Source organism: Stenotrophomonas maltophilia group sp. Smal12 (assembly GCF_037079935.1).
Taxonomy (GTDB): domain Bacteria; phylum Pseudomonadota; class Gammaproteobacteria; order Xanthomonadales; family Xanthomonadaceae; genus Stenotrophomonas; species Stenotrophomonas sepilia.
This window is the reverse complement of sequence record NZ_JBAWUK010000031.1, coordinates 1-56,443: the sequence shown is the minus strand read 5'-3', so window position 1 is coordinate 56,443 and position 56,443 is coordinate 1. Positions and strand designations below refer to the sequence as shown.

Below are 56,443 nucleotides of genomic sequence, written 5' to 3'. Positions count from 1 at the left end.
ATGGCGATACTGGGAGACAGCCGGCTGGGTGCGGTCACTCTCATCGCCATGCGCGAATGCCCAGGGAGAGGCATTTGTGTTTCTGACAGACGACGACCCCTGGATACTTGAGCTGCTGGCTCGCTGGTGAGGTCACGTGTTCATCCCCGACGCCCGCCCTTCGGCTTGTTATGGCACAACGGATAACTCGAGCACGACCGGAACGCCCCATGCGGCCCATTCCGGTCCACGAACACGCCCACCTTGCACACCGGGCAGCGCTCTTCTTGGATGGCTGTGCCTGAAATCGCGGTCACTTCCACGGCGCCATCCTTCACCAGCTCATCCAGGAATGGCGAGTGCTTGCCCTGCAGGGTGAACATCGCAACCGATCGTCGCGCCCGCGTCAGCGCGACATAGAACAGGCGCCGTTCTTCGCTCAGCGGATAGGTATCGCCGTCCGGCATTGCCAGCGAAAGCACCGGGTCATCCGCGCGCAGGCTCGGGAAGCTGCGGTTGATCATGCCCGGCAGGATCACGTAGTCCGCCTCGCGCCCCTTCGATCGATGTGCGGTCAGGAACTCGACGTCCATCGTGCTGCCAAAGGCCCCCTTCCAATCCGAAGGCATCGCGCTGCGGTCCGCGCGATACCGCCCCAGAACAAAGACCGTCACGCGCCCGTTGCGTCCCTGCGGCACCGTGCCTGACAACAGTTGCTGGTGCAGCTTCGCAAGGTATTGGCGAACGCCATCCTGCACCTCCTCACGCTGGTTCATCTGGAACGCCTGCAGCACCGGCCCCACTGCCGGCGTAGCCGAGCGCACAGTCTTGGCGATCTGCTCGGGGTTGCGGCTGATGAAGCGACTGGATACATCACACAGTGCCTGCGGGCAGCGGAACGTCTGCTTCAGTTTCAGCACCTGGCCATGGCCCATCCATTCGCGGAATCCGGTCATCACCGAAACGTCGGCGCCAGCGAAGCGATTGATCGATTGCCAGTCATCGCCCACCGCAAACAGATGGCGGCCCGGTTGGCTGACCAAGGCACGGCAGAGGCGCGCACGGGCGCGCGACGCGTCCTGGAATTCGTCGGCCATCACCAGTTCGTAGGGCGACTCATAGTGGCCCTGATCCAGCAGCCCGGCGGCCATGTTGAGCATGTCTTCGAAGTCGATGCTGCGCTCGTCAGCCAGTGCGTTGTCCCAAGCCTGGAAAACCGGCCCGGCGATCTCCAGGAAGCGCCGGTAGCGTTCCTTGAACTGATCCTCAGGCATCTGCCGCAGGCGTGCGGCCATGTCATCCAGCGTCAGGCAGTTGCTCTTGGCATGCGCAATGAAGGTGCGCATCAGGCCGATCAGGTCTGCATCCGGCATCGGCTTGGCGCCCTGGTCGGGCAGCTCGCGGTCCGGGTTCGGGTCGAGTTCGACACCAGCCGCACGCAGCCGCTCGGCTAGATCCTGCAGGGCCTGTCCACTGCGCAGGCCGAACGACGTCGTTTCCACCAGTGCGGTGCTGTGCGCCGCATGCTGCTGCCGCTTCCAGTGCATCCCTTCGCTGTAGTTGGCAAAGTGCTTTGGCGGCTGGCCATCGGCATCCAGCGCAAAGTGCTCGTGATACAGCTGGGCGTACGGATAGTAGAAGTCCGGACGATACTGGCGGTGGGTGTCCGTCGCGGTATCGAATTCGTAGCGCCGCTCGTAGTCGTACGCCACGCCGTTGTAGAACAGCCAGTCGGCGATGACGCACTCTTCCAGGCTCTTCACCCGCTCGCCCTGCAGGGTACGCATGTAGGGCGTGCCATCGCGGTCGTAACCATCGGCCATCATGTCGGCGCCGAACGGCGGAAGATCGCGCCCGAACACCAGGCGGAACATGTCCCACTGGGTGCGGAAGTGGGTCGAGCGGTCCTTCAGGTCGTCCACCAGTTCGGCCAGCTTGTTGAAGCCCAGCGTCGCGTCGACCGCCCATTCCGGGATATCCGGCTTGCGCCCTGTGGCTTTGGCGATGATGGACAGGCCCAGGGCGTGGAAGGTCCGCGCCTCCACCACGGTGTCGCCCATGCCGAGCCGGTCGAAGCATCGCTGCGCGCGCTCTTCCAGCTCCTTGGCGGCGTCCTTGTTGAAGGCGAGCATCACGATCCGTTCGGGCTCCATGAAGCCGCGATCGATGGCATAGGCGGCCTTGGCAACCATCGTGGAGGTCTTGCCAGAGCCGGCCGCGGCCACGACCTGCACGCGGTTGTCGAAGCAGATGACGGCGCGGGCCTGCTCCTCGGTCAGCGGCCTGCTCTCGACCCGGTCCAGGAAGGGCTTGGCCAGACCCAGTTCGCGGGTCGCCATTGCCTCATTGGCGTCCGCCCACAGGGCGGGCCAATCCAGCTGCCAGTCATGCAGTGCGTCCAGTGCCACGCGGTGGCGGTCCGAGTGCAGGTCGTCATGCACCTCCTCGTCGAGGAACAGCTGCTCCAGCTCGGCGGGCGGCAGGGGCAGGGACGGGCGGTCGGCCAGCAACGCCTGCTGCTGTTCGTACGTGATCCAGCGGCGGCCGGTGGTGCCTCGGTCGGTAAGCGCATCTGCCTCGGCCAGCCACGCCTGGATCTGCGCCAGAACGTGCTCAAACTGTGCCTTGCGCCCCCGCCTGGAGCGCGCGAAAAGCATGTGCTGCACGGCAGCGGCAAGCCCGGAGCCCTGGCTGTTCGGCAGCCCATCCACAGACAGTGCTTCGCCGCGCTCGGTCGTCAGTTCGACCCGGGACCAGAGTACGCCGCGAACGACCCGCACGCTGTGTTCGTTCGCTACATGCTGGCGGTACTGCCTGCCGTCGATCAAAAGCGCGACCTGTTCGCCATCCAGCCGCAACTGCCAGTCCGGCGAGCGGGTCACACGCTGGCCCCAGCCCGAGGGGCGCCATTCCATAGACATCCAGATACTGCCTTGCGTACGTCACCGGGCGTAAAGCGCCCTTGCCGCCCCATGATAAGGCGGCTTGGCGTGGCACGTTGCGTTTTTCCGGTCAGTCGCGCGCGTGAGCCAGCGATGGCATTGCACCCTCGCCGGCGCGACAGGCGTCAGGCGTTCACATCCACGACGATGCGGCCGCGCACCTTGCCGGGGATGATCTGCTCATAGACATCCAGCACCTCGGCGAGGCCGATCTGCTGCACGGTGCTTTCCAGCTTCTGCGGGTCCAGGTCGGTCGCAAGCCGATCCCAGGCGCGCTGGCGAACCTCTTGTGGAGCATTCACCGAATCCACGCCGGCCAGGGTCACGTTGCGCAGGATGAAGGGCAATACCGAGCCGTGCAGAGCGTCGCTCTGCGCCAGGCCGCACGCGGCCACGGCGCCGCGGTACTTGGTCTCGGCGATGGCGTTGACAAGGGTGGGGCCGCCGGCCACATCGACCACGCCTGCCCAGCGCTCGGCACTCAACGGCCGCTCGCGCGGGTCCGAAAGCTGCGCACGATCGATGATCTCGGCCGCACCCAGGTTGTGCAGATACTCGGCGTGCTCCGGGCGTCCGGTGGCGGCTACCACGCGATAGCCCAGCTTCGACAGGATCGCCACCGCGATCGAGCCGACGCCGCCATTGGCGCCGGTCACCAGCACATCGCCCTTGTCGGGCGTCACGCCGGCATGTTCCAGGGCCAGCACGCACAGCATGGCGGTGTAGCCCGCGGTGCCGATGGCCATGGCGTCGCGGGTGCTCAGGTTGCCGGGAATCCGGTTGAGCCATTCGCCCCGCACCCGGGCGCGCTGGGCCAGGCCACCGTGGTGGCCCATGCTCAGGTCCCAGCCATTGAGCACGACGCGGTCGCCTGGCTTGAAGTCGGCCCTGCTGGATTCCAGCACCACGCCTGCCAGATCGATGCCGGGAATAAGCGGGAATCTCCGGATGATCGGACTCTTGCCGGTGAGCGCAAGCGCATCCTTGTAGTTGAGCGTGGAGTACTCGACCTGCACCAGGACATCGCCGTCCATCAGGTCCGCCTCGTCGAAATCGACCAGCTCGGTCGAAAGCTGGTTGTTCGTCTTGCCGGTCAGCAGGGCTTTGAACGTCATGGATGGCCTCACATTGATGGAATGGGGCCATGCTAGGCTCGTGCCACTATTGCAACAAGAACGATGATTTTCCGTAGGTACTATGGTTTTCCGGAGTATGCATGCGTAGCAGGCGTTGGGATGGCAAGAGCGGGTGTGCGGTGGAAGTCACGCTGTCCGTGATCGGTGGCGTGTGGAAGCCGATCATTCTGTTTCACCTGATGACCCGCAAGCGACGTTTCATGGAATTGACCCGGCGGGTGCCCAACGCCACCCAGTCCATGCTCACCAGCCAGCTCCGTGAACTGGAAGCCGATGGCGTGGTGATCCGCCACGTGTATCCGGAAGTGCCGCCAAAGGTGGAATACGAGCTGTCCGAGTTCGGTCGCACGCTGGTGCCGGTGCTGCTGGCCATGCGCGAGTGGGGCGAGACCTACCGCGGCTATCAGAGCACCCAAGGCGATAGCTGAAGGCTGAGGGGCGTTGCGCCTGCCGCATGTGGGTTTCGCGAATGCCTACAGCCATCGGCGGGTCTTTGGCACCGCGACCGCGCATGTCGTATACGGCTGGATAGGGCGTCCGGAAAGTACGCGTCGATGGTAGTCGCCTGCTGGCGAAGAACGCCAGTCAATGGACAACTCGACATCCACTGACGCAACCAACGTAGCGACGTGATCGATCAGGATTTCCCTGCTTTCCACCGCCGGTTCAGGGCGGTAACCATGTCCGCGCCAAGGCATTCGCCGTGGCCGGGATTGGCGTCCCGAACTTACGTAGTACAAGGCGTCGTAGTTGCAACGTATGTTGCGATCACGACAATGCACCTTCTGTCAGTTCATGGCGGATGGTGCGTGGGGGTCTTAGGGCCCGTCGGCTTTCGTACTACGTATCCGGCACGCCAACCCGCACCGTCCGCCACCTTGCATCTGCAGGTGGCCACAACGTGAGGTTGCCGTCATGCCCGAACGTCTTCCCGACCATCCCCGCCTGCACGCGCTGCTGGGTGCCGCTGTACTTGATCTTCCCGCTGCCTTGGCCGAAACGCTGGAGGACGCGCTCCGCGAATCCGCCGAGTTCGTCACCCCATCGGCATTCTTTGCACACCTGAAAGGCCACGGCAGGAACCTGCGTGCCGATGGCGAGGCCTGGAGTGAAATGTGCCTGAGCCCCGGCCGCGCCTTCGACATGGCCCTGGCGACCCGAAGCATTTCGGGCATCACGGCGTTGACTGCGGTGCTGCACGCTGCGCATGTGGCGCGGGAGAGCGACGATCCCGCCTGCTGTCCCTCGGCAGCCGTGATCGAGGGCCTGTTCAACGCCTGCCAAGTGCTGTCACTGCAGGTAGAGCGCTGCCTGGTTCCATGAAGGGCTGCGATGCGGCTCCTGTTCCGTTGACGCCCGGCTCCTTATAGTGGCGCTGGAACCCTGCAATGGAATGCCCATGCACGTGATGTCCCCGAGCCGTTGCCTGACGCTTGCACTTGCCGTCGCGGTGAGTGCCGGCGCGTGTGCGCGGCCGCCGTCCACCGAACACGAAAGGAATTCCGCCATGTCCGGCGCAACGCAGACCGGCCGCACGATCAACGGTCACACCTATACCGATGCCCCCGTGGACGTGAAGCTGGGGCCGAACACTTTCCGCATCCCGGCCAACTACCTGGACAGCCAGATCGCACCGTGGCCGGGCGAGGGCGTGACGCTGGTCATCGAGTGGCCGGACATGACGCCGACGGCGCCGGGTGCGCGGGCCAATCCGCGTACGAATGATTTCCGGAAGGAGATTCCCATCCGGATCAACTATGTTGATCGCGTTCCCGTTGAAACACTGCTTTCAAGGCTGTCGTCAAATGAAGCCATCACGGAGGAGGGCTCTGTGGAAAGGGAGGATCCCAGGGACCGTCTCGATCAACGCGTTGCGCAGCCGGAAACCTTGGGCCTGACGCCCCATGCAATCGATGAGGCGAAGATGGTGGTGTACGCGAAGAAGTATGAGGCGCGGTACGGGAAGCCGCCTGTGCGCAATCCCGCCTACGAAAGAGACTGGTACATCGCACGTCAGAGCGACGGCCGGATCAGCTCATTCATCAAATGTGACGGCGAGGAATTCCGAGGCGACGGCGTGCGGCTGGAGGGGCGCGAGGTGATCAGTGAGCCAGGGGAAGTGGCCGCGGGCTGCGTTCATTACTTCGTGGACATCGACAACAAGCTGTCCGTCAGCCTGGACTACAAGAGAGCGTTTCTGAAAGACTGGAAGCGCATGGAAGAGGCCGTCAGGGACGTCATCGCGCGCACCCGGTCCAAGTGATCGGTGATTCAAGGAAGAGAAGGGGCAGGGTATGAGTGGATTGACAGAACGCGATCTGAGCGTCCTTGGCAGCTATGCCAGAGACGGCAACCGCGAGCTTTACTGGAACTACCTGTCGCAACTGCCGGGAGCCGATGGATACGGGACACTGGCACTGGGTGTTGTACGCAATGACAGCCTGCCGGGACGCGTCGCGAACGCGTATGCACAAAGCTACGCAAAGACCCAGCAGGACGAGGGATCCCGGTTTTCAAATGCACAGTTGACGGAGCGGCAATGGGAGTCCTTTGGGCAGACCCTGCTCGAAAGAGATCTTGAGTTGCGGCAGCAGTGGATGAACGAGCGCCGTCCAGACCTGGCACTGAATCTCCCCGGCAAGGATGTAATGCTGGCTCACGACCGGGCATTTGAACGGCATGAACTTGATCCTAACTGCTGGACGCCGCGCGTGTTGCTGCAAGCGGCTGAGCAGAAGAGCGGCCCCGAGAAGCTGGAACAGATCTGGACCAACATGCTCAACAATGACTACGCCGGAGGCCCGCGCGTAGGCAACACCAGTGTCGATGCCGTCAGCCAGATGGGATGGGTGAAGGGCGGCCAGTACCTCACCCGGTTGAGCGTGCTGGAAGCCACCCAGGCGCTGGAGGGCCGCTCAGCAGTCGATCCGAACGTCATCGGTGGCAACAGCTACTACGCGATGTACTTCGAAGCGGACAGGAAGTGGGCCAGTGTCAGCGCGGGCGGCGGCCACATCTCGATGCGGGAGATCACCGACCCCGCACGCATCGCCGAACTCAACGACACGCGCGAGGTCCGTCTGGAGCGCCAGGAAAAACGCACCCAGTTCCACCCGGACGACCCGTACCGGACCATCACCCGCAGCCCGCTGACCGCAGCCGTGGACGACGTGCCGGATCCCTCGCAGGCACCGACCCGCCTGGCCGACATTGGTCCGGGCCACCGCGACTACGCACTGATGCAGCAGGTGCGCGAAGGCGTGGCCGCGATCGATGCCAGCGCGGGACGTACCCACGATGAGAACAGCGAGCGCTTGGTGGCGAGCGTGATGGCATTGGCCCGTCGCAACCAGCTTGAACGGGCGGACCATGTCCTGCTGAGCGCGCAGACCGCCGAGCATCCGGCCGGCCGCAACGTGTTCGTGGTGCAGGGCGAGATGAGCGATCCCGCGCATCTGCGAGCCGTCATGCCTACCGATGTTGCGGTGCAGATGCCGGTTGAACAATCACTGCAGCAGATCGAAGCTGCCAGCCTTGAGCGCCAGCAGGCGGCCATGCAGCGCCAGCAGGATATCGATGTGCAGGCGCGCGAAAGTCACGCGATACGCATGGGGTGACCAGGCGAGCGCCGAGCCGGGCGTGGGCACGGCGCCACAGGAGCGGCTCGTCAGAAGCTGTAAGCCGCCTGCACATACACCCGCCGCGGCTCGCCCGGGAAATGCCCGTTGCGCTCGATGAAGCCGCTGGCCGCGTACACCTTGTCGAACAGGTTCTTGACGTTGGCCTGGAACTGCCACTGCTTCCACGTGGTCTTCCAGCTCATGTCGAATACCGTGTATGCCTTGACCGTCTGCCCATCCAGGCTGACACGCTCGCCCACATGGTCGGCGCCGAAGCCGATTGCCGAGTTGATCGAAGGCAGGTCGTAGCGCGTCCACAGGCCGAGCTTGTTGCGTGGCGCATTCGCGAAGCGGTCGCCGGAGGCATTGGTGATGCCGTTCGGTCCGGCGTCCTTCACCCGTGCGTCGTTGTAGGCGTAGGTCAGGTTCACCACCCAGCGCTCGGTCACGTCGGCCAGCAGGTCCAGTTCCATGCCCGTACTGCGTACCAGGCCCAGCGCGGCCAGCTGGTTCACGCCGTCCCGTACTTCACCGGTGGCCTGCACGATGTTGCTGCGGTCGATGCGGTAGGCCGCCATGTTCAGGGTCACACGGTCGGCCAGCAGGGACTTCAGGCCGACTTCCCATTGCCTGCTGCGCTCCGCGTCGAACGGTCCGCCGGCCGCCGGGTTCTGGTTGGTGGCACTCTGCGGCACGAAGCCGCTGGCGATGTTGGCATACAGGTTCACGCCGTCCCGGACGGTAAAGGTACTGCCCAGGCGCCAGCTGAGATCGTTGCCATCCACGCTGCCGCCACCCATGCGGTCCTCATCCTTGAAGCCATCCCAGCGCAGTCCGGCCAGCACGTGCCAGCGCGTGCCCAGCGCCAGCTCATCCTGCAGATAGCCGCCGTAGCGCTTGCTGCGGGTTGCGGTGCTGCGCCAGGGCAGGGCGGCCAGGTTGTAGTCATGCCAAGTGCTCGCGCCATAGACCGGGTTGAACAGGTCGATGCCGCGCACCGGGCCGGCGCCGCGTGCCAGGTCGGCACTGTTGGCGGTCTGCGCCGTGAAGTCGGCGTCGAGCTGGTACACGTCGGCGCCGAACAGCACCTTGTGTTCGATACGGCCGGTGTTGATCCGCCAGACGGCATTGCCGCTGGCGGTGAAGGCCTCGTTGTCGCGGATCTGGTTGCGCAGCTGGCGCGTCATCCATTCGGCTACGCCATCGCGGTCACGATCGATCAAGCCCATCGGTTCGTGGTACATCTGGTGCTCGTTGTTGCTGAACCAGCGTGCAGCAATGTCCACGTCCAGCGTATCGAGCGGTGCGAAGCGGTACTGCGCCAGTGCAACCCTGGCGCGCATGTCGAGGAAATCACTGGCCTCGTTGTGGTTCCATCGCCGGTCGGTCAGGAAGCTGCCGGCATCGTTCACCGGCACACCGCGCAGCCGGTTGCCGCCCAGGTTCTGGGTGATGTCGGTGAACTGCAGCACCAGTTCGCCGGTCTGGCCAACGTCGAAGGCCAGCGATGCATCGCCGATCACGCTTTCGCTGTCGGCGTTCCAGCGCACCCCCTGCTCGCTGTCGGCATACAGGCCGGCGCGATAGCGGATGCTGCCGCTGGCATTCAGCGGGCCGGTGCCTTCGATCGATCCGGCGCGGAAGTCCTTGTCGCCTGCCTGCAGCTCGATGCGGCGTTCGGCGCGCGCCTTGGGCTTGCGCGTCACGTAGTTGATGATGCCGCCCGCATCACCACCGCCGTACAGCGCACCGGCCGGGCCCTTCAGCACTTCCACGCGTTCGATGTTGAACAGCTGCGGCACCGAGAAGCCTGCATACGGATCGCCGCGCAGACCGTCGTAGAGCACGTTCTCCTGGCGGAAACCGCGCAGCGTGACGCCGGCATAGCTGAAGAAGCTGATGCCGCTGATGCTGCGGTACAGATCGGTGACCTGGCGCGCCGCCTGGTCGTCGATCAGCTCGCGTGGCACGACCTGGATCGACTGCGGTACCCGCTCCAGCGGAGTATCGGTGCGGGTGCCGACGGCTGCATCGTTGGCGCGATACAGGGTCTGCGCGCGGCCGCGGACTTCCACTTTGTCCAGGTCCTTCGGGGCGTCAGTGGAGGTCTCGGAAGCCAGTGCAGGTGTAGCCAGGGAGAGGGGCAGCGCCAGGCAGAGGGCGTGCTTGAGCGGGGTTGGAAGGGGCATGAGGGACGAGGCCGGGCTGCAAATGAGAAAGATTAGCATTTGCAGTGCTTCGAGGCCTATCCCCCGGGTGCACTATGGACGCGGGCCCGGGTCGGTATACGGAGTGCCGGCCAGGGCCACCAGCACGCCGGTCCCGCCGCGCACGATCAGCTGCAGCATCGCCTGGCGCGGATCCTCACCCTCCTGCTGGCTGGCCAGTCCTCCCTGATAGGCCGCCACCATCGACGCCAGCAGCATCGCCGCACCCAGGCGTGCCTCGGCATCATCCGCTGGCCGCCCGACCGCGCTTGCCATCAACAGCGTGAGGTCGTCGGCCAGCAGTGCCTGCAGCCGTCGCGCGTGCGCCACCAGCACCGGACTGTCGGCCACGGTGGCCCAGAAGGCCGCTGCACCGGCATTGATCCGCAACAGGGGATGGCCGCTGTCGAGCAGCTCCCTCACCAGCGACTGGAAGGCGGCCAGCGGCGTCATGCCGCGGCGCGCCGCCATGCCCTCGCGCAGCAACGCCCGCGCCTCCTCGTCGCGGTCGAATACCAGGTCCTCCTTGCTGGCGAAATAGTTGAAGACCGTCTTGCGCGAGACTCCGGCGGCCTCGGCGATCTCGGACATCGACACCGCCTCGAAGCCACGCCGGATGATCAGCGCGGTGGCGACATCGGAAATTGCCTGTCGGGTCTGTGCCTTGCGTTGCTCGCGACGGCCTTGGGGCGGGGTCATGGCGGTTGGCTTGTGTAAACGTACACCGAGTGTAACATTGTGCGCACCAGAGCGCCGGGCCGGCGCAGAGCGGGGATCCTGATGCTGTACGACGTTGTCATTGCCGGGGCCGGCCCGGTCGGCCTGTTCCTGTCCTGCGAGCTGGCCCAGGCCGGCTGTTCGGTCCTGCTGCTGGAGCAGGCTGAGTCGCCCGATTCAGCCCTGAAGCGCCTGCCCTTTGGCCTGCGCGGCTTGAACGCGCCCACGCTGGAAGCGCTGGATCGGCGCGGCCTGCTGGACGCGGTCGCGGCCCGCCAGGTGCTGAAGCCGGACAAGGGCGCACCGCCGCCCGGCACCGCCCATTGGCTGGCGCAACCGCGGCCGCTGGGAGGCCACTTCGCCGGCATTCCTTTCGCCCTGGATGACGTGGACGGCGGGCGCTGGCGTGATCGCCTGCCGACCCCGGTACCCACCCAGATGGCGGTGGAGCTGCAGTCGCTGGAGGCGGTGCTGGCCGAGCGCGCAGTGTCACTGGGTGTGCAGATCGAGCGGGGCTGTACGGTGCAGGCAGTGCAGGCACACGACGCACAGATGCAGGTGCAGACCGTTCGCGGGCTGATGCGGGGCCGCTGGCTGGTCGGTTGCGACGGCGCCCGCAGCACGGTACGCAAGCAATCGGGCTTCGTGTTCGCAGGGACCACGCCGGAGTTCACCGGGTACACGCTGCAGGTTGAACTGGCCGATCCGTCGGTGCTCACCCCGGGGCGTCAGTTCACCGAATACGGCATGTGCAATTTCAACCCGCCGGGCGTGCTGGCGCTGGCCGATTTCGACGGTGGCGCAGGCCACCGCGGGCCACTGGACCTGCACGCCGCCCAGGCGTTGCTGCGGCGGGTGTCCGGGCGGCAGGCAACGATCGCCGCGTTGCATCTGGCCACCACATGGACCGATGCCGGGCGCCAGGCCACGGCCTATCGCAGCGGCCGCGTGCTGTTGGCTGATGATGCGGCGCACATGCATTCGCCGCTGGGAGGTCAGGGCCTGAATCTCGGCATCGGCGATGCGATGAACCTGGGGTGGAAGCTGGCCGCCGTGGCGCGAGGCGACGCCGCCGAGACGCTGCTGGACAGCTATCAGGCTGAGCGTCATCCGATCGGCGCCCGGGTGCTCGACTGGTCGCGTGCGCAGGTGGCGTTGATGCGACCAGGCCCAGGGCAGCGCGCGCTGGCGGCGGTCTTCGCCGACCTGGCCGCGACCCGCGACGGTGCCACCTATCTCGCTGAGCGGCTGTGGGGCGTGGCACAACCAGCGGTGTTCAACGGCGAGCATCCGTGGGTTGGCCAAAGCGTGCCTGACGTCCAGCTGGCCAATGGCGATCGCATGGGGGAGCTGCTGCGCGCAGGGAAGGGCGTGCTGCTGGGGCTCGATACCGGCGTTTCACTCGGCCCGGTCTTTGCGCGCTGGCAACGCTCGGTTACCTGCGTGATATCCACGGCGCGCGATGCGATGGGACTGGGTGCGTTGCTGGTCCGCCCTGACGGTATCGTGGCCTGGGCCTGCGATGCCGGCGGCGATGCGTCGGGGCTGGCGCCCTCGCTGGAATGCTGGTTCGGTCCGCCGCGGGGAGCGACCGGCTAGGGCGATGCCACCACAGCCAGCGCGCGGCGCGCGGTCTCGGTCATCACCGAGGCCAGCTGCTTCAATGAGTACGGCTTGCGCAGCAGGGTGAAGCCATGGCCAGGATCCCGCGCCAGCAATTCGCTGTAGCCGCTGGTGAGGATCACCGGAAGCTCCGGGAAGCGGGCGCGGATGGCACGGGCCAGATCCAGGCCGTTCATGCCCGGCATTACCACGTCGCTGAACACCACATGGAAGCGCGAGGCATCCCGTTCCAGCTCGGCCAGGGCCTCGTCCGCATTGCGTGCAAGGACCACGCTGTAGTCGAGTTCGCGCAGGGCGCCCACCGCAAATTCGGCCACGTCGACGTTCTCTTCCACCACCAGCACGCAGACGCCATGCCCATGCTGCAGCCCCGATTGCGCCGCCGGCCGTTCCGTCGTTTCTCCTGCCTGCGCCAGCGGCAGGTACAGCGTAAAGCGGGTGCCGGCGCCGGCCTGGCTCTGCACGTCCACCTCGCCTTCTGACTGCTTGACGAAGCCGAATACCTGGCTGAGACCGAGTCCGGTCCCGGCGCCCACGCTCTTGGTGGTGAAGAAGGGCTCGAAAATGCGGTCAACCACCGCAGGGTCGATGCCCGCTCCGGTGTCGGTCACACTGATTGCGGCAAAGTCGCCCTTCATCGGCGCGGCGAAGCGCACCGAAGGCACGGCGGTTACCTGCTCCACCTGGATGGTCACCCTGCCGTGTCCCTCGATCGCATCGCGGGCATTGACCGCGATGTTGATCAATGCAGTGTCCAGCTGGGTCCGGTCCAGCAGTACCGGCATCGGTGTATCGGGCAATGTCAACGACACCTGGATGCGCGCGCCAAGTACCGTGGTGATGATATCCGAGAGCGCGTGCACGCTTTCGCAGAGGTCGAAGACCTCCGGCGACAGGCTCTGGCGACGCGAGAATGCAAGCAGTTGCGCGGTCAGCTTGGTGGCGCGGTCCGACGCTGTTGCAATGGCCTGGATGTAGCGGCGCCGGGTGTCGTCTGCCGGCCACGTGTGCAGGAGCATGTCTACCGAACCGGTGATGACCTGCAGCAGGTTGTTGAAGTCGTGGGCCACCCCGCCGGTGAGCTGGCCGATCGCCTCCAGCTTCTGCGACTGGCGCAGCTGCTCGCGGGCGCGCACCAGTTCCAGATGGGCCTCCCGCGCCTGCTCGGTGATCGCCGCGACCTGGCGGCTGTGCAGGTCGCGCTCGATCACCCGTTCGGTCTGTTCGCTGACCACGCACAGGATGCCGGCCACGCTGCCGCAGCCGACGCGCAGCGGCGAATAGGAGAACGTCCAGAATGTTTCACGCAGCGTGCCGTCGCGATCCATCATCAACGGGAGGTTCTTGAAGCTGCGGCTGGTGCCGGCGAAGGCATCGTTGACGGCCTGCACCACGTCCGGCCATACGTCCTCCCAGACATCCTCCAGGCGATTGCCCATCGCGCCGTGCAGTTTTTCCCCCAGCATGGGCAGGTACGCATCATTGAAGAAGAACGCCTTGTCTTCCTTGCCCCAGGCAAGCCACAGGGGTTCTGGCGAATCCAGGATCATCGCCAGCAACGTGCGAAGTTCGGCGGGTGCGCTTGCGGCAGTGGCCGAGCGGGCCCAGTCACTGTCCTGCAGCAGTCGGTAAGCGAGCTGATCAGGTGCAGAGACTGGCAGGGGAAAAGGATGCATGGCCGCCATTGGCGCAGGAAGGTGGCGCAGCATAGCCCAGCGCATGTCATGACGCTCTGCACACCGCCGACATGAAAGACCTCGCCACTTCGCCGCCGACGTGGCAGCGATGTACCCTTTGTTCCGCAGGTTGCCGCTATCGCGACGCAGCGCGAAGGGAGGCGACGCTGGCCTGAGCGGCGGGTCTAGCCCTCACGACCTGCCTGCGCGGTGAGCGCATCCCGGCCAGCCTCGGTGAGATCGATATCCCCGTCCTCTGCCTGTACAGCCCATCCGGCGGTCACCGCCCACGTTGCGGCATCACCGCGCACCGGTTCTGCAGCGGCGATGGCCTGGAGTATTTTCCGCTGTTCCACAGTCATTGCCACGTTGCGGTCCTCAGATACCCAGCAACGACGCCGGTTGCCAGTCCGACAGCCGGGCATGGCTGACCGGTTGATGGCAGCCGCACCCGTCGCAGCGGAACAATGCTCCACCTGGCAAGTGCACCAGATTGTCCTCACTGGCCGAACTGGTCGATGTGCAATGCCGGCAGGTGACCGTGAGCGCGGTGATGCGCTGCACGCCCCCTGACAGATCGAACACGGCCTCGAACGCGCGAATGACAGGGTGGGCAGTGTCCGGCATCTGAATCTCGACAGGGTGGGGAGACCCCATCGTCGCGCGCCGGTTGTGATGGGCCAGTCAGCCAGGTGCATGGACATGATCAAGACAGCCGCGGCAACCGGCAGCGCTCCATTTCAGAGATCCTTTTTCTTTCCGCTCAGGTCCAGCGGCTTGTCACTGCCGCCGCGCTCGCTCGACCACACTTCCACACCCTTGTTGCAACGGCTCTCGCGGGCAGCGACCTCGCGTGGCAGATCCTTCAGATGGGGTGACTCCTGGCAGGCCGGATGCATGGCACTGTCGTCGTAGGTGGCGCAGGCGCTGAGCGACGCCAGAGCGATGGCAGTGAGGGTGGCGCGGAATGAAGGCTGCAGGTTCATGGGATGGCCTCGGGTAATGCCAGGATGGCCATGGAATTCAAATCCGTGACGCCGGGCATGCACAATCGGACCCGTTGCACTTGTTATTCTGTAACAAATGCGCGATAGTCCGGCCCCTGCTGGGTCAGGCGATGCAGATCATCAGCACCATGCACAGCGCCACCATCAGCACGAACACACGACGGCTCAGCGCCAGGCAGGCCAGATAGGCTGCGAGCGCCCACGCAGCCAGCAGTGCACAGGCCACCACCCACAGCCCGATCCCCATCATCGAACCGGCTGCCAACGCGGACAAGGCAATGGCCTTGGACAACGCCACCCCCAGCACGCTGCCCAGCATGCCGGCCTGCAAGGCGATGGCATCGTGGCGGGCAGGGGCGCGAGGGTGGTGCATTGCGGGTCCGGTGCAGGCCGAGAAAACGGCGTCGGCTGCACTGTGCCCAAATGCACATCCACGAAATGTGTTCATCGCGCGTCAGGAGCGCGACAAAAACCGCGCAGTCGACCGATGGACCTGTGGATGCGGTCGTCCGTTCTTCAGTGGTTGCCGGCGGCGACGGTCTTGCGCTTCCTGTCCAGCATCACCGCCACGCACCACAGCAGCAGGCCGCCGATCGCGGTGGCTGCACCGACATAGCCGGTGCTGGCCGGGCTGAAGCCGGCGCTGATCGCCATGCCGCCCAGCCACGGGCCGAGTGCGTTGGCGGTATTGAAGGCGGCGTGATTGGAGGCGGCCGCCAGCGTCTGCGCTTCGCCGGCCACATCCATCAGTCGCGTCTGCAGCACCGCCGCCAGCGCACCCATGGTGCCGACCGTGATGATCATCGGGCCGATGGTCCACACCGACTGCGCGGCCAGCGGATACAGCAGCAGCATCACGATCGACCACAGCAGCACCACGGCGGCGGCCTTGAAGTGGAACTTGTCCACCAGCCAGCCACCGGCGATGTTGCCGATGATCGCGCCGATGCCGAACACGCCTACTGCCAGCGGCATCCACGATTCGGCCACGCCGGTGACCTGCACGAGGGTGGGTGCGAGGTAGGTGAACACGCAGAACATGCCGGCGAAGCCGACCGCACCGATTGCCAGCGCCAGCCACACCTGGGGAGTGTTGAAGGCGCGCAGTTCGCGCATCGGCGAGGTACGCACTTCGTCCGGGTCCGGCAGCAGGAAGCGCGCGATCATCGCCACCGTGGCAATGGCCAGCACGCTGACCAGGGCAAAGGCGGTGCGCCAGCTCAACTGCTGGCCCAGCCAGGTGGTCAACGGATTGCCGACCAGGATCGCGATCGACAGGCCCAGCAGCACCCGCGACATCGCCTGGCCGCGCTGGCCGGCAGGACTGATCGCAGCCGCCACCAGCATCGCAACGCCGAAGTAGGCGCCGTGCGGCAGGCCGGCGACGAAGCGTGCCACCAGCATCGTGCCGTAATTGGGTGCCAGCGCGCTGGCCAGGTTGCCGATCGCGTAGAAGCCCATCAGCGCCAGCAGCAGCTTGCGGCGCGGGAAGCTGGCACCCACGAAGGCGAGGATCGGGGCGCCGACCACCACGCCGATGGCGTAGGCGCTGATCAGGTGCCCGACCTGGGTTTCGGAAATCGACAGGCCGCGGCTGATCTCCAGCATCAGGCCCATGCTGGCGAACTCGCTGGTGCCGATGGCGAAGCCACCCAGTGACAGGGCGAGGATGATCAGGGTGCGCTGACGTGGCGTCAGCCGCGCAGCCAGGGAAGAGTTGGGGCTCATGCGGGGGCGCGATGGGGCGGGGAGCCGTCCATTGTACTGCTGCACTGCAGCAGGAGCAGCAGCACTCAGGGTAAATCAGCGTTTGATCGGTGACACGCCGGCCCTCCGCGCCACCTAGCGGCCGGCTCAGATGCCCAGCGCCGCCCGGGCATGAGCGTATTTGTCGCGAAGGCGCCCTGCCGTGGTTCCGTCCAGCATCGCCAGCCGCTGTGGATCGGCGTTGTCATCCAGATCGGCGCGCTTCACTTTGAGTGCCAGCGGGTGGGCGGCAACGCGCGCGTAGTAGCTGTCCGCGTCGGGTGCTGCATCGCGGTTGAGCAGTTGCACCGCCTCGCGCAGCGGTGCGGGAAATACCTCGATCCGTGCGGCAAACGCCGGGCAGTCCTCGGCCACGTCATGCAGCCAGGCCACCACTTCGGCGTCATCGTCGCCGCGCACCGCAGCCGCCACCCGCGCCACATGGCCGATGTAAGGCTGGCCGGCCTTGTCGATCTGCCCCGCGTGGGCCTCGGTGGCCAGCGTGCGGGCAAGTGCTACCCAGTCCATTGCAGTCTCCTTGGATATCCGCGCACAGTTTCGCGCAAACGCCGCAGCGGTTGTGGATGCGCCCATGACGCTGCCACGGGCATGATGGCGAGGCAGGGGACGCAGTGCTGCCCCGACAAGGAGGAGTGAGATGCAGGAATTCAGGCATGTGCTGGAAACCCGTGGGCGCTATCAGCTGGTAGCGGTGTCCTACGAGCCGGTGTACGCTCCCGGCGACGTGGTCGGCCATGCGGTCGTCGCCGACGATGGGGATCGTCTGACCGACCTGATATCACTGGCCGAAGCGCGCCAACGCTTGCTGCAACTGGTGCGTGAAGAGGGCGAGGAGCCCGGGCTGGAAAACGAGAACCACCTGCGGAAGAAGGCGTCGCGCTGGCGCCACCGCTAGGCCGTCGCGCCGCGTGCGCATCATGGAGGATTCGGGTGTTGCCCAGTAAGAAGTATCTGCTCATCGCCATCATCACGCTGGCGACCCTGCTGCTCGGTTTCGTGTTTTCTGGCTATCTGACCCTGCTGTTCCTAGGGCTGGACACCCAGCTGTTCACCTGGAACACCTACTACCAGTACGTCCACGCCATCGGCCAACCGCAGGTCGCGCCCTTCGTGGGCAAGATCAAATGGGCGGGCTACGTGGGCTTCGGCCTGCCCCTGCTGGTGCTGCTGGTGGCCGGCCTGGTGCTGCTGCTGAAGAAGGACAAGCGCTCGCTGCACGGCGATGCGCGCTTTGCCACCGGCGCCGACCTGGCCAAGCACGGCATGTTCAAGAAGACCGGCCAGAGCATCGTGGTCGGCAGCCATGGCGGCAAGCTGGTGCGCCTGGATGGCCAGCAGTTCGTGATCCTGGCCGCGCCGACCCGCTCGGGCAAGGGCGTGGGCGTGGTCATCCCGAACCTGCTGGAGTACGGCGAATCACTGGTCGTGCTGGACATCAAGCAGGAGAACTTCGACCTGACCAGTGGCTGGCGCGCCAGCCAGGGCCAGGAAATCTATCTGTTCAATCCCTTCGCCGAGGACCGGCGCACGCACCGCTGGAACCCGCTCAGCTACGTCTCCGATGATCCGGCCTTCCGGGTGTCGGACCTGATGAGCATCGCCGCGATGCTGTATCCGGACGGGGCCGAGGACCAGAAATTCTGGGTCAGCCAGGCGCGCAACGCGTTCATGGCGTTCACCCTGTATCTGTTCGAGAACTGGGACGACGAGCGCAGTAGCGGTTTCCCGGGCGGCGCCGGCACGCCCACGCTCGGTGCGGTGTACCGTCTGTCCTCCGGCGACGGCACCGACCTGAAGAAGTACCTCAAGACCCTGTCGGAGCGGCCGTTCCTCAGCGCCAACGCACGTTCGGCATTCGCCAACATGCTGTCCCAGGCTGACGAGACTTTCGCCTCGATCCTGGGCACCTTCAAGGAACCGCTCAATCCCTGGATCAATCCGGTGCTGGACAAGGCCACCAGCTGCAACGACTTCCTGCTGACTGATGTCCGCAAGAAGAAGATGACCATCTATATCGGCATCCAGCCGAACAAGCTGGCCGAGAGCCGGCTGATCATCAACCTGTTCTTCAGCCAGCTGATCAACCTCAACACCAAGGAACTGCCCAAGTCCAACCCGGACCTGAAGTACCAGTGCCTGCTGCTGATGGACGAATTCACCTCGATCGGCAAAGTGGAGATCATCGCCTCGGCGGTGTCCTACATGGCTGGCTACAACATCCGCCTGCTGCCGATCATCCAGAGCATGTCCCAGCTCGACGCCACCTACGGCCGGGAAGTGTCACGCACCATCATCACCAACCATGCCCTGCAGATCCTGTACGCGCCGCGTGAGCAACAGGATGCCAATGACTATTCGGACATGCTGGGCTACACCACGGTGCGCAAGAAGAACGTCACCCATGCCCGCGAGAAGACCCACAACTTCACCGAGGAACGGCGCGCGCTGATGCTGCCGCAGGAGCTGAAGGCAATGGGGCCGGACATGGAGGTGTTCCTGTATGAGGGCATACCGCATCCGGTGAAGTGCGACAAGATCCGCTACTACAAGGACCGCTACTTCACTTCGAGGCTGCTGCCGAAGGTGGACGTTCCGATGCTGAATGTCTAATTCACGACGCTTAATTTGTGAATTTGATTCGAAGTTAAGAATGTGAATTCGTGATTTCGGTCAAGAATTTGGCATTTGTTCATAGATTTTCAGACTTGTCTGACATGGAATTGACGCGTGGTTGTGCGACCCTGTGTCTGTCGTCCAGAAGTGTGTGCTGGATGTCAAAGATGTAGCAGCAGGGTGGCCAGGAGTTTGTGCCATGGAAACAAGGATGGTTTCGACGTTGGTGAGGTATGCGGATGTGTTGTCGGCTGCGCCGATGGCCCCGCGACCTGGTTGGCAGCCTTTGGGCTGCAGGGGAGCCGGAGTGGGTGCGCTGCACACAGCGTGTCCCTCCGATTCCGGCGTGCGCGATGCAGCGCCGGACGACCAGGGGACCAATGCTCGGGACTGCTTTTTCGTACGTCAAAGTGAAGCCCGTATGAATCAGGCGTTTATCGCGAAAATGTCCATCGCCGCAGTGGCGGCGCTGATGGTGGCCGGTTGCGCCACCAAGTCCGCTCCGGATTTCGGAGGCCGCTGGAAGCCGGTCAACCGCTTTGCTGCGACGACGACCGAAATTCCGCTGTACTCCAGCTACGTCTACCAGGCCTCGCCGATGGATGGCACGCTCAAAGCCATGCTCGAGCGTTGGGCCAAGGATTCCGGGCGCACGCTGGACTACCGCCTCAGCTCGGATTTCACCCTGTATGGCGCGGTCTCGAACATCGACACCACCAACGCACAGCAGGCCGTGATCGATCTGACCGCAGCCTATGCAGCGCAGGGCATCTCCGTCTCCATCGTTGGCAACCAGATCGTTGTGCAGAGCGCTGGCTCGACGCCGACCGCGTCGGCGCAGGGCGCTGATTCCAACAGCGGCACCTGAGTCCACCTCGAAATCATCGAACGTGCCGCTCCCCGCGCCTGTCGCAGGGGTGCCACGCCCATTGATGTTTCAGCAGTACGGAAGAATCCATGTTCCGCAAGAAGGATCCCGGCAATAGTCCCAAGGTCGAGCAGTCGGTCGCCAAGGCGGTCAGCTACGAGATCACCGTGGCCGACATGGCACGCCGCAGCGAGCGGCGCGCATGGTGGGTCGCCACAGGCTCGTTGCTGATGTCGCTCGCACTGGCGGGCGGCTACTACTACATGCTGCCGCTGAAGGAGAAGGTGCCGTTCCTGGTGATGGCCGATGCCTACACGGGTACCGCGACCGTCGCGCGCCTGAGTGGCACGTTCCAGGGCGAGACGATCACCACCAACGAAGCGATCAATCGCAGCAACGTCGCCCAGTACGTGCTCGCGCGCGAATCGTATGACTCGGCGGTGATGGGCCTGCGTGACTGGGAACTGGTGTTCGTGATGTCCAGTGATGCCGTCGCCGCAAGCATGAAGCAGCGCTATGCCAGCAACAATCCGCAGAATCCGTTCGTGATGTACGGCCGGGGCAAGGCTATCAGGGTCAAGATCCTCAGCATCACCCCGCTGGGCGTGCAGGCGAACGGCAGCTTCCGTGGCGCGTCCGTGCGCATCCAGCGCAGCCTGCTCGACAAGCGCAGCGGTGCATCGACCTATCTGGACAACCAGCTGGTCACCATGCGCTTCCAGTACAACCAGAATCTGGCGCTCTCCGAACAGGACCGCGTGCTCAATCCATTGGCGTTCCAGGTCACGGAGTACCGTGTCGACAACGACTATGCGCGCGGCGTGCCCGTGCCGGATGACGGTGCCATGCAGCAGCAGGCCCAGGATGCTGCGCAACAGGCACAGCTCGCTGCACAACAGGCGCAGGGCATGTACGTTCCGAACAATCCGAGCGCAGCCACCATGATCGATCCCGCCACCGGTCAGCCTGTCGCAGTGCCGGCCAATGGGCAGATGCAGCCAATGCAGGGTGCGCCCATGCAGGGGCAGCCGATGCCGGGGCAGGGCGCGCCGGGACAGCCGGCAATGATGCCGGCACCGAACCATTCCACCGGAAATGCTGATGGAGCAAGCAACCGATGAGTAGTCGAAAAATCAGGGTAAGCGCGTGGGCGCTGCTGTCGTTGCTGTCGCTGGTGTTTTCCAGCGCGGCGATGGCACAGGCAGTTGACCACTACGAGTATGAGAAGGACCGCATCTACCCGGTTCGCACCGGCCTGGGCCTCACCACCCAGATCGAGCTGAGCCCGAACGAGAAGATCCTCGACTACAGCACCGGCTTCAGCAGCGGCTGGGAACTCACCCGTCGCGAGAACGTGTTCTACCTCAAGCCGAAGAACGTCGATGTCGACACCAACATGATGGTGCGTACCGAGACCCATTCGTACATTTTCGAGCTGAAGGTCGTTGCCACCGACTGGCGCCAGCTTGAGCAGGCCCGTCGCGCCGGCGTGCAGTACAAGATCGCATTCGTCTATCCGAATGACACTGTGTTCGGCCCTGCCCAGTCGGCGGTCGAGGAGGAGGCGCAGCCGCTGCTCAGTACCGAGCTGGCCAAGGATCGCCAATACAACTTCAACTACTCCTATTCGACCAGCAAGGCCAAGAAGATGGGATGGCTGGTCCCGGTCAACGCCTACGACGATGGCCGTTTCACCTATCTGAAACTGCCCAACTCGCCCGAGTACAAGACCGGTATCTTCCCGGCCGTATTCGGTCGCGAGAAGGAGTATGGCGAGGATTTCGTGGTCAACACCACGGTTGAGGGCAATACGCTGATCGTGCACGGGACGTACCCGTACCTGGTCATCCGCCACGGCGACTTCGTCGTCGGCCTGCGAAGGAACGTGAAGAAATGAGCCAGCAGAACACTCCCGAAAACGATCCGAATCCGTCTCCGTACGGACAGGGGCCTGCGGCTCAGGAGCCACCGGCGAACCCTTACTACGGGCACGCGCAGGCAGAGGCGGCGCCGGATCTGGATGCCAGTGCCCCACAGCTTCGCTCTGCGGAAGAGCAGCGCTTGAACCGCAAGGCGCTGTTGTTCCTCGGCGGCATCCTGGTGTTGTTGCTGGCCATGGGCTTCCTGCTGCTGCGCAAGGGCAAGGAAGACACTGAAGAAGCCAAGGCGCCGCCGCAGGTTGCACGTTCGAGCACCCCCGACCTGCCGATCATTGCACCCTCCGCGATTCGCGAGGCCGCCCGGGAAGCCGCCGAGCCCATTCCGATGCTGCCGCCACCGCCGCAGGAAACGATGGGCCCGACGTTCATTCCTCGTGCCGAACCCGAGCGCGAGGTCGAGCGTGGCCCGAGTCTGCTGGATCGCCGCATTGCCGGTAGTGGTGGCGCAGGCGTGGGCACGGGCGACGCTGGCGGCCAAGCCGCAGCAGGGGACAACGACGATCCCTACATGCAGGCCACGTTGGCTGCGCTGCAGGCGCAGAACGGCAATGCTCCGCCGGCCAAGGTGCGCCGCGGGCCTGATGTGGAGGATGTGTCCAATGCTTCCTACATCCGGAGCCCCGACGCACTGCTGGTGCGTGGCACCTATCTGCGTTGTGTACTCGAGACCCGCATCATCACCGATCTTGCAGGTTATACGTCGTGCCTGTTGACCGAACCGGTCTACTCGATCAACGGCCGCAGCCTGCTGCTGCCCAAGGGGTCCAAGATCTATGGTGCGTACGGTGGCGGTCCCAAGGGCAAGCGCGTGGAAGTGATCTGGGATCGCATCACCACGCCCAATGGCATCGACGTGGCCATGTCCAGCCCGGGCGTGGATCAGCTGGGTGGTGCCGGTCATCCTGGCCAGTACAGCGCGCACTGGGGTAGTCGCATTGCATCGGCGTTGATGATCAGCCTGATCGCCGACGCCTTCAAGTACGCCGCAGCCGAGCATGGCCCAGAGTCGACGACGGTTTCCAGCAATGGTTTCGCCGTTCGTTCGCCTTATGAAAGCGCCACCGCGCGCACGATGGAGCGTCTCGCCAACGAAGCCCTGACCAGTTCGAATCGCCCGCCGACTGTAACCATCAACCAGGGCACCATCGTGAACGTCTACGTCGCAAAGGACGTTGACTTCACCAACGTGCTCAACCCGCGCCGGTAACCCGAAGAACAACCATGGACGCCGAAGTGTCACCCCTCGCCCTCGTTTCCAGCGATTTCCTGCGCTATCAGTACGAAGTGCTGGGCATCGCCGAGTACATGACATCCCCGGAAGTGACGGAAATCTGCATCAACCGTCCCGGTGAGCTGTACCTGGAAACCCGGGCCGGGTGGCAGCGGGTGGACGTGCCGGGCCTGACCTTCGAGCGGGCCCGGCAGTTCTGCACGGCAGTGGTGAACGAGAGCAACACCGGCCAGCGCATCACCGATGCCGATCCGGTGGTGTCGCTCACGTTCCCCACCGGCCAGCGTGCGCAGTTCGTGATTCCACCTGCCTGTGATGCCGGCAAGGTTTCGATCACGATCCGCCTGCCGTCCAAGCACACCAAGTCGCTCACCCAGTACCACGAGGATGGTTTCTTCAACCAGATCCTGGAACAGGATGGCAGTCTGAGCGAGCAGGATCGCGAGCTGCTGGAGCTGCGTCATTCGCGAGAGTACGCCGAGTTCTTCCGGCGTGCGGTGATGTACCGCAAGAACATCGTGGTATCCGGTGCGACCGGTAGCGGCAAGACCACCTTCATGAAGGCGCTGGTCAACCATATCCCGGACAACGAGCGCCTGGTCACCATCGAGGACGCGCGCGAGCTGTTCCTGACCCAACCCAACGTTGTGCACCTGTTGTATTCCAAGGGCGGGCAGAGCACCAGCAATGTGACGGCCAAGAGCTGCATGGAAGCCTGCCTGCGCATGAAGCCCGAACGCATCATCCTGGCCGAGCTGCGCGGTGACGAAGCGTTCTACTTCATCCGCAACTGCGCGTCCGGCCACCCGGGATCGATCACCAGCTGCCATGCCGGCAGCCCGGAGCAGACGTGGGATCAGCTGGCGCTGATGGTGAAGGCCTCGGCGGAGGGTTCGGGCCTGGAGTTCAACGTGATCAAGCGACTGTTGATGATGACCATCGACATCGTCGTGCATATCAAGGCGCATGCCGGCTCGCGCTACATCACCGGCATCGACTTCAATCCTGGGCGTGCCCAGGGGCAGGAGGGCTGACCAATGCTGCCAGGACTGGAAATGATGGCGTGCCCGGAAATGGCCGTCTCGATGGACGTGATGCAGCACGTCATCAACGTGGAATCGTCGCGCAACCCCTATGCCATCGGCGTGGTCGGCGGCGCCCTGGTGCGCCAGCCCAAGGCTCTCGACGAGGCGCTGGCCACCGTTCGCATGCTGGAGGAGAAGGGCTACAACTTCTCCATTGGCCTGGCCCAGGTCAACCGCTACAACCTGGGCAAGTACGGGCTGGATTCCTACGAGAAGGCCTTCCAGCAGTGCCCGAACCTGCAGGCGGGTTCGCGCATCCTCGCCGACTGCTACAAGCGCTCCGGTGGTGACTGGGGCAAGTCGTTCAGCTGCTACTACTCGGGCAACTTCGAGACCGGCTTCCGTCACGGGTACGTGCAGAAGATCTATGACTCGATCCGCCGCGGTCAGCAGGTCGCAAGCAACGGCGTCGCGCCGATTGACGTGGTCAGCCGTGGTGAGCGTCGGGTGGTCAGGGTCGAACATCATCCGCAGACGGCCTCGCCGGCCCAGGCACGCATCGTCGCCCAGGCCAGTGCGCCGGTGTACGTGCCGTCCAATGACCCGGCCCGGGCCTACACCGTTTACCCATCCACCGGTGCGATGGCCCGCGGCAGCCTGCTGAACATCGCCGACCAAGCGGTATCGCGCGTGGTGCTGGGTTCGGTCGATCGAATGATGCAGCCACAGGCGCAGGGCGGAAACGACATGCCGCAGCAGGCTCCGCAGCAGTATCAGCAGCCTGGTGCGGCGCACGGTGGGGCAGCCACGCCGCAACAGCTGCCCGGGATGGCTGCTGGCGCGAACGCGCCGGTGATGCTGCGCCCCTGGAATGAGCGTAACGCGCCGGCAGCGGACACCCAGAATTTCTACAACGCACCGGCGCCCCGTGCGCCGGTGCAGCAGATTCCCGCAGGGGATGCGGCCTTCGTGTTCTGACGAAGTCGTGGTGCGACCGGTCCCCCGGCTGGTCGATTCAGTTGTGTTAGTCCATCAACAAGGAAATCAATCCATGAAGCGATTCAATCTCGACCTCGTCCAGGCCCAGCGCACGCTGAAGACCATGCTGATGGCCGTCGCATTCGCAGGTGCCGTGTTCGCTCCCCAGGCCCTGGCAGGCGGTACCGACTTCGGCGGCACCGATGGCAAGGTCTGCGGCTTCTTCTCCAACATCAACGGTCTGCTGAACATGGCCTCGATCGCCGTGGTCACGATCGCCGTGATCTTCGCCGGTTACCAGATCGCATTTGCCCACAAGCGCATCGGTGACGTGGCCCCGATCCTCATCGGCGGTGTGCTGATCGGCGCGGCAGGCCAGATCGCGCGCATGCTGCTCGGCAAGGAGGCTGGCAGCTGCGACAAGGTCGGTGGTGGCGACGGCGCTGGCATGGCGTTTGAAATGATCAAGCACGCCGTCCAGTACTACAGTGCATAAGAACGTCCTGTTCCGGGGCTGCACGCGCCCAGCGATGTTCCTGGGCGTTCCCTACCTGCCATTTTTCATGGTGGCGGGTGGGTTGTTGCTGCTGAGCATGTACACGAACTTCTGGTTTCTGCTGACCATCCCGGTGGCCATTTTCATCATGCGGCAGATGGCCAAGCGTGACGAGATGATCTTCCGCCTGCTGGGCCTGCGCCTGATGTTCAAGCTCAAGGTGCGCAACGTGCAGGAGCATGATGGCATGTGGGTGTTCAACCCGAATCACTACCGCAACAAGCCAGCCCCCAGGGATTGAGGGCTGGATCCGGCCAGGCGGGCGTTGAACGCCCGCCTGGCCAACTCCGCATCTTTGTCGGCAGTACCTTTTGGAAGCAGTCGTATGTTCAACCCAGATACCTCCATCAGCGAATTCATCCCCTTGTCGTCGCACGTGGCTCCGAATGTGGTGAAGACCACGGGCGGCGACTACCTGTTGACGTGGCACCTGGAAGGGCTGCCGTTCGTGGGGCGCGAAGAATGGGAGCTTGAGCATCGGCACAACACCTTCAACCGGTTGCTGCAGACGCTGCGCGCGCCGGATTTCGTCAACGTTGCCTTCTGGGTGCATGACATCCGGCGCCGTCGCACCCTGAAGGGAAAGAGCTACTACAAGCAGCGCTTCAACCAGGATGTGTCCGACCAGTACATGGGCATGCTGTCCTCCCAGCGCATCATGCAGAACGAGCTGTACCTGACGATGATCTATCGCCCGGTGGTGGCGGGAAAGCGCTTCGTGGAGAAGTCCGCGAACGTGGACAAGCTGCGCGCCGAGCAGGAGCAGGCCGTCGAGAAGCTGATGGAGCTCGCCGGCAACGTCGAGGCTGTGATCCGCGACTACGCGCCTTACCGGCTCGGTATGTACGAAGCCAAGAACGGCGTGGTGTTTTCCGAAACGCTTGAGCTGTTCGGCTACCTGATCAACCGCATCGATGAGCCGGTACCGGTGCTGTCGGCGCCTGTGAAAGACTATCTTCCGGTCAGCCGTCATATGTTCTCGGCCAAGACCGGCGATTTCGTGATCAATACGCCCAATGGCGTCAATCATTTCGGCGCGATCCTGAATGTCAAGGAATATGCCGAGGGGACCTATCCGGGCATCCTCAATGGTCTGAAGTATCTGGACTACGAGTACGTCATCACCCATTCGTTCAGCCCGATGGGGCGTCAGGACGCATTGAAGGTGCTGGACCGGACCAAGGGCATGATGATCTCGTCGGGCGACAAGGCGGTCAGTCAGATCGTCGAACTCGACCAGGCGATGGATCATCTGTCGTCAGGCAACTTCGTGCTGGGCGAATACCACTTCATCATCGCGGTGTATGGCGACAGCCAGGCGAAGCTGTCGCAGAACGTGGCCTCGACCCGTGCCGAGCTGTCCAACGCCGGTTTCGTGTCGACCAAGGAGGATCTGGCAGTCACCTCGTCGTTCTATTCGCAGCTGCCGGCCAACTGGCGCTTCCGCACGCGGCTGGCCAACGTCAGCTCGCTGAATTTCCTCGGCCTGTCGCCGCTGCACAACTTCGCCACCGGCAAGCAGCACAACAACCCGTGGGGCGACTGCGTGACCACGCTGCAGACCACCAACGGCCAGCCGTACTACTTCAATTTCCATGCCACCCATCCATCCGAGAATTCGCTGGGTGAGAAGGCGATCGCCAACACCATGGTGATCGGCAAGTCCGGTACCGGCAAGACCGCGCTGATCAACTTCCTGCTCAGCCAGGTTCAGAAGTACGAACCGTCACCGACCATCTTCTTCTTCGACAAGGACCGTGGTGCGGAGATCTTCGTGCGTGCCTGCGGTGGCAATTATCTGGCCCTGGAGAACGGTGCGCCGACTGGCTTCAACCCGTTCCAGTGCGAGAACAACGAAGCGAACGTGCAGTTCCTGGCCGACCTGATCAAGGTGCTGGCCGGCAAGCGCGAGTACAGCGCCCGCGAGGAAGAGGACATCTATCGTGCGGTGGAGAGCATGCTCGATACGCCGATGCATCTGCGCAGCATGACCAACTTCCAGAAGAGCCTGCCCAACATGGGCGACGACGGCCTCTATGCGCGCATGCGCCGTTGGACTTCGGGCAATTCGCTGGGTTGGGTCTTCGACAATCCGATCGATACGGTGGATCTGAGCAAGGCCAACATCATCGGCTTTGACTACACCGACATCATCGACAATCCCGAAGTGCGCGTCCCGGTCATCAATTACCTGCTGCACCGCCTGGAATCGCTGATCGACGGTCGACCGCTGATCTATGTAATGGACGAATTCTGGAAGATCCTGGACGGCGAGGGTGGCCTGAAGGAGTTCGCGAAGAACAAGCAGAAGACCATCCGTAAGCAGAACGGCCTGGGCATCTTCGCCACGCAGAGCCCGGAAGACGCGCTGAAGAGTGATATCTCCGCTGCCCTGATCGAGCAGACCGCCACGCTTATCCTGCTGCCGAACCCGAACGCCAGCAAGAGCGACTACATGGACGGCCTGAAGTTGACCGAGGCGGAGTTCAAGGTGGTCACGGCACTGGACGAGCGCTCGCGCTGCTTCCTGGTCAAGCAGGGCCATGCCTCCAGTGTCTGCCAGCTCAACCTGCGTGGCATGGACGACATCCTGTCGGTGATCTCGGCCTCGACCGACAACATCGACATCATGCATCGGGTGCTGCAGACGGCTGCAGTCCGCAATCGGATCACCGTGGATGAGCTGACGCCGGAGCAGTGGCTGGAGGACTTCTACAAGAACCGAAAGGGCTCTGGTAGAGACAAGGCCTCTGCCAAAACCGATGCGGCTTGAAAGCCCTGGATCAGACAGCGCCGAATGAAATCCATTCCCCTGGAGAAGAACATGAGCATGACATCCCGAATTCACAAGCGCCACCGCGGTCTGCGTCAGAAGCGCCTGGCAGCCATCCTGCTGGGGAGCATGGTCATGTTCTCCGCCACGTCGGTTTCGGCCGGTGGCTACCCTGTTATCGACTTCAGTAATCTCGCGCAGGCGCTGAAGGATGTTGCCCAAGGAAAAGCACAGCTCAAGGCTGATGGGCTGGAGTATGCGGCTCAGGTTGATCGCTGGAGAAGGACGTTCCAGGAATATCAGAACGCGCTTGTCCAGATCCAGGGCATGATCAACAACTTCGGCTTGCCGCCAGGCGCCACATTGGAGCGGGTTCCAGACGACTATATGGTCGCCGACCTCTGCCGTACATCTGCGGGCTTCAGCGCTGGCAGCCTGCTGAAGAAGTTTGTGCTGGATACCTCCGGTGATCTCTACGCGCAGCAGCAGCAGCTGTGCGTCAACATCCAGATGATGGAAAACCGGAAGCGCAACGAGACGGTGGATTTCATCGAGAAGACCATTCCCAGTATCAACGCGTCGTTGTCTGAGATCATGGGCTGGCGAGGCGGCGCCGATGGCAATCTTGCGGGAACTCTTTCGGCCGTGAACAGTGACTCCCTGCGTACGGCAAACGATATTTCCAAGCTGCAGCAGGAGTGGGAGGCGCGCATGCGGTCCTACGACGCCTATCAGGAGTCAATGATGGCCAATCAGCGCGTGCTGGCGCGCGTGGCATTGAAGGGCAAGCCGGGCGTCATCTCGCAGCTGGTCAAGACGGCTGCATTGGAACGCGCTTTGCACGTCGACTGACGCCGCTCGGGGCAGGTGCATAGGCACCCGCTCCATGAGGTTGTCCGGTAGGGATACATCAAGGGATTGCGGAAATGATCAGGTCGATTGCCAATTTTGACTTCAATGGCGGATTCCAGGATTTGATGGGGCACGTTGCGCGTGTCCAGTCGATCGGGGATTTCGTGTTCTTCAAGTTCATCTTCGACTTCCTGCGAAGAAAGATAAACAAGTTCGGCATCGACATGATGGGGGAAATGATGCAGTGGGTCGGCGGCATCGCCCTCACGCTCATGACCCTGTGGGTGCTGGTGCAGGGCTTCCGCATCGTGACCGGCCGCAGCCGGGACTCAATGATGGTATTGGTGACAAATATGGCGCGTGCGGCGTTGATCGTCAGCGCGGCCACCACGATGGGCGCGTTCGGCACCAATCTGCAGAGCTTCCTCACCCACGACGTCAAGGCAGAAATCACGAAGGTTGTGACGGGCTCGAACGAGTCACCCGAAGCTCAGATCGACAAGAGCCTGGCATGGATGCAGGTGGCGCTTTCCAGTATCGACGCCATCCAGATCATGAATGACGGGGAGCTGCTGGAGGACAAGAAGCGGGCACTGTTCTTCATCGGCATGGGCACCGCAGGTCCAGCCATCACCGCTGGTGCGATGCTGATGCTGTATGAAATCGCCATGGCGCTGTTCATCGGCTTTGGCCCCCTGTTCATCCTCTGCCTGTTGTTCGACCAGACCAAGCAGTTATTCCAACGTTGGCTGTTCTACGGCATCGGCACGATGTTCTCCATGGCCGTACTTGCAGCGATGGTCTCCATTGCACTGGACATGGTGGTACGTGTAGCGGCCACTTTCTGGACCACAGCGCTGGTGCAGGAGTTCATCCTCAAGGAAAGCATGTCCGACGGCATGACCAGCCAGGCGATGCAGCAGGGAGGCATGGGCCTGATCCTCACCGCGTTGATCCTGACTACACCCCCAATGGCAGCGATGTTCTTCCAGGGTACCCTGGGCACCTTCATGGCATATTCGCAGATAGGCGGTGGCGCAAGTGCCTCGCCGAGTGCCGATGGTCGTCCGCCGGGCATGTCGGCCCCGCCGCCGGCGCCGTCGGGAGATCGTGGTTCGGTGGGGGCGCCTGTCGCAGCAACCTCCCCTGTTGTCAATAACGCGATTGCTCCGACTCAAAGCCCAGGTATGCGAGGAAATGCAACAGCTCAATGAGTTGTGAGACTGAGGCGCCGTGAATTTTCAGAGATTCAAGACAATGGCCGATTTCAAACCTTTACGCGGTAATCCGGCGTTCGTGACTCTGACGCTGCTGTTTGCTGCACTCCTCGTTGCCAATAACGCCAATGCGGAGGGCCGATGCCCGGCCGGCCAGTACCCCATCGGCGATCAAGGGGTGGGGGGGTGTGCCCCCATCCCTGGAGCGGGGGGGAGCGCCCGTGGGGCGGAACCCGCTGGCCAGTGGCATAAGACGTGGGGTGCCATTGCTTCCTCGCCCAGTACGAACGAAGCAGGCGTGGCGACAGGGAGGGCGACGAAAGAGGATGCGGAGCGTGTCGCTCTCGAGGGATGCGGCATGCGCGCTGCTCGCGACTGCCGAATACTCATCGCGTACCGAAACCAGTGCGCCGCTTGGGTCGTTCCTCAGAGCCAAGGCAATGGGGCGCGTGGTGGCGTTGCGAGCGGTCAAGACTTGAAGGAAGCCATTGCGCAGGCACAAAAGATCTGCGTGGATCCGGCTGGAACGCAATGCAAAGTCGCCTACTCAGCGTGTTCTGAGCCGGTCTATGAGGCGTTCTAGCTAAAGGATCCTGACGGCCAGTATCTGGAGCGTGTTGATTTCTCAGGGCAACGGCTAGGGCAAGCTTCGACATGCCGACGTGAAGGCGATATTGGTGCGACGGCGTCTATGTGATCGCCAGTAGCTTGCTGTGCCCCGGCTCTATTTCAACTGGGTGATTTACTTCAGTCTAGCCTGCGTTGATGCACAGTCTGACGCGATTGACCTTGAGCGTTCAGCGTGGCTGCGCGACCATGGGGCTTGCAGAGCACTCCGGTTGGAATCGCCGAGTTCTCCAATGATCTGGTACCCGGCCAGCCTGGGCCTTGTTTGCTCTGCGGAGCCCTCCCAATCCGGGAGGCAAGTTTGGGCAACGATCGTCCGCTCAGGCCGTCCCACCTTTCACAATGGGCAGCAAAGGGATGAGTCTCCCCATGAAACGAATCCACCTCGCTTTCCTCCCGTGCCTGCTGATTGCAGGCATGTTGCCATTCAACGCGCTTGCCGAAGGCAACTGCCCGCAGGGCATGTATCCCATCGTTGGCCAGGGTGTACAGGGCTGTGCACCCATTCCGGTGAACAGCTCGGGCTCTCCGTACAACAATCGCCCCAGCTGGGCGCAGACCGTGCGCGGCGTGGCAATGGATGCCCGCGGCGATACCTTCATCAGCAACTCGATGCGTTCGCGGAGCAAGGCCAAGCGCGCATCCATGAAGGAGTGCAAGGAGTTCGGGAAGGGCGAATGCACATTGGCGACCCTGTTCCAGGCGCAATGCGTGGCGGTCGCCCACGCGGGCCTGGGCACTGAAACCACCAGCGTTGCCACCGCCATGTCCGAACAGGGAGCGGTCATTGTCGCTATGCAGCAATGCAACGCGAAGGCGGCATGGAGGCAGCTGCCGCAGGGGCAATGCGGGATCGCCAGAACGGCCTGCACGGCAGATCTGTTCATCAGGTAAGGCGCCATTCACGCTAAGCCTCGTTTTCTGTGATCAATTCCGCTTTTCGATTTCCTCGGACTTCGACGCGGCAGAACGCCTCGCGGTAAGCTCCTCGCGCGTCATGAAAATGACGCGCCAGTGCCGCCGAATGCAGGAGTTCTTCCGTCCAATGAGGACTCTGTCAGCCCCTGCATCGGGTAACGCTCGCCATCATCGCTGTCTTGCCGTACGCAAGGCTATGATCCCTGTCCGCGCGATCGCGGATAAGCCGGAGTACCGCATTCCGGCTGGGCAGGGAGGCGGGTATCGGCATGACCACATTGAAGGAGTGGGAGGGGATGGAAGACAGGGTTGGCGCACACATGGACGATGCCCTGGCATTTGTTCCGTCCGGTGCGAACCTGCTGGAAGCCGTCAGGGGCGAACTCAACGGCGATGGCATCGAGTATCAGCTGCTGGTCATCGACCAGCCGACGCCGGAAGGGCTGGTGCCCGGCCAGCACGGGCCAAACCGGGTGCTGCTGTTGCTGCGCGGTGATGGGCGCGGGCGCTGGCAGCTGGCCGCGCGCAACGACAAGCTGGTGCCGTGTTCCACCCGAGGTGGCCTGGCCGGCGACCCTTTTGCGTATGCAATGGTCGAGAAGGGCACCTTCAGCGTGATCACCAACGGCGGTAGCCGCGAGCGCTGGAGCAGCACCTACCGGTTCCGCTATGCGCCCGCGGACGAGGCCTGCTGGGTTGACGGGGTGAGACGCAAGGTCGTGGATATCGAGACCGAAGCGACCAACATCCGGGATTACTCGGCGGCGGAGCTGGGCAGGGTGAGGTTCGAGGACTTCGACCCATCCAGTGTTGCCGAGGTGTCGCTTCCATGAGCCAAGCTCCAACCGGCGGAAGGGAATCCGCGCTGATGAAGATTCAGGAGTTGCACTGTGTCGACCGATAGAGAGTCGCAGCTGTTGCGACAGGCGACCAAAGCCGGCATCGACTCCCCGCTTGAACTGGCCAATTTCATGGCCCAGGCAGGGCACGAGTCGCGCGGCTTGAGCCGGCTCAACGAGAGCTTCAACTTCACCCGGGGAATCTCGCAGATCCCGGTGGAGGCTGCATGGCGCAATGGCAACGCCGCGTTGGAGAGCGCCCGCCAGGAAGCGCTGCGTGGTCGCCCGGAAAACCTGGCTGAGCTGATGTACGGCGGGCGCATGGGCAACGACGCGCCTGGTGACGCTCTGAAGTACCACGGCCGCGGCTATCTGCCATTGGTCGGCAAGGAGAATTACGAGCGTGCCGGCAAGGCGCTGGATCTGGACCTGGTGAATCACCCGGAGCTGGCAGCGCAGCCCGAGCACGCAGGCCGTATTGCCGTATGGCAGTGGCAGACACGGGTGCCGGAGGGGGCGCGCCATGATGTGCGAGAAGCAACTTATGCGCTCAACGGCGCGCTCAATGGCATCGAGGCGCGCCGGCAAAGATTTGAGGTCTGGCAGCAGAAGTTGACGCCGGACGTGATGGCGCGACTGGATCGCGGCGAAGTCGGTGCGCCGGCGCAGACCATTGCACGCGACATGTCGCATGCCGGTGAGCCCGGCAACGCATTGTTCGAGGATGCGCGCCGGCACCTGCAGCAGATGGGGCCACAAAGTGGACTGCGCAGTGCACAGGAGCTCGACAATACCGCTGGCGCATTGGCGCTGGGGGCGCAGAAGGCCGGCCTGTCGCGTATCGATCATCTGCTGGCGGGTAGCGACGGCCGTACGCTGTTTGCAGTGCAGGGTGCGCTGGGTGATCCGGCCATGCTGCGTGCGTCCGTTGACCGGGAGCAGGCCTCCCAGCAGCCTCTGGCGCAGAGCAGCCAGCAGTTGGCGGCTAGTGTTGCGCAGCAGGATCCGACGGCCGCGCTCGCCCGCGAGCAGGAGCAGCGTTCTCGATCCCTGTAACGCCGATGCCGGCGGGCAGGGTGCCCGCTGGCGCTTTACGTACGACGCGTGGCGCCCTGTGGCGCCGACATGGAAACTAACCCGTAAGGACACCACATGCGAATCGTTCCCTTGAATGCCCTGCAAGCCGCTGCCCGCTGCAATGCATCCGCGCGCCGCCTGCCGCCGCTCTGGCTGCTGTCACTTGGACTTGCCGCAGCCTCGGCACAGGCTCAGGAGGCAGCGCCGCCCGTCGCGGAAACGCACGCCACGGCACAGGCGATCGCTGATGCGCCTGCAGGGACGGCACCGCCTGCCGCCGTCGAGCCAACCGTTCCCGCGGTAGCACCCTCACCGCCCGCATTGGCCATCGTGCCGTTGCCGCCCGAGCAGGCGACCGAGCGGGCGCTCGGTGCCCGCTGCCCGGTGGATCTGGCCGGGCGGCTGGCGACCCAGGGCGACCTGCTGATTGGCGCCTGCCAGGGCACCATGCCGGCGCATCTGGCCGCGTTGCTGGTCGCGCTGCCCGTGCAGGACATCCACCTGCCGCGCAGCTGGCGCGAGCGTGAGGTGCGGCAGAAGGCCTGGTTCAAGGCGGTGCCGGGCTACGGCCAGCGCCCGGACTTCATCGTGCGGATGGGCGACATCTGGGTGCGTTCGCTGAAAGGGCGCGACGCCGAGAGCACGTTCTACCTGGTGTCGGCGCCGTTCACCTGCAGCGACCAGGTTGCCAACCGGGATGAGTACGGCGCGGAGCCGGTCCGCGTACCCGCAGGTGATTGCCGCGAGGCTTATGTGGCCCAGCGTGTGTACCAGGTCCGCGGGGATGCGGCGCCGCGGGATGTGACCGCCGATGCCATGCCGACGATGCCCCCGGTCACGGAGGCCGATCGTGCGCGCCAGCTGTCGCGTGAGGGACGGATCAGCCTGGACTACAGCAAACTGCAGTATGGCCCGGCGATGCGCTGGTTCGTGCAATACCCGGAGACGGCGCAGAAGGGTGGTCCGCGCGCCTACAGTGACTTGGAACCGTGAGCACATCGCGTTCGTGGTCTGGACCGGTGATCGCTTCGAGCTGCGCGAGAAGGTCGCGCGCGCGCAGTGGCCCTGTGACCCGGTGGCACCCGGCGATCGCGCCTGTGGCGGATTCCCGGATTCCGGGCCCGATCTGTTCGTGACGGCCGGAGCATCCGTGCCAATGGCAGCGTCCAGCCCCTGAGCCGGAGTTTCGAAGTGATGCGGGAGCCGGGCTGACCGGCTCCCTCGCTGCATCAGGCCTGCAGGCTGCGGGTCTGGTTCCGCTGCTGTTCCAGCTGCTGGTCGCGCTCCAGCGTAACGCGCTGGTCGGCGGCCTGCTGGTCGATGCGCTGGCTGCTCTGTTCCAGCGGGGTGTTCATCGCCACTGCCGTATCCACCGACACACGAAGGTGGGCGGGGTCGCCGCCCTGGCCCTGCACGGCGAAGCTGCGCGAGGCATCGGCATTCATGACCACTTCGTCGATGCGCTTGCCGCCTGCTGCGTGCATTTCGGCGGCCAGGCTGCCTGCCAGTTGCGTGCTCATCACGTCTGGTACCCGGCCGACGCGGACATCCTGCGCGTGCACGCCACGGATCGCGTCGTTGAACAGTGGGTTGCCCACATGGTTGGCATCGTCCATTCGCAGCATGCTGGTGTGATGGCCGTTCTTCTCCGCTTCGCGGCGTGCCGGCTCACCGGGCTGCAGCGGGCCGCGGATGTGGTCGTACAGGTCGACGGCGCCGCCCGGGATGCCGCGTGCCGCGCGGGTGACACCACGGCGCAGTGATTCAACGTCGTCGCGGTACTCCTCGATCATCCTGGCGTTGTCTTTTGCCAGCTTCTGCGTTTCCGGGTGCTGGAGCACCGAGCCGTCACCGAGGAAGTTGCCCAGCTTGTGCGCGCCGAACGAGCTGCCTGCGGCGATGATCGGCCGGTCGGGGATAAGGGCGCGCAACGAGTGATTGCTGAAACCGTTCGCGGCGAGCGTGCTGATTTCATTCGGCCTGGCGTAGATGCGCACCTGGCCGAAGTGCGGCGACGCTGCGCTGACCGGATCGGAGGCCATGACATGGTTGATCATGGTGTTGCCGCCTTCCGGGATGCGGTAGCTGAGGCTGACCGCGCCATAGGCGTTGAAGGTTTCGCCCTTGACGTTGAAATGGTGCGAGGTGATCTGCGCCAGCGCGCCGCCGAGGGAATGGCCGGTGACGGTGACTTGAGGAGTTGGTCCGCCGCTCAAGCGGGACTGCGCCGCTGCGGCTTCGAGCGTTCTCTGCGTCAATGCGATCGCGTCAGGTGCCTGCACATTGGTGCGGGCGACGACCATGCCTCCATCCGTCAGGATGCCATCGCGTCCGATCTGCTCGGTGCCCCGATGTGCAATGACGATTTCCTTGCTGTCTACGCGTTGATAGACCGTACCTTGATAACCATTGAGCCGATTGTCGACATGCTCAAGGATCTTGTACTCATGGCCGTTCAGTATGACCTTCTCTTCTTGACCAGGGGCGCGTCGACCGACAGCGCGATCCTTATATGCGTCATCGGATAAGGCGGCGTAGTCTTGTGACGTGATGGTCACGGGGCCACCTCACTTGCAGAAAGACTGATCGTGAACAAATTGTCCCGCAGATCGACGGCATAACCGCTGCGATCGGACTCGCCACTTGCCGGGAAATTGGGAACACGGTCTGTCCGCGGATAGACGAGATCAGGATAGAAAAGCGTGTGCGTTTTCCCTTCGATCAGCGGTTCCGCGTCAGCGAAGGTCAGGAAGCGGGTCTCCTCTTCAGCACCCGTTGCCTTCAGCATCGCGCCTGCACCGGTGAATTCCCATTTGCAGACACCACGACCGTAGTAGTCCTCATCCAGCATGCGGTCCACATACAGCGTGCCCCGGTACTCACCATCGCTGACCTTGCGCAGTTCCACCGGTTCCTGGCTGGTAATCCGTGCAGCCGTGCCGGTGGCCGGCTCGATGTGGCCGCACTGGTCTTCGTTGGTGACGTCGTACTGGGCCACGCCTTCAACCACAGCGAAATCACCCGGGGCGTCCTTCAGGCGCAGCACCAGTTCATAGGCCTTGCGCGGGCTGGGGTTGAGCTTGGCGAGGCCGCGCCCACCCTGGGCGACATCGGCTTCAGCAGCGGCACGTTCCTGGTTCATGGCGGTCTCCGGATGGCAGGCGGTCAACAGAAGCACAGCAAGGCACGGAATCATCTTGTGGCGCAATGTCGGCCTCCTGGTGTGTAAGGGTGAATGTGGCACTGGCGGCTCATGGCACGAGCTTTTGTACAGTGGTGGTAGATGAGAACAGCGCATTGCGTAGATCCTCCCTGTAGGCTGACGGATCTTCTTTACCGCTGGCAGGGAAGTTGGCAGCAAGCTCGGCGCGGGGATAGGCAGTCTTCGGGTAGTAGAGAGTCAGCGGCGATCCTGCGTCCATGCGCTCTTTATTGACGTAGGTCAGGAATCGCGTATCGGCTTCGCCGTTCGTCGCACGCAACATCGCGCCAACACCGGTCAGCGTCCAGTGGCACGTACCGCGATCGTAATAGTCCTGATCCTGCATGCGGTCGAGGTAGAACGTACCGCGGTATTCGTTCTCGCCAACCCTGCGCAGTTCCACCGGTTCCTGGCTGGTAATGCGGCTTGCCGTACCGGTGGACCATATGATCCGCCCGCAGTCTTCGTAGTTACTGACGTCGTACTGGGCCACGCCCTCCACGATCGCGAACGGGCCCGGCGCGTCCTTCAGTGTCAGCACCAGTTCGTAGGCCTGCTTCGGCGCCGGGTTGAGTTTGGCCAGGCCGCGTCCACCCGCGGCGACGTCACGCTCGGCGTCGGCGTAGGGCGAACATGCCGCCAGCGGGACGAGGGCGAGCAATGCCAGGAGCGGCCGCCCCCTGGGTTCGGGGCGAGCTACACGCATGGCGCGAGCCTGCATCGTGCGTCCATGTCCATCTATCCTTCCTGGGTGGCAGGTTTCTCGATTATGGAACGTGCCGGGAGCGCTGTGCCACCCTTGGAGACGGATTTTTGACGCCCCGGCGAGGCATTGCCCGGGCGGATCGCTTGCCGCACAAGGCTCGCGATCATCACGTTGGCATTGCTGCCGGAGGCAGGTCTGCGGCTGAATCCGTGACTGAAATCAATCATTCACATATCCATCACTTCATTGAAGGCGCTCTCCTTGAACTGCACGATCCGCCCTGAAAACCGCGAAGACCGTGCTGTCATCCACGCACTCACCGAGGCAGCCTTCCGCGAAGCCCCACACAGCAGCCACACCGAGCAGTTCATTGTGGATGCACTGCGTTCGCGTGGAGAGCTGAGTCTCTCGCTGGTCGCCGAGAAGGACGGGCAGGTCGTCGGGCATGTTGCCTTGTCGCCGGTGACGATCAGCGATGGCAGTACGGGCTGGTTTGGCCTGGGACCAATCTCGGTGCTGCCCGGATGGCAGGGGCAGGGTGTCGGCGCGGCGCTGATGCATGCGGCGCTCGATGCACTGCGTGAGCAGGGGGCGCAGGGCTGCGTATTGCTGGGAGAACCCGCGTACTACGGTCGATTCGGATTCCGCGCCGAGCCCGGCCTGGTGCTGCCGGGTGTGCCGCCAGAGTACTTCCAGGCGCTGCACCTGAGGCCGTCGATGGCGCAGGGAGAGGTGCAGTACTCACCGGCATTCGAAGCCACGGCCTGATGATCGGGGGCGGGCCTCGAATATCCGTCCAATGTCAGCCGTCGTGCCGGAGATGGATCAGAGGATACGGACGGCCCTGCGAATCGAGCGGTGAGCGGCCGGTTTCAACGAAGCCCATGCGCAGGTAGAAGCCAACAGCCTGTGCGTTCTGCTCATTGACGTCGGTACTCAGCTGCGGATGCCGGGCCAGCGCGTGCTGCAGCAGTTGCCGGCCGATACCAGTGCCGCGCACGTCCGGATCGATGAACAGCGCTTCCATGTGCGTGCCGTCGATCAGCATGAAGCCAAGGGGGCGGTCCTGAGCGTCGACGGCCACTGTCATCGGTGCCTGCGGCAGGAAACCGGCGACTTCGGCATCGATGGCCTGCCGGTCTTCGGCGCTGAGGAAGTCGTGGGTGGCGTCGACGGCACGGCGCCAGAGGTCGACGAGGGCGGCGCCGTCATCGGCGCGCGAGGGACGGAGGGTGGTCATGGGTTCACCAAGGTGCTTGCGGAAGGGCTCAGTATGAGGCCTGCAGCCTGGCTTCAGCGCGCTCGCTGCTTGGACCGCCGGTCGCGCGCAATGGCACCGCCGATACCCGCGCCGCCTGTACGGCTGCAGGCGTACAATGCGGCCCCGGCGGCCATCCTGGCCCTGCAGACACGCGAGAACCGCCATGACCGATGCCTTGGGTGTACCGGTGCACGACGCCGATGAACACTGGATGCGCCATGCACTGGCGCTGGCCGAGCGTGCGCAGCGCGAGTTCGACGAGATTCCGGTCGGCGCGGTACTGGTGGGCGCCGATGGCCAGCTGCTGGGCGAGGGCTGGAACCTCAACGTCGCCTCGCACGATCCCAGTGCGCATGCCGAGATCGTGGCCATGCGCGCCGGCGGCACGCGGCTGGCCAATCATCGGCTGCTCGGCAGCACCCTGTACGTGACCCTCGAACCCTGCGCGATGTGCGCGATGGCCATCGTGCATGCACGCGTCGCCCGCTTGGTCTACGGCACCAGCGACCCCAAGACCGGCGCCTGCGGCAGCGTGTTCGACCTGCTGGGTGATGCCCGGCACAATCACCGGGTGGAAATCCACGGTGGGGTGCTGGCCAAGGAGGCCAGCATGCGCCTGACCAATTATTTCCGCGCCAAGCGCGGCAAGCCGCCGTTGCTGCTGGAAGACCATGCGGGCGAGGGCTGAGGGGCGAACGGGTATGATGGGCGCCTCTTTCCTTCACCGGTAGGCCGCGCGCCTGCCCAGCAACGAGGCGACACAATGGCGGACACCGGCGCGGCCAACGAGCGACTGATCTGGATCGACCTGGAGATGACCGGGTTGGATACCGACAACGATTCGATCATCGAGATCGCTACGGTGGTCACCGATGCCCAGCTCAATGTGCTGGCTGAAGGCCCCGAGTTTGCCATCCACCATCCGCTGGAAACGCTGGAAGCGATGGATGAGTGGAACCGCAACCAGCACCGTCGTTCGGGCCTGTGGCAGCGCGTGGTGGACAGCACCACCACCCTGGGCCAGGCCGAAGCGCAGACGGTGAACTTCCTGGCGCAGTGGATCCCGGCTGGCCTTTCGCCGATGTGCGGCAACTCGATCTGCCAGGATCGCCGCTTCCTGCACCGCCAGATGCCGAGGCTGGAGAAGTACTTCCACTACCGCAACCTGGACGTGTCCACGGTGAAGGAACTGGCCAAGCGCTGGGCGCCGAGCGTGGCCGCCGGCGTCGGCAAGAACAGCAACCATACCGCGCTGAGCGATGTACACGATTCAATCGCCGAGCTGCGCCACTACCGCCAGTTCATGGGCGCGCTGTCGGGCCTGCCGGCTGCCTGAACGGCGCCGTCGGGCATGGCCCGGCGCTACCGGGTGACACACCAACGGGTAGTGCCGGCCGCTGGCCGACAAGGCGCCGGGGGCGGATCCCTTTGCTGCGGAAAGGGCTCTGACCCCTCTGTCGTACCCCGCGACGAACCGTTCAACTTCCGGGCGCTAAGATCGGCGCCATGAACGAGCCCATCCTGCTCCCCCGCGACATCGCCCATGACGCACGCGACTGGTCCGACCTGCAGCGCGCGGTGGCCCTGCTGGAAGCGCCGACCCTGACCGCGCGGATGGCCAACCTGGTCGGTACGCCGCTGGAGTTCGCGGTGAAGGCGCTGCCCAGCTCGGTCTCCAACCGCATCCACGGTGCGGCGCAGGCGGCACTGTCCAAGTCGGCGCAGGCAGCCCTGTGGAGCATGGACAACTCGCCCGGCAAGGGAGCGTCAACCCGCTGGCACAAACTGGCGGCAGCCACCTCCGGTGCGGTCGGCGGCGCCTTCGGCTTTGCCGCCTTGCTCATCGAGCTGCCGGTGTCGACCACCATCATGATGCGCGCGGTGGCGGACGTGGCCCGCAGCGAGGGGTTTGACCTGTCCGAGTTCAGTACGCGCCAGGCCTGCCTGGAGGTGTTCGCGCTGGGCGGCAACTCGCCCCGCGATGACGCCAGCGAGACCGGCTATTACCTGGCCCGTGGCTTCAGCACTGACGTCATGCGGCACCTGTCGGCCGAGCTGGCCGGGCGCGTGGTGACCGGTCGCGACCTCACCCTGGGCGTCGCCCCGAAGGAAGCCGGCAAGCTGCTGGCGAAGGTCGTTGAGAAGGTAGCCGCGCGCTTCGGCGTGGTGGTCACCGAGAAGTTCGCCGCGCAGGCGGTGCCGATCGTCGGTGCCGCGGCCGGTGCAACACTGAATACCATGTTCACCGACTACTACCAGGACATGGCACGCGGCCACTTCATCGTGCGCCGGCTGGAGTTGAAGTATGGGGAAGATGTGGTGCGCACCTGCTATGACCGCGTGGCACATGGTGGCGTGCTGATCGAGCCCACGCTTTGACCTGCGTCGGGGTCAGGTCCTTTGCCGTGCAAACGGACCTGACCCCTGGCGAGCCCATCCTTGCCCCAGAGGAACAACTGTTTTGCCAGTGCGTGCCTGTTGCGTGGCCGCCGGCATCCCCATCCTTGCGGGCAGTCCCCTGCTAGAGGTTGCCGCCATGCTGTTCACTCCCCACCGCCTGGGCGCGATGACGTTGCCCAACCGCATCGTGATGCCACCGATGACCCGCTCACGTGCGGCGGCCGGCAACGTACCGACCGCCGAGATGGCCACGTACTACGCGCAGCGTGCCGGCGCCGGCCTGATCGTCAGCGAAGGTACCCAGATCAGCCCGCAGGGCCAGGGTTATGCCTGGACCCCGGGCATCCACAGCCCGGAACAGGTGCAGGGGTGGCGCCGGGTGACCGATGCCGTGCACGCCGCTGGCGGTCGCATCTACGCCCAGCTGTGGCACGTGGGCCGGGTCTCGCACGTGGCCCTGCAGCCCGGTGGCGCCGCACCGGTGTCGTCGTCGGCGTTGCTGGCCGAAGGCGTGAAGGTGTTTGTCGACCCGACGGGTGCAGGCCCGGAAGCGGGTGTGGGCGAAATGATCCAGCATTCGATGCCGCGCGCGCTGCGCGAAGACGAGATTCCGGGCATCGTCGCCGACTACGCCCAGGCGGCACGCAACGCGCTGGACGCAGGCTTCGATGGCGTGGAGCTGCACGGTGCCAATGGCTACCTGATCAACCAGTTCATCGACTCGCAGGCCAACCAGCGCACCGACGGCTATGGCGGCGCGTTGCAGAACCGCCTGCGGTTCCTGCGCGAGGTGGTGCAGGCGGTGGTTGCGGTGGCCGGTGGTGACCGCGTCGGCGTGCGCCTGGCGCCACTGACCACGTTGCAGGGCGCGGTGGACGAGACGCCGCAGGCGACCTATCTGGCTGCAGCCCACCTGTTGGGCGAACTGGGGGTGGGCTACCTGCACATTGCCGAGGCCGACTGGGACGATGCACCGTTGATGCCGGTGGCGTTCAAGCAGGCGCTGCGCATGGTTTACCCCGGTACGCTGATCTACGCCGGCAAGTACACCGCCGAACGTGCCGAGCAGGCACTGGCTGAAGGCTGGGCCGACCTGATCGGCTTCGGTCGCCCGTTCATCGCCAACCCGGATCTGCCGGAGCGGTTGCGCCTCGGGGTGGAGCTGGCCCCGCCGGATCGCGCCACGTTCTTCGGTGGCGGCGCGGCCGGTTTTACCGATTACCCGACGCTGGAAGAGCGCGTCGCGGCCTGATGCTGGGCGCTGCCGGCCAGCGGCCGGCACTACCAGTGGGCGAGGGGGTAGCGCCGGCCGCGGGCCGGCATTTCAATGTCGTATCGCCGATGGGTGGGTGCCGACCGTTGGTCGGCACTACCGGCATGGATCACGGCTTGTCGCGCACCAGCGCATCGGCCTCGACCACACCGCCATCCTTGCCGTGCAGGTACAGATGCATGTCCTGCTGCGGATACGGAATGTTGATGCCGGCCTTGTCATAGCCCAGCTTCAGCTGTTCCAGCAGCGTGACCTTGGTGCCGAACCAGTCGGCCGACTTCACGTAGCAGCGGATGCCGAGGTTGATCGCATGTGCTCCCAGCTCATAGACGACGACATCCGGGACGGGCGCCTGCAGCACGCGCGGATCGGCCTTCATCAGTGCCAGTGCGGTATCACGCGCCAGCTGGATGTTGTCTTCGTAGCCGATGCCGATCACCAGTTCGACGCGGCGCGTCGGTTCGGCAGTGAGGTTGATGATCGGCGCGGCGGTGATCAGCGTGTTCGGAATGGTGGTGTGCTGGTTGTCGGCACCGGTAAGCACGGTCTGGAAGATGCGCACTTCGCGCACCGTGCCGGTCTGCCCGGCCACGGTGACCACATCGCCCACGCGGAACGGTCGCAGCGTCACCAGCATCACGCCGGAGGCGATGTTGGACAGCGAATCCTTCAATGCCAGGCCGACGGCGAGGCCGGCGGTGCCGAGCACGGCCAGCAGCGGTGTGATCTTCACCCCCAGCGTGTCGATGGCCAACAGCGCTACGATCACCAGAGAGGTGGCATACACCACGTTGCGCAGGAAGCTGCCCAGCATGGGATCCACGCCCATGCGCGCTGTCGCGCGCGGCATTGCATTGGACAGGCGTCGTGCCACCCACAGGCCCACCAGCAGCACCACGATGGCGGCCAGTAACGGCACACCGTAGGTTTCCAGCAGGCGCTCCCAGTTGAGCGAGTGGAACCAGGGCGTTGCGGCGGGGGCGGGTGGGGCTGTAGCAATCATGCGGGCTCCTTGTCGAACGGGCGCGGCGCTCAAGAGCGCCAAAAACTGAAAACCCCGCAGAGGCGGGGTTGCATGCGGGCAAATTATCGGCACGGCGGGATGAACGTGATGTCAGCCACCTTCGATCAATGCGCCCGTACCCTTGAGCAGCGAGCGTAGTCCCTGCACCAGATGCGGCTCTACCGTGCTGAGCCAGAGGCGGCCGGGCACCAGCTCGTCCAATGTGCAGCCAGGGGTACCTTGCAGTAGCCCAGCCAATGTCTTGTCGGGCGCGACGGGTGCACCCAGCTGTGCCGGATTGAGCAGACTAAGCGGGAAAATGTTGCGCGCCTTGCGCAGGCGCACCCCCGGCGGGGCGTCATGCCAGATCTGATTGCGGTCTTCTTCGTCCTTGGATTGGGTTCCATCGCAGTAGCCACTGATGTAGGCCTGCGGGCTGCGCTCGAAGGGCGGGTGGGTGACGTAGCCAAAGTCCCAGTCATACAGAGCGATCAGCCCCACCAGGAGCTCGCGGAAGGACTGCGTTTCCAGAGAAAAGCGAGCGTCCTTGGAGAACAGAACGAATTCCGTTCCAAGCTCACAACTGGAGGAGAAGTCCACTGATGCGGTCAGATCATAGGCGGGCGCGTCACTTCCTTTGGGTACAGCGACAACACTGAGGAGCGTCAGCTCGTTGAAGCCACTGGCCAGAAGTCTTCGATGTGCTGCATTGCCCAGTTTTGCCAAGTTGCTGCTGTGGCCCTTTCCGTCAGACGCAAAGTAGGTGGCCTGTACTCTACGCTCTTCGAGCATGGATATAGCAAACTCGTGAAATTCCTGGAATTCCCGCGCTCCTGCCAACGGACCGGAGTAGTTGAACAGTCCAAGTGCGAATGGGATGGTCATGGGGCGAACCTTGCAGGGAAGTGATTCCAGTCCTCCCAGTGTGCGTCGGCCATTTCAGGGCGCCTACTGGAATAGTTGCAAATGACATATCGGCCCAGTTGGTCCCAAAAGCAGAAACCCCGCCGAGGCGGGGTTTCTTTAATCAGCCTTACAGCCGGATCAGCCGTTGGCCTTCAGCTTGGCCAGGCGCAGCCAGGTATCAACCACGGTGTCCGGGTTCAGCGACACCGACTCGATGCCTTCCTGCATCAGCCATTCGGCCAGATCCGGGTGATCGGACGGGCCCTGGCCGCAGATGCCAACGTACTTGCCCTTGGCACGTGCTGCCTTGATCGCCATCGACAGCAGCTTCTTCACTGCCGGGTTACGTTCGTCGAACAGGTGCGCGACGATCGACGAGTCGCGGTCCAGGCCCAGGCTCAGCTGGGTCAGGTCGTTGGAGCCGATCGAGAAGCCGTCGAAGATCTCCAGGAACTCATCGGCGAGCAGTGCATTGGAGGGCACCTCGCACATCATGATGATCTTCAGGCCGTTCTCGCCCTGCTTCAGGCCGTTCTGGGCCAGCACCTCGACCACCTTGCGGCCCTCTTCAAGGGTACGCACGAACGGAATCATGACCCACAGGTTGTCCAGGCCCATCTCGTTGCGCACGCGCAGTACGGCCTTGCACTCCAGCGCGAAGGCGGCCGAGAAGCTCGGGTCGACATAACGGCTGGCGCCGCGGAAGCCGATCATCGGGTTCTCTTCGTGCGGCTCGTAGTTGCTGCCGCCGATCAGGTTGGCGTACTCGTTGGACTTGAAGTCCGACAGGCGCACGATCACCGGGTTCGGCGCGACCGAGGCGGTGAGGGTGGCGATGCCTTCGGCCAGGCGGTCCACGTAGAAGCTGACCGGATCACCGTAGCCGGCGATCTTCTCGTCGATCTTCTTCTTGGTCGCCGCGTCTTGGCGGTCGTACTCCAGCAGCGCGTTCGGGTGGATGCCGATGTGGCTGGCGATGATCATTTCCAGGCGGGCCAGGCCGATGCCGGCGTTCGGCAGCTGGCCGAAGTCGAAGGCACGTTCCGGGTTGGCCACGTTCATCATGATCTTCAGCGGCGCCGGCGGCATGTTGCCCAGATCGGTCGTGGTGCGTTCGAAGCCGAGCTTGCCTTCGTAGATGAAGCCGGTATCGCCTTCAGCGCAGCTGACGGTGACCAGCTGGCCATCCTCGATGACCTGGGTGGCGTTGCCCGAACCGACCACGGCTGGCACGCCCAGCTCGCGCGCGATGATCGCGGCGTGGCAGGTGCGGCCACCGCGGTTGGTGACGATGGCCGAGGCGCGCTTCATCACCGGTTCCCAATCGGGATCGGTCATGTCGGCGATCAGCACGTCGCCCGGCTGCACGCGGTTCATGTCGTCCAGCGTCTTCACCACGCGGGCCACGCCCGAACCGATCTTGGCGCCGACGGCACGGCCCTCGGCCAGCACCTTGCCGCCCTTCTCGGTCAGCGCGAAGCGCTCGATCTGGGTGGCGTGGCTGCGCGACTTCACCGTTTCCGGGCGCGCCTGCACGATGAACAGCTTGCCGCTGACACCGTCCTTGGCCCACTCGATGTCCATCGGGCGGCCGTAGTGCTTTTCGATGACCAGCGCCTGCTTGGCCAGTTCCTGCACGTCCTCGTCGCTAATCGAGAAGGTGGTGCGCAGTTCGGCCGGGGTGTCTTCAATACGGACGCGCTCACCGGGGACATCCGAATACACCATGCGGATCGCCTTGCTGCCGAGCGAGCGGCGCAGGATCGCCGGCTTGCCGGCCTGCAGGGTGGGCTTGTAGACGTAGTATTCGTCCGGATTGACCGCGCCCTGCACGACCATCTCGCCCAGGCCGAACGAGGAGGTGACGAACACCACGTCGCGGAAGCCGGACTCGGTGTCCAGGGTGAACAGCACGCCGGAGGAACCGACGCCCGAACGCACCATCAGCTGCACGCCGGCGGACAGGAACACGTCCTCATGCTTGAAGCCGTGGTGCACGCGGTAGGCGATGGCGCGGTCGTTGTACAGCGAGGCGAACACTTCCTTGACCTTGTGCACGACGTCGTCGGCACCGGTCACGTTGAGGAAGGTTTCCTGCTGGCCGGCGAAGGACGCATCCGGCAGATCCTCGGCAGTGGCCGACGAACGCACGGCCACGGCCACGTCGCCGCCGCCATTCTCGGCGCTCAGCTTGGCGTAGGCGGTGCGGATGTCCTGGTCCAGCTGCGGCTGCAGCGGGGCGTCGATTACCCATCCGCGGATTTCCTTGCCGGCGGCGGTCAGCGCGTTGACGTCCTCGACGTCCAGCGTGGCCAGCCTGTCGAAGATGCGCTTGGACAGGTCGTTGTGCGCGATGAAGTCCTTGAAGGCTTCAGCGGTGGTGGCATAACCGCCCGGCACCGAAACGCCCAGACCGGCCAGGTTGCCGATCATCTCGCCCAGGGACGAATTCTTGCCGCCTACGCGGGCCAGATCGGCCAGACGCAGTTCGTGCAACCACAGGATATTCTCGTTCAAGCGCGATGCTCCGTTTGGCCATCGCCCGAGGCGGGCTGAGTGGCCGCGTCCGTAGGAAGAAGCCGATATGATGCCGGGCAGAGCACCGTCGGCACAAGCTTGTGCTGGCGGCCTTTTTAAGCTTTGTAGGGGGTAAAAGCGCGCATGTCGACCATCCGTCCGGTGTTCTACGTTTCCGATGGAACCGGTATCACCGCTGAAACCATTGGGCATAGCCTGCTGACCCAGTTCTCCGGGTTCAGCTTCATTACCGATCGGATGTCGTTTGTCGACGACCCTGAAAAAGCGCGTGAAGCCTGCGCCCGGATCCAGGCGGCGGGGGAGCGGTACCAGGTCCGGCCGATCGTGGTGAACTCCTGCGTGGACCAGAGCCTGAGCCTGATCCTGGCCGACAGCGGGGCGCTGATGCTGGATGTGTTCGCGCCGTTCATCGAGCCGCTGGAGCGTGAACTGGCCAGCCCGCGTCTGGCCCGGGTCGGCCAGGCCCACGGCATGGTCGATTTCGACACGTACCACCGCCGCATCAACGCGATGAACTTCGCCCTGACCCATGACGACGGCATCGCGGTGAACTATGACGATGCCGACGTGATCCTGGTGGCGGTGTCGCGCGCCGGCAAGACGCCCACCTGCATCTACCTGGCTCTGCATTACGGAGTGCGCGCGGCCAACTACCCGCTGACCGACGAAGACCTGGAAAGCGACCGCCTGCCGCCGCGCCTGCGCAACTACCGGCGCAAGCTGTTCGGGTTGACCATCGATCCGGACCGCCTGCAGCAGATCCGCCAGGAGCGCCGTCCGAACTCGCGCTACGCGAACCTGGACACCTGCAAGCGCGAGGTGGCCGCGGCCGAGACCATGTTCCGCATGGAGCGGATCCCGACCCTGAGCACCACCCACACCTCGATCGAGGAGATTTCCAGCAAGGTGCTGGCCACATTGGGGCTGCAGCGCGAGCTGTATTGATCCTTTCCGGCGCGCCTGGCTGTGCCCGTAGAGCCGAGCCCACGCTCGGCTGGGCCAGCGGGTTCTGGCCGAAGCGCAGCCGAGCGTGGTCTCGGCCCTGCAGGGGGATCGTCGTCGTCGGGTTGGCTGTGGCTTGAGGCGCCCCCACGTTGAAGCACCAACGTGTAGGATCGACCCATGGCCCGAGCCTTGCCCCGTACCGAACGCATTCCCCGCCTGAGCCGGCTGAGCTGGCTGATGGGCCTGTACGCGGAGAACTACCGCCATCTGGTGCGCCTGTTCGAACCGGCGGGACTGGCGGCGGGCAGCTACATTTCCTCGATCGGCGACGGCCTGGATGTCCGCCTGGACGTGATCGAGTGCCACCGCTACACGGTGGAACTGCGGCTGACCTACGACCTGGCCGACCCGGTCACTGGCGAGCCGGATCCGTCGGCCTATGTTCGTCTGTACCGCGACGCGCGCCAGGCCGAGATCACCCATTGCTACGTCGGCCGCCGCTGGCAGGACACCATGGGCCTGTACCCGCCGCCGGCGGAGTTGATCAGTCATCGCATGCGGATGAACACCTTCCTCGGCAAGTGGCTGGAATACCTGGCCGAGCGCGGCCACGGCGTCGCAACGCTGCGCCGTGACCCCGATGGCGCCGATGCGCCTGTCGAGCGCCGCCTGTCGCTTGTGCGCTGATCGGCCATAATCCAGGGCTGACCTGCCGCTGGATGCCGCCCCATGCCGTACACCCCGATCGTCGCCACGCTGGGCTATGTACTGTCGCCCGATCGTCGCCAGGTGCTGATGATCCATCGCAATACGCGCCCCGGTGACCATCACCTCGGCAAGTACAACGGCCTGGGTGGCAAGATCGAAGCGGACGAGGACGTGGCGGCCAGCATGCGCCGCGAGATTGCCGAGGAAGCCGGCATCGACTGCACCGGCATGCGCCTGCGCGGCACTCTCAGCTGGCCCGGTTTCGGCAAGCACGGCGAAGACTGGCTGGGCTTCGTGTTCGTCATCGACAGCTTCGAAGGTACCCCGCACGGCGGCAACCACGAAGGTACGCTGGAGTGGGTAGATCTGGACAAGCTGGACACGCTGCCGATGTGGGAAGGCGACCGCAACTTCCTGCCGCTGGTGTTCGACGCCGACCCGCGCCCGTTCCACGGCGTGATGCCGTACAAGGACGGGCGCATGGTCAGTTGGTCCTACAGCCGGCTGTGACCCGGTGAATCGGGGAGGTGCCAACCATTCCGGGGAGTGCCAATCTGGGTTGGCACGCTCTTTTGGTCAATTAATGCCCGGGCAATATTGACGACCATAAATTACCCGGGCAATATTCGCGCATCACCTCTGATGCCATTGCCATGCCTGCGTCCCGACTCCCTCCCTTCAGTTGTTTCGACGGCCATCGCCTCGTTGCCTGCGGCAGCCCGGAAGTGGCGGCACTGGCGCTCAAGCGGCTGCGCGCCGACAACGCTGCCGGACCATTGCTGGTGTTCGACAACGCCACCGGCCGCACCCGCGATTTCGATACGCGCGGCAGTGACGAGGAACTGCTGACGCGGGTAACCGAAGCGTTTCCCCCCTCTGGCGAGGCGGATGCCGAGATCACTGCCGAAGACGCTGCGGCGACCCCGCGTGGCCGTGGCCGCCCCAAGCTGGGCGTGGTCGCCCGTGAAGTGACCTTGCTGCCGCGCCATTGGGCGTGGCTGGCAGAGCAGCCGGGCGGGGCCTCGGTGGCATTGCGAAAACTGGTGGAGGCGGCCAGCCGCGCCGGTGCGGACAAGGACCGCTGGCGTCGCGATGCCGAGCGCGCCTATCACTTCCTGCAGACCATCGCCGGTGACCTGCCGGGCTTCGAGGAGGCCATCCGCGTGCTGTTCGCGCACGACCGTACGGGCCTTGAAGCGGTGCTGCATTCCTGGCCCAGGGATGTGCGCGACCACGCCCTGCGTCTGGCGTTCGACAGCGCTGACGGCTGAACCATCGCGCCGTCGTTGAGCGGCGGCGCCACCTGATCGCGGGCTGCGGCCCGGTCCCCTGTGCTTGCTTTGCTGGTGGAAACGCCGGGCAGGGCAGCGCCTTGCCCAGAGAACCCCATGAACTCCCCTGTACATCCCACGCCCCTGGTCGCGCCGCCTCTGTGGCGCACCTACCTGGCCCTGCTGCTGCCGATGCTGCTGACCAATGCGCTGCAGCTGGCCGCAGGCACACTGGACAACATCTACCTCGGCCATCTGCTCGGTACCCAGGCGGTGGCCGTGGCCGCTGCGTTCTTCCCGGTCTTCTTCCTGCTGCTGGCCCTGGTGATGGGCCTGGCGACCGGCGCGATGGTGCTGATCGGGCACGCCTGGGGCGCGGGTCGGCCGCAGCAGGTGCGCGCGGTGGCTGGCAGTGCGGTGGCGCTGATCCTTGTGCTGTCGGTGCTGGTGATGGCTCTGGGGAGCGGTTTCGCACCACAGCTTCTGATGTCACTGGGTACACCGGCACCGATCCTCGGTGAGTCCATCGTCTACGCGCGCGTGCTGCTGCTGGCGGCGCCGGCGTTCTTCCTGCTGTGGCTGGCCACTGCCGTGAGCCGCGCAGTAGGCGATGCGAAGACGCCGCTGCATGCGCTGCTGCTGGCCACGGCGGTGGGCCTGCTGTGCACGCCGCTGCTGATTCTGGGCTGGGCCGGCCTGCCGCGGCTGGGATCGGCCAGCGCGGCGGTGTCGGCGGCGTTTGCCTCGCTGTTGGCCCTGGGCTGGCTGTTGTTGCGTTGGCATCGGGCAGGACATCCCTTGGCACCGGGCCCTGAGTTGTTGCATGCCATTCGTTTCGATGGCGCGATCATCCGATCGATGCTCCGCATCGGCATACCCTCCTCGCTGCAGATGCTCAGCCTGGCCGTCGCCGAAATCGTGTTGCTGGGCTGGATCAACCGTTACGGCTACACCGCTACGGCCGCCTACGGTGCGGTCAACCAGCTGATGAACTGGGTGCAGTTGCCGGCAATGTCGTTGGGGATCACCGCCACCATCCTCGCGGCGCATGCGATGGGCGCCGGGCGTACAGCACGGCTGCCGGCCATCGCCCGGACGGGTGTGCTGGTGGCGCTGGCGACGCTGAGCGTGGTGGTGGTGCTGGTTGTGGCGCTGGCGCGCGGGCTGACCGGGCTGATCCTGGCGGCAGCCGACGTGCGCGAGCTGGCTGCGTTGCAGCTGCGCACTGTGGTGTGGGGCGTGCTGGCGATGGGAATCAGCGCGGTGCTTGTCGGGGTGATGCGCGGCAGCGGCACGGTATGGTTGCCAGCGTTGCTGGGTATGGCAGCGGTGCTGCTGGTGGAACTGCCGCTGGCGATATGGATGCAGGCGCAGCACGGGCTGGCCGGCGTGTGGTGGGCGTGGCCGCTGGGGTTGCTGGCCATGCTGGTGATGCAGGTGTTGTGCTTCGCGCGTTGGCGGCGGGTGCAGGCTGGGTAGTGCCGGCCGCTGGCCGGCACTCCGGAATGGCAGGGGCAGCCGGCCAGCGGCCGGCTCTACCACTTCAGGGCCGCTGCGCCAGCAGCAGGTGGAAGCATCCGGCATCATCATCGTCCGTCACCAGGAATCGGACGTGGCGGCGGGCCCGCCGGTGACCATAGCGCCGACCTCGCGGCTTGGGAAGTAGGGAAACCCCGCGTCAGGGTGATGAGGAAATGTCCACCGTCGCAGTCGGTGAGATCTGGTTGTCCACAGGGCGTGTGGATTACGCGTGGGCAACTTTGTGGATAAGCCGCGACAGGCGCCACCCCCCTAGGCTGTCAAGATGGGTGGCGAAAAATTCACCGCCGGTGAGGGCGGGTGAGGGGGCGGTGAAGGTGGCCCCGTCAGCGCTGTCCCCAGCGGCGGCGCTCGCGGTAACCTGTGGGCCTTGATGCTCCGTGAGTCCCCATGAAACGTCACTTCTCGATGCTGCGCGAATTCCAGCTGGCCGACTGGTTCACCCTGGCCAATGCTTTCTGCGGCACCGGTGCGGTCTTCGCTGCGATGCGCTTCCTGCAGGATGGCGAGCGCGGCTACCTGCTGTTCGGCATGGCGCTGATCCCGTTGGCCTTCATCTTCGACGCCCTTGATGGGCGCATCGCGCGCTGGCGCAAGTCCAGCTCCACCCTCGGCCGCGAGCTGGACTCGCTGTCCGACGTGATCTCCTTCGGGGTGGCCCCAGCGGCGCTGGCCTATGCCTGCGGCATGCAGGGTGGCTGGGACTGGCTGGTGCTGAGCTACTTCGTCTGCTGCGGCGTCAGCCGCCTGGCACGCTACAACGTCACTGCCGAGGCAATGACCGGCGATGAGGGCAAGGTCACGTATTTCGAGGGCACCCCGATCCCGACCAGCCTGGTGCTGGTGATCGTACTGGCGATCGCCGCCGGCACCGATGCCATCGGCCAGAACATCTGGTTCGGCCGGTGGCAGATCGGACCGTGGCAGCTGCACCCGATGGTGCTGTTGTTCGCCCTGTCCGGGTCGCTGATGATCAGCAAGACCCTGCGTATCCCCAAGCCATGAGCCAGCCCTGCGGAGGCCTGCGATGACCAGCTCGGCCCACGATGCCGGCAGCAGCGATTTCGAGACGCTGGCCCGGCAGTACTTCGGCGCCTGGGGTGATGCTCTGCGCCATGCGGGCGCGCCCGCTGCACCTGCCGGTGACGACCCCGGCAGCTGGCAACGGTTGTTTGACTGGTGGGGCCAATTGCTGCCCGAACAGGCGCCCGGCGCGCCGGAAGATGCCATGCGCCGGTTCCGCGAACAGGCGGGCAGCTGGTACGGCACCATGCAGGAGGTCGCCGCTCGGTTTGCCGGCCGCGACGCCAGCAGTGCCGACGTGGCCCAGGCCTGGCGTGAGGCGGTGCAGGGGCAGGGCGACGGCATGCTGCAATGGATGCTGCAGGGTGCCCGCGGCAGCACCCACGCCGGTGCCGCAGTACCTGAATTCGCCGCATGGCTGCAGCAGTTCCAGTTGCAGGCGGGCCCGTGGCTGCAGAGCCCGGCATTCGGCCCCGGCCGCGAGCACCAGGCGCGCTGGCAGGCCCTGCTGCGTGCGCAGGAAGAATACCAGCAGCATTCGCGCGCCTATGTCGACCAGATCAAGCGGGCATTGGACGAGGCATTTGCGCTGTTCGAGCAGCGCCTGGCCGAGCACGAACAGCCGGGCAGCCAGCTGACCAGCGCCCGCGCGATGTTCGACCTGTGGATCGAAGTGGCCGAGGAGGCCTACGCCAAGGTCGCCATGTCCGAACCGTTCCAGCAGGTGTACGCCTCGCTGGGCAACGCGCAGATGCGTCTGCGCGCAGGCCTGCAGCGCGAGGTGGAACAGGTGAGTGAACGTATCGGCCTGCCGACCCGCAGCGAGATGGATGCCGCACACCGCCGCATCGCCGAGCTGGAGCGCAGCCTGCGCCGGCTGCAGGCACAAGTGGCGGTGCTGGCTGGAACCGCTGCGGTCGATCCGGTGGCGCAGCCGACGCCGGCGAAGGTGAAGCCAGCCGCCCGCAAGGCCGCGAAGAGGGCCGCGCCGGCAAAGAAGGTGGCTGCCAAAAAGTCCGAATCTCGCACCACCTCACGGGCACGTGACCGATGAAGGGACCGCTGGGCTTCAACGCCGATGACCTGATGCAGGAGACCCTGGCCATGCAGCGCAAGCTGATGGAGGGGCTGAAGCTGCTGCCGCAGGTGGAAGACGTTGACTATGGCGTGACCGCCCGCGAGGAAGTGTGGCGCGACGGCAAGGTGGTGCTCTACCGCTTCGTCGGCGAACAGGCGCCGACCCGGCGCACGCCGCTGCTGATCGTCTACGCGCTGGTCAACCGGCCGTACATGGTCGACTTGCAGGCCGACCGCTCGCTGGTGCAGAAGTTGTTGGCGCTTGGGCAGGATGTGTACGTGCTGGACTGGGGCTACCCGGATCGCTCGGAGCGCTTCCAGACGCTGGAGGACTATCTGCTGCGCTATATCGATGGTGCGGTGGATGCACTGCGCGTGCGCAGTGGCGGCCCGATCGACCTGCTCGGCATCTGCCAGGGCGGTGTGTTCGCGCTGTGCTATGCCGCGCTGCGCCGGGAGAAGCTGGGCAAGCTGATCACCATGGTCACCCCGGTCGATTTCCAGACGGCCGACAACATGCTCTCGCACTGGGCGCGGCAGGTGGACGTGGATCTGCTGGTGGATACGCTGGGCAACATCCCGGCTGACCTGATGAATGCCAGCTACCTGATGCTCAAGCCATTCCGCCTGAACGTGCAGAAGTACGTCGGTCTGCTCGATATCCTCGACGACAAGGCGGCGCTGGAGGATTTCCTGCGCATGGAAAAATGGATCTTCGATTCGCCGGACCTGGCGGGCGAGGCGTTCCGTGACTTCATCAAGCAGTTCTACCAGGGCAACGGCCTGGTGAACGGTACGGTGCGGATCGGCGAGGAAGCCGTGGATCTGTCGCAGGTGACCTTGCCGGTGCTGAACATCTATGCCGAGCAGGACCATCTGGTACCGCCGGACGCCTCGCGCGCGATGCGTGGGCGCCTGGGCACGGACGACTACACCGAGTCCAGTTTCCGCGGTGGCCACATTGGTATCTATGTGTCCGGCCGCGCCCAGCGCGAAGTGCCGGCCACGATCGATGGCTGGTTGAAGGCGCGTGACCTGTAGAGTCGAGCCATGCTCGATTGACCTGGGGGGATGATGACGTACCGGATTTCGTTGATTCTTGCGGCACTGCTGGCAGCACAATTTGCCCACGCCGCACCCAGTGCCGATGCACGCCGGGAGATCGCCCAGCTGATTTCCAGCCTGGACGGCTCGCAGTGCCGTTTCCAGCGCAATGGCAGCTGGTACGACGGCGGCGATGCGCGCGCTCATCTGCAGCGCAAGTACGACTACCTGCTGAAGAAGGACATGGTGGACAGCGCCGAGCAGTTCATCGAGCGCGCCGCCAGCCAGAGCAGCATGAGCGGGAAGCCTTACCGCATCCAGTGCCCGGGGCAGCCTGAACAGACCGCGGCCGCCTGGTTCGGTGCGCGCCTGCAGGCGCTGCGTCTCCGCACGCCGTAGACACGGAGGCGGTGTAGAGTCGCGGCGTGCTCGACTGATTCTGCCCGCAAGCCGAGGAGACACCGCCGTGAACACCACGCCCAAGACGCTGTCGCGTTCATTGAACGACCGCATGATTGCCGGCGTGATGGGCGGCATTGCCCATCGCTTCGGCTGGAACCCCACCCTGGTGCGGATCGTGTTCGTGCTCGTATCGATCGGCTCGGCCGCCTTCCCCGGCATTCTGATCTACCTGATCCTGTGGCTGCTGATTCCGAACGAGGCGGATTGAACACCGCCGCTCGATCCTGGCCGCTCTGGCTGCGCGCGCTGCAGATGCTGGGCGCCGCATGGACGCTGCCCAACACACTGATCGGCCTGATCGGCGGCCTGGCCGGCATGCTTGGCGGCGCGACGCTGCGATGGAGCGGGCGGGACTGCGCCGTGGTGTTCGATCACTGGCCGTGGGGGCCGGGCGGTGCGATCACCCTGGGCAACGTGATCCTGCATACCGGCCATGACCTCGGCATCTGTTGCCGGACCTATGCGCATCAGGCGGGGTGGGGCGTGGAGCCGCTGATCCGGCTGGACGACCACGAGCGCGCGCACGTTTACCAGTACATGGTGCTGGGGCCGTTGTACCTGCCGGTGTACCTGCTGTGTGGTGGGGTGAGTGCACGCAATCCGTTCGAACGCGCGGCCGATCATTTCGCCCGGTTCGGGCGTGGTTGGTGGCCGTAGTTTCCAGCCAACGGCGCGGCCCCTCGGGGGTAGTGATGCCTGGTTGTCAAATGCAAAACCCTCGCGCTGGTCGGTCGGGTTGGGTTCGCGGGGGACGCCGTGAACCCGTCCATTGAAGTGACCCCCGAGACTTGGACGGTGGGGTCAGGCGGCTGCTTGGGCCTGTTCCCGGTACTTTACCGGGCTTAGCCCCTTCAATTTCAATCTGATTCGCTCTTGGTTGTAGTACTTGATGTACTC

Annotated in this window: 56 protein-coding genes and 2 pseudogenes; 38 read left to right on the top strand and 20 right to left on the bottom strand. The window is 64.5% G+C overall.

The genetic code is table 11. The features are described from left to right. Positions 1–140 precede the first annotated feature (140 nt). On the bottom strand, positions 141–2,894 hold the full coding sequence (locus WDC87_RS14260) for a UvrD-helicase domain-containing protein (protein WP_301655204.1): 2,754 nt from the start codon (positions 2,892–2,894) through the stop codon (positions 141–143). A gap of 152 nt (positions 2,895–3,046) precedes the next feature. Further along, on the bottom strand, positions 3,047–4,036 hold the full coding sequence (locus tag WDC87_RS14255; RefSeq protein WP_252745309.1) for an MDR family oxidoreductase: 990 nt from the start codon (positions 4,034–4,036) through the stop codon (positions 3,047–3,049). A 101-nt stretch (positions 4,037–4,137) separates the two neighbouring features. On the opposite strand from WDC87_RS14255, the gene WDC87_RS14250 reads away from it, so the two are divergent. From WDC87_RS14250 to WDC87_RS14235, 4 genes are all read left to right on the top strand, one after another. Next, positions 4,138–4,485: a helix-turn-helix domain-containing protein gene (locus tag WDC87_RS14250; RefSeq protein WP_072168105.1), complete on the top strand. Its 348-nt coding sequence runs from the start codon at positions 4,138–4,140 to the stop codon at positions 4,483–4,485. A 487-nt stretch (positions 4,486–4,972) separates the two neighbouring features. Continuing rightward, complete coding sequence (locus WDC87_RS14245) at positions 4,973–5,380, top strand: hypothetical protein (protein WP_180883989.1); 408 nt, start codon at positions 4,973–4,975, stop codon at positions 5,378–5,380. 76 nt (positions 5,381–5,456) lie between these two features. Beyond that, positions 5,457–6,320, top strand: a complete 864-nt coding sequence (locus tag WDC87_RS14240) for a hypothetical protein (RefSeq protein ID WP_252745308.1) — start codon at positions 5,457–5,459, stop codon at positions 6,318–6,320. 31 nt (positions 6,321–6,351) lie between these two features. Beyond that, positions 6,352–7,674, top strand: coding sequence for an XVIPCD domain-containing protein (locus tag WDC87_RS14235; protein ID WP_088497910.1), 1,323 nt, complete (start codon positions 6,352–6,354; stop codon positions 7,672–7,674). A gap of 50 nt (positions 7,675–7,724) precedes the next feature. Here the strand turns inward: WDC87_RS14235 and WDC87_RS14230 are convergent, their stop codons facing one another. Both WDC87_RS14230 and WDC87_RS14225 read right to left on the bottom strand, forming a co-directional pair. Then, positions 7,725–9,866 (bottom strand): TonB-dependent receptor, encoded by a 2,142-nt coding sequence (locus WDC87_RS14230; protein WP_252745307.1) that lies wholly within the window; start codon positions 9,864–9,866, stop codon positions 7,725–7,727. Between the two features lie 72 nt (positions 9,867–9,938). Then, positions 9,939–10,583 (bottom strand): TetR/AcrR family transcriptional regulator, encoded by a 645-nt coding sequence (locus tag WDC87_RS14225; protein WP_072168101.1) that lies wholly within the window; start codon positions 10,581–10,583, stop codon positions 9,939–9,941. Between the two features lie 81 nt (positions 10,584–10,664). Here WDC87_RS14225 and WDC87_RS14220 point away from each other — a divergent pair, with 81 nt between their 5' ends. After that, complete coding sequence (locus tag WDC87_RS14220; RefSeq protein WP_252745306.1) at positions 10,665–12,200, top strand: FAD-dependent monooxygenase; 1,536 nt, start codon at positions 10,665–10,667, stop codon at positions 12,198–12,200. Here the strand turns inward: WDC87_RS14220 and WDC87_RS14215 are convergent. The 7 genes from WDC87_RS14215 to WDC87_RS14185 all read right to left on the bottom strand — a co-directional run bounded on the left by WDC87_RS14215 (position 12,197) and on the right by WDC87_RS14185 (position 17,181). Next, complete coding sequence (locus WDC87_RS14215; protein ID WP_252745305.1) at positions 12,197–13,900, bottom strand: PAS domain-containing sensor histidine kinase; 1,704 nt, start codon at positions 13,898–13,900, stop codon at positions 12,197–12,199. The genes WDC87_RS14220 and WDC87_RS14215 overlap by 4 nt on opposite strands. A gap of 185 nt (positions 13,901–14,085) precedes the next feature. Beyond that, positions 14,086–14,268 carry a hypothetical protein gene (locus WDC87_RS14210; RefSeq protein WP_336331306.1) on the bottom strand — a complete coding sequence of 61 codons (183 nt, stop codon included), beginning with the start codon at positions 14,266–14,268 and terminating at the stop codon, positions 14,086–14,088. Between the two features lie 10 nt (positions 14,269–14,278). Next, positions 14,279–14,527, bottom strand: a complete 249-nt coding sequence (locus WDC87_RS14205) for a hypothetical protein (RefSeq protein ID WP_005417258.1) — start codon at positions 14,525–14,527, stop codon at positions 14,279–14,281. A 113-nt stretch (positions 14,528–14,640) separates the two neighbouring features. After that, complete coding sequence (locus WDC87_RS14200) at positions 14,641–14,886, bottom strand: hypothetical protein (RefSeq protein ID WP_072168099.1); 246 nt, start codon at positions 14,884–14,886, stop codon at positions 14,641–14,643. Between the two features lie 124 nt (positions 14,887–15,010). Further along, on the bottom strand, positions 15,011–15,280 hold the full coding sequence (locus WDC87_RS14195) for a hypothetical protein (RefSeq protein WP_072168098.1): 270 nt from the start codon (positions 15,278–15,280) through the stop codon (positions 15,011–15,013). Between the two features lie 143 nt (positions 15,281–15,423). Beyond that, positions 15,424–16,635, bottom strand: a complete 1,212-nt coding sequence (locus tag WDC87_RS14190; RefSeq protein WP_005417252.1) for an MFS transporter — start codon at positions 16,633–16,635, stop codon at positions 15,424–15,426. Positions 16,636–16,761: 126 nt separating this feature from the next. After that, positions 16,762–17,181 carry a phosphohydrolase gene (locus WDC87_RS14185; RefSeq protein ID WP_188240847.1) on the bottom strand — a complete coding sequence of 140 codons (420 nt, stop codon included), beginning with the start codon at positions 17,179–17,181 and terminating at the stop codon, positions 16,762–16,764. Positions 17,182–17,311: 130 nt separating this feature from the next. Between WDC87_RS14185 and WDC87_RS14180 the strand changes: the two genes are divergently transcribed. The 17 genes and pseudogenes from WDC87_RS14180 (at position 17,312) to WDC87_RS14100 (ending at position 35,365) form a co-directional block, all read left to right on the top strand. Beyond that, positions 17,312–17,569, top strand: coding sequence for a hypothetical protein (locus WDC87_RS14180; protein WP_005417248.1), 258 nt, complete (start codon positions 17,312–17,314; stop codon positions 17,567–17,569). 35 nt (positions 17,570–17,604) lie between these two features. Continuing rightward, the gene (locus tag WDC87_RS14175) at positions 17,605–19,284 is read left to right on the top strand and encodes a type IV secretory system conjugative DNA transfer family protein (RefSeq protein WP_061480696.1); all 1,680 of its coding nucleotides are present in this window, start codon (positions 17,605–17,607) and stop codon (positions 19,282–19,284) included. Positions 19,285–19,708: 424 nt separating this feature from the next. Further along, positions 19,709–20,155: a hypothetical protein gene (locus WDC87_RS14170; RefSeq protein ID WP_032954281.1), complete on the top strand. Its 447-nt coding sequence runs from the start codon at positions 19,709–19,711 to the stop codon at positions 20,153–20,155. A gap of 89 nt (positions 20,156–20,244) precedes the next feature. After that, a complete protein-coding gene (locus tag WDC87_RS14165) occupies positions 20,245–21,276 on the top strand; it encodes a type IV secretion system protein (protein ID WP_188240848.1) in 1,032 nt (343 codons plus the stop codon). Next, the gene (locus tag WDC87_RS14160; RefSeq protein ID WP_252744522.1) at positions 21,273–22,052 is read left to right on the top strand and encodes a TrbG/VirB9 family P-type conjugative transfer protein; all 780 of its coding nucleotides are present in this window, start codon (positions 21,273–21,275) and stop codon (positions 22,050–22,052) included. The genes WDC87_RS14165 and WDC87_RS14160 overlap by 4 nt, the downstream gene beginning before the upstream one ends. Continuing rightward, positions 22,049–23,302, top strand: a complete 1,254-nt coding sequence (locus tag WDC87_RS14155; RefSeq protein ID WP_188240849.1) for a TrbI/VirB10 family protein — start codon at positions 22,049–22,051, stop codon at positions 23,300–23,302. The genes WDC87_RS14160 and WDC87_RS14155 overlap by 4 nt, the downstream gene beginning before the upstream one ends. Before the next feature lie 14 nt (positions 23,303–23,316). Continuing rightward, entirely contained in the window at positions 23,317–24,360 is a 1,044-nt protein-coding gene (virB11, locus tag WDC87_RS14150; RefSeq protein WP_188240850.1) for a P-type DNA transfer ATPase VirB11, read from the top strand. 15 nt (positions 24,361–24,375) lie between these two features. Continuing rightward, positions 24,376–24,840 (top strand): annotated as a pseudogene (locus WDC87_RS14145) (lytic transglycosylase domain-containing protein); the annotation flags it as partial. A 562-nt stretch (positions 24,841–25,402) separates the two neighbouring features. Beyond that, the gene (locus WDC87_RS14140; RefSeq protein ID WP_033833163.1) at positions 25,403–25,825 is read left to right on the top strand and encodes a TrbC/VirB2 family protein; all 423 of its coding nucleotides are present in this window, start codon (positions 25,403–25,405) and stop codon (positions 25,823–25,825) included. Next, the gene (locus WDC87_RS14135; RefSeq protein ID WP_012480639.1) at positions 25,818–26,126 is read left to right on the top strand and encodes a VirB3 family type IV secretion system protein; all 309 of its coding nucleotides are present in this window, start codon (positions 25,818–25,820) and stop codon (positions 26,124–26,126) included. Before WDC87_RS14140 ends, WDC87_RS14135 begins: the two co-directional genes overlap by 8 nt. 84 nt (positions 26,127–26,210) lie before the next feature. Next, positions 26,211–28,658: a VirB4 family type IV secretion/conjugal transfer ATPase gene (locus WDC87_RS14130; RefSeq protein WP_252744525.1), complete on the top strand. Its 2,448-nt coding sequence runs from the start codon at positions 26,211–26,213 to the stop codon at positions 28,656–28,658. 51 nt (positions 28,659–28,709) lie between these two features. Next, the gene (locus WDC87_RS14125) at positions 28,710–29,510 is read left to right on the top strand and encodes a hypothetical protein (RefSeq protein ID WP_188240852.1); all 801 of its coding nucleotides are present in this window, start codon (positions 28,710–28,712) and stop codon (positions 29,508–29,510) included. 74 nt (positions 29,511–29,584) lie between these two features. Then, positions 29,585–30,724, top strand: a complete 1,140-nt coding sequence (locus WDC87_RS14120) for a type IV secretion system protein (RefSeq protein ID WP_242015799.1) — start codon at positions 29,585–29,587, stop codon at positions 30,722–30,724. Between the two features lie 972 nt (positions 30,725–31,696). After that, positions 31,697–32,248: a DUF4189 domain-containing protein gene (locus WDC87_RS14115; RefSeq protein WP_242015800.1), complete on the top strand. Its 552-nt coding sequence runs from the start codon at positions 31,697–31,699 to the stop codon at positions 32,246–32,248. A 320-nt stretch (positions 32,249–32,568) separates the two neighbouring features. Further along, positions 32,569–33,105: a hypothetical protein gene (locus WDC87_RS14110; protein ID WP_088497922.1), complete on the top strand. Its 537-nt coding sequence runs from the start codon at positions 32,569–32,571 to the stop codon at positions 33,103–33,105. Between the two features lie 57 nt (positions 33,106–33,162). After that, positions 33,163–34,167 carry an XVIPCD domain-containing protein gene (locus WDC87_RS14105; RefSeq protein ID WP_151354628.1) on the top strand — a complete coding sequence of 335 codons (1,005 nt, stop codon included), beginning with the start codon at positions 33,163–33,165 and terminating at the stop codon, positions 34,165–34,167. A gap of 96 nt (positions 34,168–34,263) precedes the next feature. Further along, positions 34,264–35,365 (top strand): annotated as a pseudogene (locus WDC87_RS14100) (hypothetical protein). Positions 35,366–35,417: 52 nt separating this feature from the next. Here the strand turns inward: WDC87_RS14100 and WDC87_RS14095 are convergent. From WDC87_RS14095 to WDC87_RS14080, 4 genes are read right to left on the bottom strand one after another with little or no spacing between them, the layout of a single operon-like run. Further along, entirely contained in the window at positions 35,418–36,746 is a 1,329-nt protein-coding gene (locus WDC87_RS14095; protein ID WP_188240854.1) for an XVIPCD domain-containing protein, read from the bottom strand. Beyond that, positions 36,743–37,396, bottom strand: a complete 654-nt coding sequence (locus tag WDC87_RS14090; protein WP_252744721.1) for a hypothetical protein — start codon at positions 37,394–37,396, stop codon at positions 36,743–36,745. The genes WDC87_RS14095 and WDC87_RS14090 overlap by 4 nt, the downstream gene beginning before the upstream one ends. Positions 37,397–37,439: 43 nt before the next feature. Beyond that, positions 37,440–38,111 (bottom strand): hypothetical protein, encoded by a 672-nt coding sequence (locus tag WDC87_RS14085; protein WP_095377165.1) that lies wholly within the window; start codon positions 38,109–38,111, stop codon positions 37,440–37,442. Positions 38,112–38,128: 17 nt separating this feature from the next. After that, entirely contained in the window at positions 38,129–38,323 is a 195-nt protein-coding gene (locus tag WDC87_RS14080) for a hypothetical protein (RefSeq protein ID WP_134955477.1), read from the bottom strand. Positions 38,324–38,357: 34 nt separating this feature from the next. Here WDC87_RS14080 and WDC87_RS14075 point away from each other — a divergent pair, with 34 nt between their 5' ends. Then, the gene (locus tag WDC87_RS14075; RefSeq protein WP_252744722.1) at positions 38,358–38,864 is read left to right on the top strand and encodes an N-acetyltransferase; all 507 of its coding nucleotides are present in this window, start codon (positions 38,358–38,360) and stop codon (positions 38,862–38,864) included. Between the two features lie 34 nt (positions 38,865–38,898). Here WDC87_RS14075 and WDC87_RS14070 read toward each other — a convergent pair whose 3' ends face one another. After that, positions 38,899–39,336: an acetyltransferase gene (locus tag WDC87_RS14070; protein ID WP_252744723.1), complete on the bottom strand. Its 438-nt coding sequence runs from the start codon at positions 39,334–39,336 to the stop codon at positions 38,899–38,901. A gap of 184 nt (positions 39,337–39,520) precedes the next feature. Here WDC87_RS14070 and tadA point away from each other — a divergent pair, with 184 nt between their 5' ends. The 4 genes from tadA (at position 39,521) to WDC87_RS14050 (ending at position 43,009) form a co-directional block, all read left to right on the top strand. After that, positions 39,521–40,045, top strand: a complete 525-nt coding sequence (gene tadA / locus WDC87_RS14065) for a tRNA adenosine(34) deaminase TadA (protein ID WP_252744724.1) — start codon at positions 39,521–39,523, stop codon at positions 40,043–40,045. Between the two features lie 75 nt (positions 40,046–40,120). Then, positions 40,121–40,693 (top strand): oligoribonuclease, encoded by a 573-nt coding sequence (gene orn, locus WDC87_RS14060; RefSeq protein ID WP_053499815.1) that lies wholly within the window; start codon positions 40,121–40,123, stop codon positions 40,691–40,693. A gap of 170 nt (positions 40,694–40,863) precedes the next feature. Next, a complete protein-coding gene (locus WDC87_RS14055; RefSeq protein ID WP_252744725.1) occupies positions 40,864–41,736 on the top strand; it encodes an EcsC family protein in 873 nt (290 codons plus the stop codon). Between the two features lie 157 nt (positions 41,737–41,893). Continuing rightward, positions 41,894–43,009, top strand: a complete 1,116-nt coding sequence (locus WDC87_RS14050; RefSeq protein ID WP_252744726.1) for an alkene reductase — start codon at positions 41,894–41,896, stop codon at positions 43,007–43,009. Between the two features lie 130 nt (positions 43,010–43,139). On the opposite strand, the gene WDC87_RS14045 is transcribed toward WDC87_RS14050, so the two are convergent. From WDC87_RS14045 to ppsA, 3 genes are all read right to left on the bottom strand, one after another. Then, a complete protein-coding gene (locus tag WDC87_RS14045; protein WP_252744727.1) occupies positions 43,140–44,033 on the bottom strand; it encodes a mechanosensitive ion channel domain-containing protein in 894 nt (297 codons plus the stop codon). Positions 44,034–44,144: 111 nt separating this feature from the next. Then, a complete protein-coding gene (locus WDC87_RS14040) occupies positions 44,145–44,918 on the bottom strand; it encodes a hypothetical protein (protein WP_252744728.1) in 774 nt (257 codons plus the stop codon). A 159-nt stretch (positions 44,919–45,077) separates the two neighbouring features. Continuing rightward, on the bottom strand, positions 45,078–47,456 hold the full coding sequence (gene ppsA / locus WDC87_RS14035; protein WP_252744729.1) for a phosphoenolpyruvate synthase: 2,379 nt from the start codon (positions 47,454–47,456) through the stop codon (positions 45,078–45,080). 144 nt (positions 47,457–47,600) lie between these two features. Between ppsA and WDC87_RS14030 the strand changes: the two genes are divergently transcribed. From WDC87_RS14030 to WDC87_RS13980, 11 genes are all read left to right on the top strand, one after another. After that, positions 47,601–48,422 carry a pyruvate, water dikinase regulatory protein gene (locus tag WDC87_RS14030; protein ID WP_005417170.1) on the top strand — a complete coding sequence of 274 codons (822 nt, stop codon included), beginning with the start codon at positions 47,601–47,603 and terminating at the stop codon, positions 48,420–48,422. A gap of 177 nt (positions 48,423–48,599) precedes the next feature. Continuing rightward, positions 48,600–49,109 carry a DUF1249 domain-containing protein gene (locus WDC87_RS14025; protein WP_252744730.1) on the top strand — a complete coding sequence of 170 codons (510 nt, stop codon included), beginning with the start codon at positions 48,600–48,602 and terminating at the stop codon, positions 49,107–49,109. A gap of 42 nt (positions 49,110–49,151) precedes the next feature. Continuing rightward, positions 49,152–49,640 (top strand): 8-oxo-dGTP diphosphatase, encoded by a 489-nt coding sequence (locus WDC87_RS14020; RefSeq protein WP_005417168.1) that lies wholly within the window; start codon positions 49,152–49,154, stop codon positions 49,638–49,640. Between the two features lie 143 nt (positions 49,641–49,783). Then, positions 49,784–50,401, top strand: coding sequence for a DUF2239 family protein (locus WDC87_RS14015; protein WP_252744731.1), 618 nt, complete (start codon positions 49,784–49,786; stop codon positions 50,399–50,401). A 117-nt stretch (positions 50,402–50,518) separates the two neighbouring features. After that, a complete protein-coding gene (locus WDC87_RS14010) occupies positions 50,519–51,880 on the top strand; it encodes an MATE family efflux transporter (protein ID WP_088496175.1) in 1,362 nt (453 codons plus the stop codon). A 450-nt stretch (positions 51,881–52,330) separates the two neighbouring features. Beyond that, positions 52,331–52,945 carry a phosphatidylcholine/phosphatidylserine synthase gene (locus tag WDC87_RS14005; protein WP_252744732.1) on the top strand — a complete coding sequence of 205 codons (615 nt, stop codon included), beginning with the start codon at positions 52,331–52,333 and terminating at the stop codon, positions 52,943–52,945. A gap of 22 nt (positions 52,946–52,967) precedes the next feature. Continuing rightward, a complete protein-coding gene (phaE, locus tag WDC87_RS14000) occupies positions 52,968–54,017 on the top strand; it encodes a class III poly(R)-hydroxyalkanoic acid synthase subunit PhaE (protein ID WP_252744733.1) in 1,050 nt (349 codons plus the stop codon). Then, a complete protein-coding gene (phaC, locus tag WDC87_RS13995; RefSeq protein ID WP_005417157.1) occupies positions 54,014–55,081 on the top strand; it encodes a class III poly(R)-hydroxyalkanoic acid synthase subunit PhaC in 1,068 nt (355 codons plus the stop codon). Before phaE ends, phaC begins: the two co-directional genes overlap by 4 nt. Positions 55,082–55,114: 33 nt before the next feature. Beyond that, positions 55,115–55,483, top strand: a complete 369-nt coding sequence (locus WDC87_RS13990) for a YfeK family protein (RefSeq protein ID WP_032954276.1) — start codon at positions 55,115–55,117, stop codon at positions 55,481–55,483. Between the two features lie 67 nt (positions 55,484–55,550). After that, complete coding sequence (locus WDC87_RS13985) at positions 55,551–55,754, top strand: PspC domain-containing protein (RefSeq protein WP_005417153.1); 204 nt, start codon at positions 55,551–55,553, stop codon at positions 55,752–55,754. Positions 55,755–55,798: 44 nt separating this feature from the next. Continuing rightward, complete coding sequence (locus WDC87_RS13980) at positions 55,799–56,203, top strand: hypothetical protein (RefSeq protein WP_088123871.1); 405 nt, start codon at positions 55,799–55,801, stop codon at positions 56,201–56,203. 144 nt (positions 56,204–56,347) lie between these two features. Here the strand turns inward: WDC87_RS13980 and WDC87_RS13975 are convergent. Next, positions 56,348–56,443, bottom strand: a 96-nt coding sequence (locus WDC87_RS13975) for an IS3 family transposase (RefSeq protein WP_156476642.1), incomplete at its 5' end; no start/stop codon positions are given.

Bases quoted from the DNA above. Each gene is read 5' to 3' on its own strand.
- WDC87_RS14115 (WP_242015800.1), top strand. From the start codon at position 31,697: ATGGGCAGCAAAGGGATGAGTCTCCCCATGAAACGAATCCACCTCGCT.
- WDC87_RS14250 (WP_072168105.1), top strand. From the start codon at position 4,138: ATGCGTAGCAGGCGTTGGGATGGCAAGAGCGGGTGTGCGGTGGAAGTC.
- phaC (WP_005417157.1), top strand. From the start codon at position 54,014: ATGAAGGGACCGCTGGGCTTCAACGCCGATGACCTGATGCAGGAGACC.
- WDC87_RS14055 (WP_252744725.1), top strand. From the start codon at position 40,864: ATGAACGAGCCCATCCTGCTCCCCCGCGACATCGCCCATGACGCACGC.
- WDC87_RS14120 (WP_242015799.1), top strand. From the start codon at position 29,585: ATGATCAGGTCGATTGCCAATTTTGACTTCAATGGCGGATTCCAGGAT.
- WDC87_RS13990 (WP_032954276.1), top strand. From the start codon at position 55,115: ATGACGTACCGGATTTCGTTGATTCTTGCGGCACTGCTGGCAGCACAA.
- WDC87_RS14235 (WP_088497910.1), top strand. From the start codon at position 6,352: ATGAGTGGATTGACAGAACGCGATCTGAGCGTCCTTGGCAGCTATGCC.
- WDC87_RS14200 (WP_072168099.1), bottom strand. From the start codon at position 14,886: ATGAACCTGCAGCCTTCATTCCGCGCCACCCTCACTGCCATCGCTCTG.
- WDC87_RS14010 (WP_088496175.1), top strand. From the start codon at position 50,519: ATGAACTCCCCTGTACATCCCACGCCCCTGGTCGCGCCGCCTCTGTGG.
- WDC87_RS14185 (WP_188240847.1), bottom strand. From the start codon at position 17,181: ATGGACTGGGTAGCACTTGCCCGCACGCTGGCCACCGAGGCCCACGCG.
- WDC87_RS14170 (WP_032954281.1), top strand. From the start codon at position 19,709: ATGAATCAGGCGTTTATCGCGAAAATGTCCATCGCCGCAGTGGCGGCG.
- WDC87_RS14130 (WP_252744525.1), top strand. From the start codon at position 26,211: ATGTTCAACCCAGATACCTCCATCAGCGAATTCATCCCCTTGTCGTCG.
- WDC87_RS14025 (WP_252744730.1), top strand. From the start codon at position 48,600: ATGGCCCGAGCCTTGCCCCGTACCGAACGCATTCCCCGCCTGAGCCGG.
- tadA (WP_252744724.1), top strand. From the start codon at position 39,521: ATGACCGATGCCTTGGGTGTACCGGTGCACGACGCCGATGAACACTGG.
- phaE (WP_252744733.1), top strand. From the start codon at position 52,968: ATGACCAGCTCGGCCCACGATGCCGGCAGCAGCGATTTCGAGACGCTG.
- WDC87_RS14230 (WP_252745307.1), bottom strand. From the start codon at position 9,866: ATGCCCCTTCCAACCCCGCTCAAGCACGCCCTCTGCCTGGCGCTGCCC.
- WDC87_RS14015 (WP_252744731.1), top strand. From the start codon at position 49,784: ATGCCTGCGTCCCGACTCCCTCCCTTCAGTTGTTTCGACGGCCATCGC.
- WDC87_RS14155 (WP_188240849.1), top strand. From the start codon at position 22,049: ATGAGCCAGCAGAACACTCCCGAAAACGATCCGAATCCGTCTCCGTAC.
- WDC87_RS14245 (WP_180883989.1), top strand. From the start codon at position 4,973: ATGCCCGAACGTCTTCCCGACCATCCCCGCCTGCACGCGCTGCTGGGT.
- WDC87_RS14040 (WP_252744728.1), bottom strand. From the start codon at position 44,918: ATGACCATCCCATTCGCACTTGGACTGTTCAACTACTCCGGTCCGTTG.
- WDC87_RS13980 (WP_088123871.1), top strand. From the start codon at position 55,799: ATGCTGGGCGCCGCATGGACGCTGCCCAACACACTGATCGGCCTGATC.
- WDC87_RS14220 (WP_252745306.1), top strand. From the start codon at position 10,665: ATGCTGTACGACGTTGTCATTGCCGGGGCCGGCCCGGTCGGCCTGTTC.
- virB11 (WP_188240850.1), top strand. From the start codon at position 23,317: ATGGACGCCGAAGTGTCACCCCTCGCCCTCGTTTCCAGCGATTTCCTG.
- WDC87_RS14260 (WP_301655204.1), bottom strand. From the start codon at position 2,894: ATGGAATGGCGCCCCTCGGGCTGGGGCCAGCGTGTGACCCGCTCGCCG.
- WDC87_RS14030 (WP_005417170.1), top strand. From the start codon at position 47,601: ATGTCGACCATCCGTCCGGTGTTCTACGTTTCCGATGGAACCGGTATC.
- WDC87_RS14190 (WP_005417252.1), bottom strand. From the start codon at position 16,635: ATGAGCCCCAACTCTTCCCTGGCTGCGCGGCTGACGCCACGTCAGCGC.
- WDC87_RS14180 (WP_005417248.1), top strand. From the start codon at position 17,312: ATGCAGGAATTCAGGCATGTGCTGGAAACCCGTGGGCGCTATCAGCTG.
- WDC87_RS14255 (WP_252745309.1), bottom strand. From the start codon at position 4,036: ATGACGTTCAAAGCCCTGCTGACCGGCAAGACGAACAACCAGCTTTCG.
- WDC87_RS14205 (WP_005417258.1), bottom strand. From the start codon at position 14,527: ATGCCGGACACTGCCCACCCTGTCATTCGCGCGTTCGAGGCCGTGTTC.
- WDC87_RS14005 (WP_252744732.1), top strand. From the start codon at position 52,331: ATGAAACGTCACTTCTCGATGCTGCGCGAATTCCAGCTGGCCGACTGG.
- WDC87_RS14140 (WP_033833163.1), top strand. From the start codon at position 25,403: ATGAAGCGATTCAATCTCGACCTCGTCCAGGCCCAGCGCACGCTGAAG.
- WDC87_RS14050 (WP_252744726.1), top strand. From the start codon at position 41,894: ATGCTGTTCACTCCCCACCGCCTGGGCGCGATGACGTTGCCCAACCGC.
- WDC87_RS14160 (WP_252744522.1), top strand. From the start codon at position 21,273: ATGAGTAGTCGAAAAATCAGGGTAAGCGCGTGGGCGCTGCTGTCGTTG.
- WDC87_RS14215 (WP_252745305.1), bottom strand. From the start codon at position 13,900: ATGCATCCTTTTCCCCTGCCAGTCTCTGCACCTGATCAGCTCGCTTAC.
- WDC87_RS14070 (WP_252744723.1), bottom strand. From the start codon at position 39,336: ATGACCACCCTCCGTCCCTCGCGCGCCGATGACGGCGCCGCCCTCGTC.
- WDC87_RS14195 (WP_072168098.1), bottom strand. From the start codon at position 15,280: ATGCACCACCCTCGCGCCCCTGCCCGCCACGATGCCATCGCCTTGCAG.
- WDC87_RS14110 (WP_088497922.1), top strand. From the start codon at position 32,569: ATGGAAGACAGGGTTGGCGCACACATGGACGATGCCCTGGCATTTGTT.
- WDC87_RS14165 (WP_188240848.1), top strand. From the start codon at position 20,245: ATGTTCCGCAAGAAGGATCCCGGCAATAGTCCCAAGGTCGAGCAGTCG.
- orn (WP_053499815.1), top strand. From the start codon at position 40,121: ATGGCGGACACCGGCGCGGCCAACGAGCGACTGATCTGGATCGACCTG.
- WDC87_RS14080 (WP_134955477.1), bottom strand. From the start codon at position 38,323: ATGATTGATTTCAGTCACGGATTCAGCCGCAGACCTGCCTCCGGCAGC.
- WDC87_RS14020 (WP_005417168.1), top strand. From the start codon at position 49,152: ATGCCGTACACCCCGATCGTCGCCACGCTGGGCTATGTACTGTCGCCC.
- WDC87_RS14240 (WP_252745308.1), top strand. From the start codon at position 5,457: ATGCACGTGATGTCCCCGAGCCGTTGCCTGACGCTTGCACTTGCCGTC.
- WDC87_RS14225 (WP_072168101.1), bottom strand. From the start codon at position 10,583: ATGACCCCGCCCCAAGGCCGTCGCGAGCAACGCAAGGCACAGACCCGA.
- WDC87_RS14045 (WP_252744727.1), bottom strand. From the start codon at position 44,033: ATGATTGCTACAGCCCCACCCGCCCCCGCCGCAACGCCCTGGTTCCAC.
- WDC87_RS14085 (WP_095377165.1), bottom strand. From the start codon at position 38,111: ATGCAGGCTCGCGCCATGCGTGTAGCTCGCCCCGAACCCAGGGGGCGG.
- WDC87_RS14125 (WP_188240852.1), top strand. From the start codon at position 28,710: ATGAGCATGACATCCCGAATTCACAAGCGCCACCGCGGTCTGCGTCAG.